Source organism: Rhodococcus sp. ACPA4, assembly GCF_002300185.1.
Classification (GTDB): domain Bacteria; phylum Actinomycetota; class Actinomycetes; order Mycobacteriales; family Mycobacteriaceae; genus Rhodococcus_F; species Rhodococcus_F globerula.
Genome location: NZ_NSDY01000001.1, coordinates 4600444 through 4657327, shown reverse-complemented (window position 1 = coordinate 4657327; position 56884 = coordinate 4600444). Strand labels below are relative to the sequence as shown.

General features: G+C 61.3%; 57 protein-coding genes (2 of these 57 running past the window's edge). 27 read left to right on the top strand and 30 right to left on the bottom strand.

All coding sequences use genetic code 11. The features are described from left to right. Positions 1–105: the final stretch of an SHOCT domain-containing protein gene (locus CJ178_RS21330; RefSeq protein WP_033235393.1), read on the top strand. The gene continues 180 nt to the left of window position 1, outside the view; the window shows 105 of its 285 coding nt (coding positions 181–285); its start codon lies off the left edge, out of view; the stop codon is at positions 103–105. A 74-nt stretch (positions 106–179) separates the two neighbouring features. Here the strand turns inward: CJ178_RS21330 and CJ178_RS21325 are convergent, their stop codons facing one another. From CJ178_RS21325 to CJ178_RS21310, 4 genes are all read right to left on the bottom strand, one after another. Next, the gene (locus CJ178_RS21325) at positions 180–1277 is read right to left on the bottom strand and encodes an NAD(P)-dependent alcohol dehydrogenase (protein WP_095887600.1); all 1098 of its coding nucleotides are present in this window, start codon (positions 1275–1277) and stop codon (positions 180–182) included. Between the two features lie 75 nt (positions 1278–1352). After that, positions 1353–2189 carry an SDR family oxidoreductase gene (locus CJ178_RS21320; protein WP_033235391.1) on the bottom strand — a complete coding sequence of 279 codons (837 nt, stop codon included), beginning with the start codon at positions 2187–2189 and terminating at the stop codon, positions 1353–1355. A 61-nt stretch (positions 2190–2250) separates the two neighbouring features. Further along, the gene (locus CJ178_RS21315; protein WP_095887599.1) at positions 2251–3042 is read right to left on the bottom strand and encodes a maleylpyruvate isomerase N-terminal domain-containing protein; all 792 of its coding nucleotides are present in this window, start codon (positions 3040–3042) and stop codon (positions 2251–2253) included. Between the two features lie 13 nt (positions 3043–3055). Next, positions 3056–4510 carry an aldehyde dehydrogenase gene (locus tag CJ178_RS21310; protein ID WP_095888085.1) on the bottom strand — a complete coding sequence of 485 codons (1455 nt, stop codon included), beginning with the start codon at positions 4508–4510 and terminating at the stop codon, positions 3056–3058. Positions 4511–4625: 115 nt separating this feature from the next. Between CJ178_RS21310 and CJ178_RS21305 the strand changes: the two genes are divergently transcribed. Further along, entirely contained in the window at positions 4626–5630 is a 1005-nt protein-coding gene (locus CJ178_RS21305; RefSeq protein ID WP_033235388.1) for an AraC family transcriptional regulator, read from the top strand. Between the two features lie 43 nt (positions 5631–5673). Here the strand turns inward: CJ178_RS21305 and CJ178_RS21300 are convergent, their stop codons facing one another. Continuing rightward, a complete protein-coding gene (locus CJ178_RS21300; protein WP_257013295.1) occupies positions 5674–6609 on the bottom strand; it encodes a hypothetical protein in 936 nt (311 codons plus the stop codon). A gap of 54 nt (positions 6610–6663) precedes the next feature. On the opposite strand from CJ178_RS21300, the gene CJ178_RS21295 reads away from it, so the two are divergent. Then, the gene (locus tag CJ178_RS21295; RefSeq protein WP_033235382.1) at positions 6664–7302 is read left to right on the top strand and encodes a TetR/AcrR family transcriptional regulator; all 639 of its coding nucleotides are present in this window, start codon (positions 6664–6666) and stop codon (positions 7300–7302) included. On the opposite strand, the gene CJ178_RS21290 is transcribed toward CJ178_RS21295, so the two are convergent. The 3 genes from CJ178_RS21290 to CJ178_RS21280 all read right to left on the bottom strand — a co-directional run bounded on the left by CJ178_RS21290 (position 7303) and on the right by CJ178_RS21280 (position 9636). Further along, positions 7303–7743 (bottom strand): PAS domain S-box protein, encoded by a 441-nt coding sequence (locus tag CJ178_RS21290; protein WP_033235381.1) that lies wholly within the window; start codon positions 7741–7743, stop codon positions 7303–7305. 109 nt (positions 7744–7852) lie between these two features. After that, positions 7853–8593 carry an ABC transporter ATP-binding protein gene (locus CJ178_RS21285; RefSeq protein ID WP_033235380.1) on the bottom strand — a complete coding sequence of 247 codons (741 nt, stop codon included), beginning with the start codon at positions 8591–8593 and terminating at the stop codon, positions 7853–7855. Continuing rightward, the gene (locus CJ178_RS21280; RefSeq protein ID WP_179300795.1) at positions 8590–9636 is read right to left on the bottom strand and encodes an ABC transporter permease; all 1047 of its coding nucleotides are present in this window, start codon (positions 9634–9636) and stop codon (positions 8590–8592) included. The genes CJ178_RS21285 and CJ178_RS21280 overlap by 4 nt, the downstream gene beginning before the upstream one ends. A gap of 114 nt (positions 9637–9750) precedes the next feature. Between CJ178_RS21280 and CJ178_RS21275 the strand changes: the two genes are divergently transcribed. The 3 genes from CJ178_RS21275 (at position 9751) to CJ178_RS21265 (ending at position 12525) form a co-directional block, all read left to right on the top strand. Beyond that, complete coding sequence (locus CJ178_RS21275; RefSeq protein ID WP_095887597.1) at positions 9751–10953, top strand: sensor histidine kinase; 1203 nt, start codon at positions 9751–9753, stop codon at positions 10951–10953. Next, the gene (locus CJ178_RS21270) at positions 10950–11567 is read left to right on the top strand and encodes a LuxR C-terminal-related transcriptional regulator (RefSeq protein WP_033235378.1); all 618 of its coding nucleotides are present in this window, start codon (positions 10950–10952) and stop codon (positions 11565–11567) included. Before CJ178_RS21275 ends, CJ178_RS21270 begins: the two co-directional genes overlap by 4 nt. A gap of 142 nt (positions 11568–11709) precedes the next feature. Then, a complete protein-coding gene (locus CJ178_RS21265; RefSeq protein ID WP_095887596.1) occupies positions 11710–12525 on the top strand; it encodes a siderophore-interacting protein in 816 nt (271 codons plus the stop codon). Positions 12526–12534: 9 nt separating this feature from the next. Here the strand turns inward: CJ178_RS21265 and CJ178_RS32850 are convergent, their stop codons facing one another. Continuing rightward, complete coding sequence (locus tag CJ178_RS32850) at positions 12535–12969, bottom strand: hypothetical protein (RefSeq protein ID WP_095887595.1); 435 nt, start codon at positions 12967–12969, stop codon at positions 12535–12537. A gap of 116 nt (positions 12970–13085) precedes the next feature. Here CJ178_RS32850 and CJ178_RS21255 point away from each other — a divergent pair, with 116 nt between their 5' ends. After that, on the top strand, positions 13086–14027 hold the full coding sequence (locus tag CJ178_RS21255; RefSeq protein WP_095887594.1) for a proline dehydrogenase family protein: 942 nt from the start codon (positions 13086–13088) through the stop codon (positions 14025–14027). 45 nt (positions 14028–14072) lie between these two features. Here CJ178_RS21255 and CJ178_RS21250 read toward each other — a convergent pair whose 3' ends face one another. Genes CJ178_RS21250 through CJ178_RS21240 form a run of 3 tightly spaced genes read right to left on the bottom strand, consistent with a single transcriptional unit; the run spans position 14073 to position 17437 of the window. Beyond that, positions 14073–14516: an SRPBCC family protein gene (locus tag CJ178_RS21250; protein ID WP_045066205.1), complete on the bottom strand. Its 444-nt coding sequence runs from the start codon at positions 14514–14516 to the stop codon at positions 14073–14075. A gap of 8 nt (positions 14517–14524) precedes the next feature. Then, entirely contained in the window at positions 14525–16078 is a 1554-nt protein-coding gene (locus tag CJ178_RS21245; RefSeq protein WP_033235373.1) for a succinic semialdehyde dehydrogenase, read from the bottom strand. Between the two features lie 33 nt (positions 16079–16111). Beyond that, entirely contained in the window at positions 16112–17437 is a 1326-nt protein-coding gene (locus tag CJ178_RS21240; RefSeq protein ID WP_045066202.1) for an MFS transporter, read from the bottom strand. Between the two features lie 70 nt (positions 17438–17507). On the opposite strand from CJ178_RS21240, the gene CJ178_RS21235 reads away from it, so the two are divergent. Together CJ178_RS21235 and CJ178_RS21230 are read left to right on the top strand one after the other, a co-directional pair. Beyond that, the gene (locus CJ178_RS21235) at positions 17508–18479 is read left to right on the top strand and encodes a GlxA family transcriptional regulator (RefSeq protein ID WP_033235371.1); all 972 of its coding nucleotides are present in this window, start codon (positions 17508–17510) and stop codon (positions 18477–18479) included. 31 nt (positions 18480–18510) lie between these two features. Beyond that, on the top strand, positions 18511–18888 hold the full coding sequence (locus tag CJ178_RS21230) for a DUF5313 family protein (protein WP_033235370.1): 378 nt from the start codon (positions 18511–18513) through the stop codon (positions 18886–18888). Between the two features lie 31 nt (positions 18889–18919). On the opposite strand, the gene CJ178_RS21225 is transcribed toward CJ178_RS21230, so the two are convergent. From CJ178_RS21225 to CJ178_RS21205, 5 genes are all read right to left on the bottom strand, one after another. Further along, on the bottom strand, positions 18920–20107 hold the full coding sequence (locus tag CJ178_RS21225; RefSeq protein WP_033235439.1) for a lipase family protein: 1188 nt from the start codon (positions 20105–20107) through the stop codon (positions 18920–18922). Positions 20108–20189: 82 nt separating this feature from the next. Further along, a complete protein-coding gene (locus tag CJ178_RS21220) occupies positions 20190–21014 on the bottom strand; it encodes an ABC transporter ATP-binding protein (RefSeq protein ID WP_033235369.1) in 825 nt (274 codons plus the stop codon). Then, positions 21011–21931, bottom strand: coding sequence for a taurine ABC transporter substrate-binding protein (locus tag CJ178_RS21215; RefSeq protein ID WP_257013293.1), 921 nt, complete (start codon positions 21929–21931; stop codon positions 21011–21013). Before CJ178_RS21215 ends, CJ178_RS21220 begins: the two co-directional genes overlap by 4 nt. A 146-nt stretch (positions 21932–22077) precedes the next feature. Beyond that, on the bottom strand, positions 22078–22998 hold the full coding sequence (locus CJ178_RS21210) for an ABC transporter permease (RefSeq protein WP_095887592.1): 921 nt from the start codon (positions 22996–22998) through the stop codon (positions 22078–22080). After that, the gene (locus CJ178_RS21205) at positions 22995–23741 is read right to left on the bottom strand and encodes an SDR family NAD(P)-dependent oxidoreductase (RefSeq protein ID WP_095887591.1); all 747 of its coding nucleotides are present in this window, start codon (positions 23739–23741) and stop codon (positions 22995–22997) included. Before CJ178_RS21205 ends, CJ178_RS21210 begins: the two co-directional genes overlap by 4 nt. Before the next feature lie 301 nt (positions 23742–24042). Here CJ178_RS21205 and CJ178_RS21200 point away from each other — a divergent pair, with 301 nt between their 5' ends. Together CJ178_RS21200 and CJ178_RS21195 are read left to right on the top strand one after the other, a co-directional pair. Then, on the top strand, positions 24043–25395 hold the full coding sequence (locus CJ178_RS21200) for an aspartate aminotransferase family protein (RefSeq protein ID WP_033235366.1): 1353 nt from the start codon (positions 24043–24045) through the stop codon (positions 25393–25395). Then, a complete protein-coding gene (locus tag CJ178_RS21195; protein WP_095887590.1) occupies positions 25392–26651 on the top strand; it encodes a Glu/Leu/Phe/Val family dehydrogenase in 1260 nt (419 codons plus the stop codon). The genes CJ178_RS21200 and CJ178_RS21195 overlap by 4 nt, the downstream gene beginning before the upstream one ends. Here CJ178_RS21195 and pdxR read toward each other — a convergent pair. Further along, positions 26641–28152, bottom strand: coding sequence for a MocR-like pyridoxine biosynthesis transcription factor PdxR (gene pdxR / locus CJ178_RS21190; protein ID WP_052683446.1), 1512 nt, complete (start codon positions 28150–28152; stop codon positions 26641–26643). The two genes, CJ178_RS21195 and pdxR, sit on opposite strands and share 11 nt — an antisense overlap. Positions 28153–28235: 83 nt before the next feature. Between pdxR and CJ178_RS21185 the strand changes: the two genes are divergently transcribed. Together CJ178_RS21185 and CJ178_RS21180 are read left to right on the top strand one after the other, a co-directional pair. Continuing rightward, positions 28236–28955 carry a TSUP family transporter gene (locus CJ178_RS21185; RefSeq protein ID WP_179300794.1) on the top strand — a complete coding sequence of 240 codons (720 nt, stop codon included), beginning with the start codon at positions 28236–28238 and terminating at the stop codon, positions 28953–28955. Between the two features lie 120 nt (positions 28956–29075). Then, positions 29076–30530: a histidine-type phosphatase gene (locus CJ178_RS21180; RefSeq protein ID WP_095888082.1), complete on the top strand. Its 1455-nt coding sequence runs from the start codon at positions 29076–29078 to the stop codon at positions 30528–30530. Here CJ178_RS21180 and CJ178_RS33730 read toward each other — a convergent pair. Next, positions 30476–30739: a helix-turn-helix domain-containing protein gene (locus CJ178_RS33730; RefSeq protein WP_373557486.1), complete on the bottom strand. Its 264-nt coding sequence runs from the start codon at positions 30737–30739 to the stop codon at positions 30476–30478. The genes CJ178_RS21180 and CJ178_RS33730 overlap by 55 nt on opposite strands. Between CJ178_RS33730 and CJ178_RS33345 the strand changes: the two genes are divergently transcribed. After that, complete coding sequence (locus CJ178_RS33345) at positions 30683–30868, top strand: hypothetical protein (RefSeq protein ID WP_242484744.1); 186 nt, start codon at positions 30683–30685, stop codon at positions 30866–30868. The genes CJ178_RS33730 and CJ178_RS33345 overlap by 57 nt on opposite strands. Before the next feature lie 125 nt (positions 30869–30993). Here the strand turns inward: CJ178_RS33345 and CJ178_RS21170 are convergent, their stop codons facing one another. Next, positions 30994–31452 (bottom strand): hypothetical protein, encoded by a 459-nt coding sequence (locus CJ178_RS21170; RefSeq protein WP_033235361.1) that lies wholly within the window; start codon positions 31450–31452, stop codon positions 30994–30996. A gap of 153 nt (positions 31453–31605) precedes the next feature. Between CJ178_RS21170 and CJ178_RS21165 the strand changes: the two genes are divergently transcribed. Beyond that, the gene (locus CJ178_RS21165) at positions 31606–32502 is read left to right on the top strand and encodes an oxygenase MpaB family protein (RefSeq protein WP_095887587.1); all 897 of its coding nucleotides are present in this window, start codon (positions 31606–31608) and stop codon (positions 32500–32502) included. 68 nt (positions 32503–32570) lie between these two features. Here CJ178_RS21165 and CJ178_RS21160 read toward each other — a convergent pair whose 3' ends face one another. Beyond that, positions 32571–32867, bottom strand: coding sequence for a putative quinol monooxygenase (locus CJ178_RS21160; protein ID WP_033235359.1), 297 nt, complete (start codon positions 32865–32867; stop codon positions 32571–32573). 133 nt (positions 32868–33000) lie between these two features. On the opposite strand from CJ178_RS21160, the gene rraA reads away from it, so the two are divergent. Further along, positions 33001–33477, top strand: a complete 477-nt coding sequence (gene rraA, locus CJ178_RS21155; RefSeq protein WP_095888081.1) for a ribonuclease E activity regulator RraA — start codon at positions 33001–33003, stop codon at positions 33475–33477. 15 nt (positions 33478–33492) lie between these two features. Here the strand turns inward: rraA and CJ178_RS21150 are convergent, their stop codons facing one another. After that, complete coding sequence (locus CJ178_RS21150; protein ID WP_033235435.1) at positions 33493–33720, bottom strand: RNA-binding S4 domain-containing protein; 228 nt, start codon at positions 33718–33720, stop codon at positions 33493–33495. A gap of 87 nt (positions 33721–33807) precedes the next feature. Between CJ178_RS21150 and lysX the strand changes: the two genes are divergently transcribed. Continuing rightward, positions 33808–37164, top strand: coding sequence for a bifunctional lysylphosphatidylglycerol synthetase/lysine--tRNA ligase LysX (gene lysX, locus CJ178_RS21145; protein ID WP_095887586.1), 3357 nt, complete (start codon positions 33808–33810; stop codon positions 37162–37164). Positions 37165–37175: 11 nt separating this feature from the next. Then, positions 37176–38054 carry an alpha/beta fold hydrolase gene (locus tag CJ178_RS21140; RefSeq protein ID WP_095887585.1) on the top strand — a complete coding sequence of 293 codons (879 nt, stop codon included), beginning with the start codon at positions 37176–37178 and terminating at the stop codon, positions 38052–38054. Here the strand turns inward: CJ178_RS21140 and CJ178_RS21135 are convergent. From CJ178_RS21135 to CJ178_RS21105, 7 genes are all read right to left on the bottom strand, one after another. Continuing rightward, complete coding sequence (locus CJ178_RS21135; protein WP_095887584.1) at positions 38041–39195, bottom strand: zinc-binding dehydrogenase; 1155 nt, start codon at positions 39193–39195, stop codon at positions 38041–38043. The genes CJ178_RS21140 and CJ178_RS21135 overlap by 14 nt on opposite strands. Continuing rightward, positions 39192–40022 carry an N-acyl homoserine lactonase family protein gene (locus tag CJ178_RS21130; protein WP_095887583.1) on the bottom strand — a complete coding sequence of 277 codons (831 nt, stop codon included), beginning with the start codon at positions 40020–40022 and terminating at the stop codon, positions 39192–39194. Before CJ178_RS21130 ends, CJ178_RS21135 begins: the two co-directional genes overlap by 4 nt. Continuing rightward, entirely contained in the window at positions 40023–41489 is a 1467-nt protein-coding gene (locus CJ178_RS21125; protein ID WP_179300793.1) for an aldehyde dehydrogenase family protein, read from the bottom strand. A 56-nt stretch (positions 41490–41545) separates the two neighbouring features. Then, positions 41546–42916: an MFS transporter gene (locus CJ178_RS21120; protein WP_095887581.1), complete on the bottom strand. Its 1371-nt coding sequence runs from the start codon at positions 42914–42916 to the stop codon at positions 41546–41548. Between the two features lie 179 nt (positions 42917–43095). Continuing rightward, positions 43096–43899, bottom strand: coding sequence for an N-acyl homoserine lactonase family protein (locus tag CJ178_RS21115; RefSeq protein WP_179300792.1), 804 nt, complete (start codon positions 43897–43899; stop codon positions 43096–43098). Between the two features lie 48 nt (positions 43900–43947). Further along, positions 43948–44139, bottom strand: coding sequence for a DUF5999 family protein (locus CJ178_RS33340; RefSeq protein ID WP_095888080.1), 192 nt, complete (start codon positions 44137–44139; stop codon positions 43948–43950). A gap of 28 nt (positions 44140–44167) precedes the next feature. Further along, positions 44168–45610 (bottom strand): aldehyde dehydrogenase family protein, encoded by a 1443-nt coding sequence (locus CJ178_RS21105; RefSeq protein ID WP_095887579.1) that lies wholly within the window; start codon positions 45608–45610, stop codon positions 44168–44170. A gap of 96 nt (positions 45611–45706) precedes the next feature. On the opposite strand from CJ178_RS21105, the gene CJ178_RS21100 reads away from it, so the two are divergent. The 9 genes from CJ178_RS21100 (at position 45707) to CJ178_RS21060 (ending at position 56262) form a co-directional block, all read left to right on the top strand. After that, positions 45707–46837: a zinc-binding dehydrogenase gene (locus CJ178_RS21100; protein WP_095887578.1), complete on the top strand. Its 1131-nt coding sequence runs from the start codon at positions 45707–45709 to the stop codon at positions 46835–46837. 245 nt (positions 46838–47082) lie between these two features. Then, positions 47083–47697, top strand: a complete 615-nt coding sequence (locus CJ178_RS21095) for a TRAP transporter small permease (RefSeq protein ID WP_095887577.1) — start codon at positions 47083–47085, stop codon at positions 47695–47697. After that, positions 47690–48979, top strand: a complete 1290-nt coding sequence (locus CJ178_RS21090) for a TRAP transporter large permease (protein WP_095887576.1) — start codon at positions 47690–47692, stop codon at positions 48977–48979. Before CJ178_RS21095 ends, CJ178_RS21090 begins: the two co-directional genes overlap by 8 nt. Before the next feature lie 44 nt (positions 48980–49023). After that, a complete protein-coding gene (locus CJ178_RS21085; RefSeq protein WP_179300791.1) occupies positions 49024–50118 on the top strand; it encodes a TRAP transporter substrate-binding protein in 1095 nt (364 codons plus the stop codon). A gap of 93 nt (positions 50119–50211) precedes the next feature. Continuing rightward, complete coding sequence (locus tag CJ178_RS21080) at positions 50212–51309, top strand: AbrB family transcriptional regulator (RefSeq protein ID WP_095887574.1); 1098 nt, start codon at positions 50212–50214, stop codon at positions 51307–51309. Between the two features lie 95 nt (positions 51310–51404). Continuing rightward, positions 51405–52604 (top strand): FAS1-like dehydratase domain-containing protein, encoded by a 1200-nt coding sequence (locus CJ178_RS21075; protein ID WP_095887573.1) that lies wholly within the window; start codon positions 51405–51407, stop codon positions 52602–52604. Between the two features lie 125 nt (positions 52605–52729). Then, positions 52730–53962 carry a CaiB/BaiF CoA transferase family protein gene (locus CJ178_RS21070; protein ID WP_095887572.1) on the top strand — a complete coding sequence of 411 codons (1233 nt, stop codon included), beginning with the start codon at positions 52730–52732 and terminating at the stop codon, positions 53960–53962. Positions 53963–54007: 45 nt separating this feature from the next. Continuing rightward, positions 54008–55195, top strand: a complete 1188-nt coding sequence (locus CJ178_RS21065; RefSeq protein ID WP_095887571.1) for a CaiB/BaiF CoA transferase family protein — start codon at positions 54008–54010, stop codon at positions 55193–55195. Further along, positions 55192–56262 (top strand): MBL fold metallo-hydrolase, encoded by a 1071-nt coding sequence (locus CJ178_RS21060; RefSeq protein WP_095887570.1) that lies wholly within the window; start codon positions 55192–55194, stop codon positions 56260–56262. The genes CJ178_RS21065 and CJ178_RS21060 overlap by 4 nt, the downstream gene beginning before the upstream one ends. Before the next feature lie 56 nt (positions 56263–56318). On the opposite strand, the gene CJ178_RS21055 is transcribed toward CJ178_RS21060, so the two are convergent. Beyond that, a protein-coding gene (locus CJ178_RS21055) for a GntR family transcriptional regulator (RefSeq protein ID WP_095887569.1) crosses the window boundary here: on the bottom strand, positions 56319–56884 show its 3' portion. 142 nt of this gene lie beyond the right edge of the window; only the last 566 of its 708 coding nucleotides appear in the window; the start codon falls outside the window, past its right edge; it ends in the stop codon at positions 56319–56321.

Genomic DNA, 56884 nt, shown 5'->3' with positions numbered 1-56884 from the left:
GACGCGAAGATCGAACAACTCACCAAGCTCGGCGAGCTCAAAGCCGCCGGCATCCTCACCGACGCCGAGTTCGACACCCAGAAGGCCCGGGTTCTCGGGAACTGAGCGTCATCGTGCTCATCCCCGCCGATTGCGGGGATGAGCACAGCCCTTACTTCGAGACCTTATGCGCGAGCGAACTAGATGCCCGGGAGAAGTATCGGTTTGACGATTTCCCCCGCGAGAGCGCGCTTTTCGGCGGCATTGATCTCGGAGAGAGGGAAAGTAGTGACGAGGCGGTCGAAGGGGAATTGTCCGGCCCGCCACAGTGCGATCAGGGTGGGGATGAAGGTGTGCGGGTTGGCGTCACCTTCGAGGATGCCGGTGATGGTGCGACCGGCAGTCAGAGCAAGTGGTGCGATCATCAAATCGCCCTGTTGCACGCCGACCAGTCCCAGAGTGCCGCGCAGAGCAAGGGCATCAAGGGTAGCCGCGATGACGGTGGGTAGCCCGGTGGTGTCGAGGCCGTATCGGACTCCGGCCGGAGCAATCGCCCGGATCTGTTCTGTCAGATCACCTGCACCGGGGACGATCGTGTCCGTGGCACCGAGTTCGCGGGCCAGTTCGAGCCTGTCGCTGTTCAAGTCGACAGCGATGATCGGTCCGGCGCCGGCGACCTTGGCGGCCATGACCGCGGACAGGCCGACTGCACCCGCGCCGACGATGACGATGCCTTCACCGGGACGCACCTGGAGCACTTCGAGAACTGCACCGGCGCCGGTTTGAATTCCGCATCCGAGGGGGCCGAGCAATTCCAGCGGCAGTTCTTTGTCGACGACCACGGCGTTACGCGCGTCGACGACCGCGTGGGTGGCGAAGGACGACTGGCCGAACCATCTTCCGGCGACGGGTTTTCCGGCGGTGTCGGTCAGCGGGGTGGAGCCGTCGAGGGCGTTGCCGACGAGATTGCGGGCCAGGAAGGTGTCGCAGTACGCCGGGTGAGCGTCGAGACAGTTGGCGCAGGTGCCGCAGGAGTCGAAGCTCAGGACAACGTGGTCACCGACTGCGACGGTCTGCACCGCGGATCCGACGGCTTCCACGATTCCGGCGCCTTCGTGTCCGAGAACAATCGGTGGGGTTCCGAACCCTGCTGCGGCCCTGGGTAATACATCGGTGTGGCAGTGGCCGGCACCGACGATCCGGACAAGGACCTCATGCGGGGTCGGGTCGGCCAACTCGAGGTCCTCGATACTGAAGGGGGTTTCTTCGCCACGGAGGACGGCTGCTTCGATTTTCATTGCTTTCCTGCGTCTTTCGAGTCAGTGACAGTGGTGAGACAGATCGATTTGGTCTGTCGGCGTTGTGAGCGCCCGTCAGTACAAGTAGTCCTCGCCGCTGGCGCGGACGGTAATGTCACTGATGCTGATGCCCCACGGTTGATCGATGACGTGAACAACAGCATCGGCTAGATCGTCGGGCTTGATGAGCCAGTATTCGATCGAGTCGACGTCCTTCTGCTCGGGACGCATGGTGCCCTCGGTCAGGTGACCGACGTTCTCCATGTAGATGCCGGCGCGCTGACCGGTGAGCCCGAGGATCGCTTTCTCGTTGACGATCCAGCTCGCCAGGTTGGTGCCTGTCACGCCAGTTGGCTTGACCGTCGTGACCTTGATCTTGCCCTTGGCCTCGATTCGCAGCGAATCCGAGATCGTGGTGACTGCAGCCTTTGTCGCGCTGTAGACGCCGGAACCGTCGATGCCTGCGTTGCCGAAGATCGACGAGATGTTGACGACCTGGCCGCGACCCTGTTCGATCATCTGGTCGTAGACGGCGGAGATTCCGTTGACGACGCCCTTGATGTTGATGTCAATTGCCTTGTGCCACTTCTGCCATGCACGCTCGTGGTCGGCAAAGTAGGCGAGAGGCATAACCCCGGCGTTGTTGACGAGTACGTCGAGCGCTCCGAATTCCGCAATTCCGTGCTGTGCTGCAGCAACGACCTGGTCCATATCGGTGACGTCGGCAACCTTGTAGGTGCCAGTGAACCCCGCTGCCGCGATACCGTCGAACACAGCCTTCAGACCGGCTTCGTTGATGTCGACGCCGACGACTTTGGCACCCTGCGCTGCCACCTTCTCGGCGATGAGCTGACCGAACCCACCGCCCGCGCCGGTGATGAGAATGACCTTGTCCTGCAAGTATTGAGACATTACTTTTCCCATTTCTTCGAAATTGAGTTCTGTGTGGGTCACACGATGTCGCCTGTGTGGATCACACAATGTTGATGGCATCGAGAACCGCCGCGACGGTCTTCCGATCGCCGGAAACCTCGACCGCGGACCGCCATGCAGATCGGGTGGTCCCCCATCGCAGGAAATCGGTGGCCTGGGTCGTCGCGATGTTCTCGGGCACGTCGCCGGTTTCGGTGACGGCGACTCCTTCGCCGCCACGGGCCAGGACGAAAGTGCGCTCGGTGGCACCGGTGAGTCGAAGTGCCACAGGCGATGTCAATGCGGCGGCGACGGCTTCGCCGCACATCTGTGGCAGTCCTGAGACCATCCAGTCGATCGCCGGGTCGATAGCAGCCGCCACGTCGACATCCCCGTGAGAGATCGGTCCGAACGGTGCCAGAAGATCCGACGTCAGATGAACGAGATGGTCGAACGACACCGCGTCGCTGAGCTGATGCAGACGATAGGTCCCGAGGTCGAGCATCTCGAGTGTGTTGTCGCGAAGCTCTTCGCCCTGCAGCGCGGTTAGCGTCGCGAGACCTGCTGCGGACTGTTCCCGGTAGTAGTCCAGAATCTGCTCGTGCGGTAGATCTGCGCGCTCGCGAACAGCAGCGTCGTTGAGCCGCTCGGACATTCCACTGGGGTTCGGCGGGAACACGAGGTCCGGATCGGCGATGAAGTTGAAGAAGAACGCCATGTGGCCAACGAGGTCGTGAACGCGCCAGCCGTGGCACGCACTGTCGGCTTCCCATTCGGCGGTCCCGAACTGCTCGGCGATTTTGACTGTGTTTTCTGCCAGCGCGCGGGCGCCGGCGAGTCCTGCCTCGGACATGGTGACTCGATTCTCAAGAGGATGCGAGGAAGATGGATTTGAGCTGCTGGTACGACGCGAGTCCTTCTGGACCGAGTTCGCGGCCCACACCGCTGGCTTTGACTCCACCGAACGGTGAACCCCAGTCGAGGTTGAAGGTGTTGACGCCGAACGAGCCTGTCTCGACGCGCCGGGCAATTTCGATTCCGCGTTCCTCGTCGGAGGTCCACACCGTCCCACCGAGTCCGTACTCGGAGTCGTTGGCAAGTGCGAGCGCATCATCGACGTCGTCATAGGAAATGACGGACAGCACCGGCCCGAATACCTCCTGCCGGGCGATTGTGCTGGCGTTGTTCACGTCGGCGAACACGGTGGGCTCCACAAAGAATCCCGTGTCGAGGTCGGTAGGACGTCCACCACCGGTTGTGATGGTTCCGCCCTCGGAACGACCCTGCTCGATCAAGGACAGCACGCGATCGCGTTGCCTAGCGCTCACCATGGGGCCGACAAAGGTCGACGGGTCCATCGGATCGCCGACCTGCAGACCCGCCGCCATGGCAGTGATGGCATCGATGTAGGTCCGACTGTGGCTGCGCGGGACCAAGATTCGAGTCGACATGTAGCAGGTCTGCCCGCTGTTGAGCAAAGATGCCGTCGCGAGACCGGTTACCGTCTGCTCGACATCCGCGTCGTCCAGAACCAGGGCTGCCGACTTACCGCCCAACTCCAGGGTGACGGGGCGAAGCATTCCGCCACACACCTCGCCGATGTGTCGACCGGCTGCGGTGGATCCGGTGAACGCGACCTTGTCGATCCCAGGATGCGCCACGAGATACCGGCCGATCTCCGGTCCACCCGTCACGACGTTGATGACGCCCGCAGGAAGGTCGGCCGCAATGGCGGCTTCAGCCAATACGTAAGAGTCCAAAGTGGTTTCGGGCGACGGTTTCAATACGACGGTGCAACCCGCCGCTAGAGCCGGAGCGATCTTGAACATCGACAGCACCGCAGGGAAGTTCCAGGGCGCGATGGCAGCGACGACGCCGATGGGCTCGCGTCGCACGATCGTCGTGCCCGGCATCGGTTGGCTGACGCGTCGTTCCTCGGGGGGCGTCGACTCGGCGAGGTTTGCGTAATAGCGCAAGAGTTGGACGGGTGCGGCGCCCTCGGCGAATCGGGCGAGTTCGATGGGCATGCCGTTCTGGTGAGTGACCGTCGTCGCGCGGTCCTCGGCTCGTTTCTCGAGTTCGTCGGCGAATCTGCGAATGGCGTCTGCACGTTCGGTGGGGGAAAGTTCCGCCCAGTCGCTCCGCCGCAACGCGTTTCGAGCCGATGTCACCGCCGCGTCGACGTCCGTCGTCGTGGATGCGGGGAACGAACCTATCTCCTGCTCGGTGAGAGGTGAGACAACCGGGATGGTTTCCGAACTGTCCGGTGTCCTCCACACTCCGTCGATGAACAGAGCGGTGTGGTCGGTGCGCGATGTCATTTTCTGGCTCCTCCGAGGATGGCGTTCGACGTTGAACAAGTCATCTGTGTCGATCATCACTGCCCACGCGAGGATTAAATTGACTTCACGCGCCAATTTATTTACATTTCGACACATGGCGGATCTCATCAGTGCTTCGTCGTTGACGCGATTGCCCGAGTTGATCTCCGAACTCGGGGGTGATCCCCACGAGTTCTGTGACCGTGTGGGCATCGATCCGGCCATGATCGGCACCTACGACAGCTTCGTTCCGTTCAGTGCGTTGTCCACCTTGCTCGGACAATGCGCACAGGAGCTTGGGGTTCCGGATTTCGCCCTCAGGCTTGCGAGCAGACAAGACCCGGACATCCTCGGTCCGGTCGCCATCGCGGCCCGCAGTGCCGAGACGATCGGCGACGCGTTGCACGACGTCGCCCGCTATGCCCACGTGTACAGCCCAGCGTTGGCCGTCGATCTGACGATCGGCGACACCGACGTGTCCTATGGGCTCGACACCGTGCTGCATCGACTGCCGTACCGTTCGCACGTCGTGGAACTGGCGATGGGAGTGACGCTCCAGACGTTCAGGATGATGGCGGGCCCGGATTTTCATCCGACGCACATCTCATTCCAGCATCCGCGCATCTCCGAACTGCACAGGTACATCGAATATTTCGGGTGCTCGGTCGAGTTCGGCTCAGACCGGAATCTGTTGACCTTTCCGCGCGGAGTCATGCATCGTCAGCTGCCCCGGGTGGATCCGTTGGCGTACGGCGTTGCTGTGCGTTTCATGGCGGGTCGAGATCCGAATGTGGCGTTTTACGACGCGGTGTCGGCGTTGATCGTGCGGTCCCTGCCCGCAGGCGTGGCTACACTGAAGCAAGTCGCGACATTGATGATGCTGCACCCGCGAACACTGCAGAGACGGCTGGCCTCTGAAGGCAGAACTTTCGAATCACTCGTCGATGATTCGCGGCGCGAACTCGCTCTCAGCCTGCTCGCCAACCCGAACGTCCCGGTCTCCGCAGTGTCACGGCAACTTGGCTATTCCGAACCGAGCACCTTGACCCGGAGCTGTAAGCGGTGGTTCTCCACAACGCCACTCGCGAAGCGGAGGGAATTGACCGGGCGCAGCAGTTGATTGCGTAGTTTGCACAGCGACATCGTAATGGAAATCATTTCCATTACGATTCCTGCCTGACCACCAATGCTGGAATACCCGCCTGTAGCGACTCAGTCGACTCCACCGAATGAAGCCACGTCGGTCGCGCAATCGGAGACTGACGAATGACGTCCACGGCGCGCGCAGCGATCATGGCTGTCGCAGCCGATTGACTCCGGCCGAACGCCCACAGCGTCGGGCCGGTTTCGGTGCGGGCCATGACAATCCAGCGATCCGAACCCCACATCTTCTTGGGAACGACTTTCTGCAAGGGCGGTGCCCACGTCATCGCGGCCAAACCGAGCGTCGCCACCGAGGTATCCAGACGCAAGTAGGTTCTCACCGGCACGCCGAGATCACGCGTCAAAGCATGTTGATCGGAGAAGTCCGCGCGCACTGCTGGACCCTTGCGGTAGCCAGGCGCCTCGGCCGGGACGTCGAATACCTTCATTCCCGTGTAGTTGCGGACGAGTTCACCGCTCGGATCACGAAACCTGGCGCCCAACATTCCGTACGTCCACGCCGTGGCCGCGGGGCCGTGAAGTTCGCCGCCACCAAGACCTACCATGATGTCCACCGGGCCGCTGCCGAGTCGATGTGCCTCCGCCGCAAGAACACTGGTCAATCCCGGCGCTAATCCGACACCCAGCAGCACGGGACCGTCGACGTTTTCCAATGCATCGCAGTACGCCGACGTCGCGGTGATGTCCACAAACGTAGCTCCACCGCGAACTGCTTGCTGCGCCAACCGGACGTCTTCGAATCCCGACGCGTTGACCACCACGTCGTAGCCCGATACGGCCCGAAAGTAGGCGTCCTGATCGGTCAGATCGACAGCCACGTCGGCGCGAGCGGCGTTGCGCCCGGCAGAAAACGCTGACACGGCGGGGTCCGTACGGAACTCCTCCATCAGCGGGACACCCACTGCGCCATAGCCGCCCAGAACCAGGACCTTCATTTTCTTGTTCCCTCCGAGTAGCTGGAGCTTCACTCTAGAGCTAAACTCCAGCGCATGGTGGGGGTAGAAACAGTGGCACAGGCGACCGCACGATCGAAGATCATCGCGGCGGCGCGGCATGTCTTCGTCAATCCGGGATACGCGGCAGCGACTATCAAACAACTGGCCGACGCGGCCGACGTTTCGGTCCAAAGCGTCTACTTCGTGTTCGGCAACAAGCCGAGCGTATTGTCGGCGCTGCTGGAAGTCGAGGTCGCCGGCGACGAGGCTCGGATAAGCACTCTGGATCGGCCGTGGGTGGCGGCAGCACTCGGTGCGCCACATCCCCTCGGACAACTACGCATTCAGGTTCATCACGGGCGACTCATCCTCGAACGAACCGCAGACATCCTGCTGGCCTTGCGCGCCGCCGCATCGGCTGACGAGGACGCGGCACTGCTGTGGCAAACCAATCTCGCTCAGCGGAGAACCGTACAACAGCACCTCATGATCGGGCTCGTGGAGAAAGACCCGTCCGTCGATCTCGAGACCGCGATCAACGTCGCCCTCACTTTGACGAGTGCCGAAACCTATACCGATCTCGTGGTCGAGTCGGGGTGGACCGGAGAGCAATACGAAGAATGGGTGGTCGGCACACTTGCCTCCACCCTCGGCCTGGACCAAGCGAAGAAGTCCAGGCCGCGCCGCGTGTGATCAGGCGTTTGGTTTGTCCAAGGTATGACGCGGGTTGTTCCACAATCGCTCTGTCAGGTCGTGGAAAACTGCCAGAGTGATTGTGTCGTCGTCACGCCGAAGCAACGATTGACTGACCGTCGCGCGAACCAAAGTGCTGTCGGCGTGGACAAACTCCTTGATCGAACCCGGCTCGGAACTCAACTCGCGGTGAGCCTGCTCCGCACTGACGTCGTCGGCATCCTTGTCGTACATGATGTCCTGCAGACGCAAGGCGGCGACGGCTTTCTTCGGGTAGCCGAGCATGTCGGCAAAGGACGGATTAGCAAAAACAATGCTGCCGTCGCGGTGGACAGCCACCACCGGGACCGGCAATCTGTCCAGCAGGATCAACGGCGGCATCTGCTCGAGATCTGCGATCGGTGATTGCGTCGGCGGCGCAACATTGCGGCGGCGTTCCATAACACGTCCTCTCATGTTGCCCAGTCGCAACAGTCTAGCGTCCCAGCTATCTGTCGGTTGACTTCCGGTTGGGGAATTTCGACGGTCACTGGAGACCACGCCCCCGCAGTCAGGCCGCGAATACCTCCCGATCGACTGTCAGGGATCCATCAACCACACGATAAACATTATCCATCCGATGCAGGTGTCCGCGGTCGTGTGTCACGAGAAGAGTTGCAGCATTGTGTTCTCGCACGACTCCGATGATCAAATCCATGACCGCCGCGCCACGTTCCTGATCGAGCGCGCTCGTGGGCTCATCCACCACCAACAGTTGCGGATCGTTCATCAAGGCGCGCGCGAGATTCACACGCTGACGCTGACCACCGGACAGTTGCCCTGGACGCTTCCCGCTGTGATCTGCCAATCCAACCGCATCGAGCAAATCCATCGCTTTCGCTTTCGCAGCTTTGCGACGCGCCCGCGACGTGAACACGGACTGCCCCAGATGCGCCATCACCTCGAGCTGTTCGAGCGCCGTCAACGACGACACCAGATTGGATTGCTGGAACACGATGCCGATGGACGTGCGTCGTAGTTCGGACGCGTCGCGGCGGCCGAGTGTCGCAAGATCCGTGGCTTCGCCGCCGGTGCGCAGGTAGACGTGGCCTGAGTCCGGGCGAATAAGCGTCGACGCCACCGCGAGCAGGCTGGATTTTCCCGAACCCGACGGGCCGGTGATCGCGGCAATCTCCCCGCGATCGAGCCGCAGGGACACGTCGTCGAGAGCGGTGACGCGGGATTGTCCGTCGGGAAATGTCAGGTTGACGTTTTGGATGTCGAGAACGGTGCTTCCGGCTGCAGAGGTCATCGCGAACTCCCTAGTGCTGTGAGCGGATCAGTGGTGAAGAGGAATCGAAGAGCAAACGCGGCGCCGAGCAGGCCGAGCCCGATGAGTGCCACTGCGGGCACCAGAGTTGTGGACGCGTCCAATACGAAAGGCATCGAATCGCCGATCACCGAACCGGCGATCGCAGTCAAGCCGATTCCGAGCGAAACGCCGACAACAAGCACGATGAACGCCTGGCCGAGCGCGTCGCGGACCAAGGAACCCGACGTCGCGCCGAGCGCTTTCAACGTTGCGATATCCGGCATGCGCTGGATCGTCCACACCGTGAAGAATGCGCCGATCACGAGAGCCGAGATCGCGAGCAACATCACCGTCATCAAGGTCAACGACCCGTTCTCGGACTTGTACGACCCGATGGCATCGAGCGAGCCGGTCACCGTCGTCGACGTTGTTGATGCCGCATCGTCGATTGCCGAAGTATCCGACGCGCCGGATACAGCCAGAATTGTTGCTACCCCGCCGCGCGGATTCAGGTCCTGCCAATCCGCGAGTGTCGTCCAGACGACGGGAGTGTGGCTGTACCAGTCATCGCCGCGAACTGCCGTGACGGTGAACTCCTCGGAGCCGATGCTGACTCGGTCACCGGCGGCTGCGTCCAAGTCCCGGGCGGCGCCCTCGCTGAGGACCACCGTTCCCGGAGCGTCGGGCGTCCGGTTGCCGAAACCGCCGTCAGCGCCGAACAGCGCCACCGACTTCTGGTTCGAGCCCACCACACCGGCCTTACCGCGGCCGATGCCGACGGGATCCACAGTCTGCGCGCCTGCCCTCCAGGCTGCGAGTTGATCAGCGGTGAGTGCCGATTCGTCGAACGACGCACCCGCCCCCGTATCGGCGAACACGACGGTATCCGCCGTCATCGACTCGATGGCAGAAACATTCTGATGGCGTAGCCCGGCGGTCAAACCGCTGAGAAAGCTGACCAGCAGTGCAACCAACAGAACCACCGCCGAGATCAGCGCGAAACGACCTCGCGCTGCCCGTAAGTCCTTCATTGCGACAAACACTGTGAATTCCTTTCCTGTGCTTGCCTCTACACTCCCGCTGATCCACACTCTTTCCATCGCACCTCGGACGGACATCGCGGCCAACCGAAGTAGGACCCGCGATTACAACTTTTGATGGATGGCGCGGCGCCGAACCTGGTTAAGCTGGGCGAGATGCACCGATCACCGCTCACACCTGTCTTTGCCGGCCTCCAACTCGGCCTGCACATACTGGTTGTTGCGCTGGCCGGCGTTGTTTTCCTGAGGGCGATCGTCGACGAAACCGCACTGATGCCGTACATCATCGCCTTGACGGTGATCTTCACCGCGGTCTATCTGTTCGGGGTGGTCAAGCGCCTGCGCGGGAATGCCGCGCGCTGGTGGCTGGCCATGCTGACCCTCGTGTGGATAGTTCTGATGGGGTTGTCCGCCGAGGCGGCCTACCTCGTTTTCGGTCTGTTCTTCCTCTACGTTCACCTGCTACGACGCCCGTGGAGCCTGGTAGCGGTAGTGACCGCGACGTCGGTCGCGGTGATCGGAACAGGTCTGCACCGGGGATGGTCCATCGCGGGGGCAATCGGTCCGATGATCGGCGCCGCTGTCGCGGTTGCCATCGGACTCGGCTATCAAGCGCTGTACCGGGAGGCCGCCGAGCGCGGTCGCCTGATCGACGAGTTGATGAACACGCGTGAGGAATTGGCGTCGACGTCACGAGATGCCGGCAAACTTGCAGAACGCGAGCGACTGGCCGCCGAAATTCACGACACTGTTGCACAAGGTCTTTCGAGCATCCAGATGCTGCTGCATGCCGCAGAACGCGCCGATCCGAACAGTCCTGCCGTGCGTCAGATCAGCCTCGCCCGCGAAGCTGCAGCAGACAGCCTTGCCGAAACCCGGCAACTGATAGCGGAATTGACACCCGCAGCGCTGGATGGTCAGTCGCTGTCCGACGCCCTTGGCCGAATCTGCGAGCGCGCGTCCAGCGCTCACATCGAGGCCCGTGCCGTAGTCGAAGGCGAGCCGATCGCGCTACCGATGCCGCTCGAGGCAACCCTCGTCCGGATCGCTCAGGGCGCGGTGGCGAACGTTCTTCGCCACGCCCACGCCACTCGAATGGCCGTGACACTCACGTATTCCACGGACACCGTCAGCCTCGACATCGTCGACAACGGTGTCGGTTTCGACATCTCGGTCCTGGATCGCGGGCCCGCCGAATCTTTTGGACTCAACGCAATTCGGCGACGCGTCCAACTCCAGGGCGGCACCTTCGACATCGAGTCGGAGCCAGGGCACACTGCAGTCACCGTGACCTTCCCCCTCGAGATCGGCGACGAATGATCCGTTTACTGCTGGCCGACGATCACGCCATCGTGCGAGCGGGTTTGCGCGCTCTCCTCGAGAGTGAACCCGACATCGAAGTAATCGGCGAAGCGGGAACAGCCGAAGAAGCCATCGCATTCTGCGCCACCACACCAGTCGACTTGGTACTCATGGATTTACGGTTCGGCCCTGGAAAATCAGGCGTCGACGCCACCCGAAGCGTCTGCGCACTGCCTGACCCGCCACACGTACTCGTGGTGACGAATTACGACACCGATGCAGATATCCTCAGCGCCGTCGAAGCCGGAGCCAGCGGATACCTACTCAAGGACACTCCGCCGCCAGAACTCCTCGCGGCGGTCCGCTCTGCCGCTGCGGGCGACAGCGTTCTTTCTCCCGCAATCGCATCCAAGTTGATGACCCGGGTCAGAAAACCCGAAACCAGCCTCAGCCCACGAGAAATCGAGGTTCTGAAGCTGGTAGCGGCCGGAAAGTCGAATCGCGAAATCGGCAAGGAACTGTTCCTCAGCGAGACTACGGTCAAATCTCACCTGGTCCACATTTTTGGCAAGCTGGGCGTGAAGTCACGAACCTCCGCGGTCGCCCGGGCTCGGGAGTTGGGCTCGATCTAACCTGTCCGAAATGCCTCTTGATTCGAATATATGCCCGCCAGGGCCCAGTCCACCGAGACTGAACCCTATAGCCGCGGGACTATGTCCTCCTTGCGACAGCATCTGTCCCCACATCGACAGGCCGAAACCCTATGGTCGAAGCATGTCTTTCTGCGAGCCCGCCCGCGTCGTATCCGTCGTGTCCCTGACACCGCACATGCGGCGGATCAGCATCGAGGCCGAAGGCGACTGGCATTGGCCGACCGGCGGGCAGGGTGACGAGCGGATCGACCTCGCCTTCCCGAAACCCGGTGAAACAGAGGCGAATTACGAGTTCTTCAACAATCCCGACTACGGCAAAGCCGAACTGGGGACCGAGCCGCCGTGGCGGCACTACACAGTGCGCAAGGTTCACGACGGTGGGCGACGTCTCGACATCGACTTCGTCGTGCACCCTGGCGGTATTGCTGCGGATTGGGCCTTGCGGGCCGAACCCGGACACCTACTCGGCGTTTTCTGGTCCGATAGTTCGCGCTCTCATTACCAAGCCCCGGCCGGCCCACGCTGGCAACTGCTTGTCGCAGACGCAACGGGACTCCCGGGTTTGGGCAGGATTGTCGAAGAACTCCGCGAAGGCGATGTCGCACACGCGATCATCGAGGTGGAAACGGAAGACGATCGACAGGAATTAGTCACTCGCGGCGAAGTCACGTACACGTGGCTTACGGGGAGTGGTCTCGGAAAGGCGCCGAGCGCACTTTTCGATGCTGTCGAGAAGGTGGAGTTCCCTGACTCCGCTTCTGAGAATACCTACGCATGGGTGGCGTGCGAAAGCGCAACAAGCCGACGAATTCGTAAGCATCTGAGGGAAGTTCGTGGAATCGCCCGCGACAAGCACAATGTTGTCGGTTATTGGCGAGAGGGCGCCGACGGTCATGTCTCCGGCATGAACAGCGAGGACGTTACCGTCGGCGCCTGAGCGAGGTGATCACTCTGCCGAAGTCTCGGCAGATTCTTCAGCGGGCGCTTCAGCCGGCTTCTGGGCCAGCAGTTCGAACAGCGCGCGCCGCGCTTCGGCAAGAATCGCCTGCGCCTGAGCTACCTGCTCGGGTGTTCCGCCAGTGGCTACCGCAACTACGGCGCCTCGGAGAAGACCCGTCTCAGTGCGAAGTGCGGCACTTGCCTCGGTGAACTCCGGGCGTCCGCCACGGCCGCGTCGGCCTTCAGGATTTCGGCCGCGTCGGCCTTCAGGATTTCCGCCGCGTCGGCCTTCGGGACGACCTTCAGGCCAGCCTTCGGGGCGACCGCCGAATCCGCGACCTTCACCGAATCCGCGGCGTTGACCGCGATCCCGGCGCTGGTGTCCACGTCCGCAGTCTTCGCGGCGTTCTTGCATTTCTGGGTTGTTGTGTGGGGCGTACATGTTGTCCTCCTGGACTGTTTGTGTTTGTTTGACGTATCGACGATATATCGACAATAGATCGAACGCAAGGGTTTGAAGAAAAATTCCTGCGACGTCCGGGAACGTAGGCTGACATCGTGAATCCCGACCCCGCAGCCCAGGCCGCCGACGTACTCCGACGGATGGCCCTCGACGAAACACTCAAAGAGCGCACGATGGCCGATCCGGCATCCGCAGCAATTGCGCGCAGAGTCGCCGATCGCTACATCGGTGGCGAAACGATGGACGAAGCCTTCGATCGCCTGCCGGCGATCTTTGCCCGTGGGCATAAGGGCAGCATCGAATACACCGGGGAGAGTGTTCGTGACGCTGATGTCGCGAACGCCGAAACCGACGTGTTCGTCGAACTGGCGGAGCGCATCGGCAAGACGGGCGTCGACAGCACGGTGTCATTCGACCTATCGCACATCGGTCTCGTCGTCGATCCGGAGTTGTGTTACCGCAACGTCGTTCGGCTCGCCGAAGCAACCGAGCGTGCCGGAGCCGAACTGATGATCTCGGCCGAAGGCTCCGACCGTACCGATCTTGTACTCGACATTCACGGCCGACTAGCGGAACGGTTCACTCACGTCGGTGTCACCGTTCAGGCGAGACTGCACCGGACGGCGCAGGACATCGCAACACTCCTCGATCGGCCCGGGCGCATCAGACTGGTGAAAGGCACGTTCCTGGAACCGGATTCAATTGCATACCCACGCGGAAGTGCCGAGTTGCAGGACGCATACCTGACGTACGCGTCGAAGATCGTCAAGGCCGGACATCTCGTAGCGATCGCAACACACGACCGCGACATCCTCGAAACACTTCGAGCAGAACATGGTTCGGCATTGGCTGCGGAACACGTCGAGTTCGAGATGCTGCTCGGCTTGGGAACCGAGCAACTGGACGCTTTGCATGCCGACGGTTTCACCACTCGCGAATACGTGATCTTCGGGACCGAGTGGTGGCTCTACGTCCTCAATCGCATTGCCGAGGAACCAGCGCGCGTCTACACAGCAATTGCCGACGCCGCAGTCTGATCAGAACATGCAGTGGGGCCGCACTGGCCCCACTGCATGTTCTCCCTACTGCTCGAGATGCATCTTGATACGCGCGAGGGTGGTGTCGATCCCGGCCGCGATGATCTGATCTCGGCCGCGGCCGAGAACTCCACTGCCGGACAGAATCCGCACATATCGGGGCGCAGCCGCAAAGATTTCACGAGTCTCGGTGAGCAGAGTCCCCGTTCCCGACGGCTCGACCAGAAAGCTCCATCGCGCCTTCGACTCAGCTACTTCGAAGGCGAACTTCTGCCCACCAACAACTTCGGTAATGGTGCAGCGGGTACTCCACCGCACCAGACCATGCTTGTTGGTGCCCTTGAATGTTGCGCCCACCGTACCCGGCTTTCCGGAAGTCCAGGCACCACCGGTATTTTCGGGACTGAAACGACCCATCCCTTCGAGGTCGCTGACCAAGGTCCAGACGGAGTCGGGCGTGGCTTCGATGTACGCGCTCGAGCGATCCACCTGGACGCCTACCGACCCGGAACCCAGGACATGATCTTGATGGCATGGGGCATGATCTTGGCCCACAGCTTGGCCGGAACTCCGCGTGGCCCACCAAGATTCATGACCCGAGTGGTCGCAACCGTCTGCGGCTCGGTGTACTTGATCAGACCTTCGGCACCGTGACGGCGTCCGACGCCCGAAACTCCCATGCCGCCCATCGGCGCAGCGGTGCTGCCCCAGGTAGGTGCGTAGCCCTCGTCGACGTTGACGGTTCCGGCGCGGACTCGTGCGGCAATCGCTTCACCGACGGCCTTGCTTCCCGCCCACACACTGGCATTGAGACCGTACTCGGTGTCGTTTGCAGCGGCGATTGCCTCTTCGGCGTCCTTGACGGGGTAGATCGAAACGAGGGGACCGAAAGTCTCGTCGCGGTAGCACTCCGCATCCTCGGGCACACCGGTGAGGAGTGTGGGCTCGTAGAACAGCGGTCCGATATCCGGGCGCGCCTTTCCACCGGCAATGACGGTGGCGCCCTTCACCACAGCGTCGTCGACATGCGAGGAAATAGCCTTGACCTGGGCTTCGGAGACGAGGCTGCCCATCTCGATTCCGAATTCGTACCCGGCGCCGATGTTCATCTTCTTGACGCGGTCACCGAACATCCGGATGAACTCGGGTGCGATGGACTCTTCGACGTAAATGCGCTCGATGGAAATACACAACTGGCCGGAGTTGGAGAAACACGCGCGCACCGCTGCGTCGGTGACCTCACGCAGATCTGCGCCGGCCAGAACGATCATCGGGTTCTTGCCACCGAGTTCTGCGGAGAATCCGATGAGACGGCGGCCGGCCTGCTCGCCGAGTAACTGTCCGGTGGCAGTGGAACCAGTGAACATGAGGTAGTCGGTGTTCTCGACCAGCGTTGTTCCGACAACGCCGCCCGGCCCGGGAACAACGGCGAAGAGATCGCGGGGAAGCCCTGCCTTGTAGAGCAATTCGACGCAGGCAAGAGCGCAGTACGGAGTCTGGCTGTCGGGCTTGAGAACAACACCGTTACCGGCGAGAAGCGCGGCAATGGCGTCGGACACCGCCAGCGTCATCGGGTAGTTCCACGGCGAGATGACGCCGACAACACCCTTGGGCTGGTAACGCACAACCGTCTTGGTCAAGCCGGGCAGCATTCCGGATACTCGGCGCGGACGCAGCAGCTTCGGGGCGACGCGCGCGTAGTGCCGCGCCGTCATCGAAATGTCGAGAACTTCTTCTTGCGCAGCCGCGCGGGACTTGCCGGTCTCCGCCTGTGCCATGTCCATGAGTGCGTCGCGGTTCTCGAGGATGAGGTCGCGGTAGCGATGGAAAATCGCGGCACGCTCGAGGACGGGGCGCTTTGCCCACTCCTTCTGCGCGACGCGGGCGCGAGCGATAGCGGCAAGTGCGTCGTCGGCGGTGCCCACGGGGATGGTCGCCAGCTCCTTGCCGGTGAACACCTCGGTGATGGACTTCGTCGGGCGATCGGCAGCATTGTCGATGGCGATCAGTTCGGCGAGCCGCGAGAAGGTCGCAGCGGACGGAGCTGGCATTTCGGTACCCCTACTGGTGAGTAGTTCTTGGAGTTACGTATAACTTACCCCGTCGGTGGTGCCGATCACAGTACGGCGTTTTGCAATCGTCAGCGACATCACAGCGGCGATCGCGCACAGAGCGCCTGCCACGTAGAAGGCCGCGTCGTACGAGCCGATCTGATCACGGACCAGGCCCGCCAGGAACGCCACCAGGCCGGCACCGATCTGGTGCGACGCCAGCACCCAACCGAACACGATGGGAGCGTCGGCGCCGAAGTGCTGACGACACAGCGCGACGGTCGGCGGAACCGTCGCCACCCAGTCGAGTCCGTAGAAGATGACGAAGGCGATCATCGGCGGGTTCACCGTGTTCGCGAGGAGCAGCGGCAGGAAGAGCAGCGAGATTCCGCGAAACAGGTAGTAGATGCCGAGCAGTTTCCGCGAGTCCACCCGGTCGGTGAACCACCCCGACGCGATGGTTCCGACCATGTCGAGGATTCCGATCAACGCCAGCAGAGACGCGGCCGTGGTGATCGGCATGCCGTGATCGTGCGACGCCGGGACGAAGTGCGTGCCGATCAGGCCGTTGGTGCTCGCGCCGCAGATCGCGAAAGTGCCCGCAAGAAGCCAGAACACCTTGGTCTTCGAGGCCATGATCAGCACGGAGATTGCACGACCCCCGGCGCCGCCACGCTGATGAACCGGCGCAGCGGGCGCGACGTAATCGGCGGGTGCACCGTACGGCGTCGTCCCGACGTCCGACGGGTAGTTGCGCAGGAACAACAGCACAAACGGCACGACGGCCAACGCGGCGAACGAGACCGTGAAGGCGACGCTCTTCCAGTCGTAAGTTTCGGCGATCTTTGCCAGGACGGGCAGGAACACCAATTGGCCGGCCGCACCACCGGCTGTCAGGATGCCGGTGACGAGCCCACGCTTCTCGACAAACCAGCGGTCGACGACGGTGGCGACAAAGGCCAGTGCCATCGATCCGGTCCCCAAGCCGACAAAGACGCCCCACAGCAGGATCAACTGCCAACTCGACGTCATGAAGATCGTCAAACCACTGCCGAGCGAGATCAACGCCAGCGCGGAGGTGACAACAGCGCGGATACCGAAGCGCTCCATCAGGGCCGCCGCGAACGGCGAGGTGAGTCCGTACAGGACCAGGTTCACCGATACGGCAGCCGAGATACTGGCGCGTGACCAGCCGAAATCCTCATGTAGGGGGTCGATCAGAATGGACGGTGCCGCTCGGAAACTGGCAGCACCGACCAGCGCCAGGAAGGCCACGATCGCCACCGACCAGGCACGGTGAAAGCGCGGCGGGCGCACCCGCTGTCGGCCCGATTCAGGGAGAGCGATCTCAGAAGTCACAAGAGGATTCTGCTGTACCGCGCCCAACCGCGACAGTGGCCAGATTGCCAATATATGAAAGAATCAGGCCATGAGCGGACCGCATCGCGTTGTTGTCCTTGCCCTCGACGGTGTCATTCCCTTCGAGCTCGGCATCCCGGCGCGTATCTTCGGACGCGCGGTCGACGCCGAGGACAAGCCTCTGTACGAGATCCTCACCTGCACTGTCGATGGCCGGCCCGTGCGAACGGATGCCGATTTCAGCATTACAGTCGACCACGGCAGTGAACTACTCGCCACAGCGGACACCGTCGTCATTCCGGCGTCGTACGAACTTGGTCCCGCCTACGAGGACGGTTACCTCTCCCCCGAGTTGGCGGCGGCATTCGAACACATCCGCCCCGGGACACGGCTCGTGTCGATCTGCACCGGCTCGTACGTTCTGGCTGCGGCCGGCCTGCTCGACGGCTTGAGGGCCACTACTCACTGGCGCAACACGGATCACTTCCAGCGCATCTACCCCAAGGTGAAGGTGGACCCCGACGTCCTGTTCGTCGACGAGGGCCACATTCTGACCTCCGCCGGAGTGGCCTCAGGAGTGGACCTGTGCCTACACATCGTGCGGCGCGATCACGGCATGGAAGTGGCGAACACCGTCGCCCGGCGATGCGTCGTACCGCCGTGGCGCGACGGTGGGCAAGCCCAGTACATTCGACGCCCGCTGGCCGACAAACCTTCCGAATCGACTGCCGCCGCTCGGCATTGGGCTCTCGAGCATCTCCGGGAACCGATCACTCTGACGGACCTGGCGAATCGCGCCAACATGAGCGTCCGCACCTTCAGTCGCAGATTCCGCGACGAGGTCGGGACAACGCCGAACCGCTGGCTCACCGCTCGGCGTATCGATCACGCCCGCGAACTACTCGAAGAAACCGATCTCTCGATCGACACGATTGCGGCCCGCACCGGATTCGGGACCGCCACATCGATGCGTCAGCACCTCAGTGACACGCTCGGCGTCTCGCCGAGCGCCTATCGCCGCACTTTCCAGGCACCGGGGTAAATCTGCCATTCCCGGCAACTACCCTGGAGGTATGGCTGAATCGACCCGCCCGAATTTCCTCCAGTACTGCGGATACCTTCTGGGCAAGACCCTCCCTGACAAGTACCAGGATTGGGTTCGGAACGATCTGGTCGGACCGGGCGCCCAGGTTCGCTACATCGTTCGTTTCACGGTGCCGGCGACGCTCATCCTCCTGCTGTTTCTCCTGATTCCGGGACCCATTTGGATCCCTCTCGCCATGATGGCGCTACTGCTCATCCCGCTGGCCTATTTTGTCGTGGCGCTTGGCAACATCTACCGCCGTCACCGCCTTCAGAGTCACGGCCTCGATCCCGAACTCATGAACGAGAAAGCCCAGCGCCGCGCCGATCGCACTCGTGAGGACTACGAAAAGCGGCACGGCCGCTGACAGCCTCACGAGTGCGATCGGCCTAGCGAGGTCAACAAGCCCCGGGGTTCACCTCTCCGCCCGCGAGCATTCTTGTCGTGAAGTCCATCGCGTCGTTGTAGGACGCCGCGATTGCTCCGCGGTGATCGGCACCCTCGTAGGTCTTGAACTCGATGTCCGAGCCCTTGGCGCAGTAATCCTTGACTGCGCCGGACGTACTTGCCACCGAGACAAGAACATCCGTGGTTCCCTGCGCGAACAAGGTGGGCACCTTCGGGGTTACGGTCGACAGTTCCTGCTCGTTCAGGTTTGCTGTCAACGCCGTCAGATCTGCACCCTCACGGAAGATCTGATCAACGGGGACAGTCGGTACCGCACGCACTGCCGCCAGGCACCCCGTCCGGGCAGCCTCGAGGAGCGGCTGGGCCTGATCCGACAGCAAGTCTTCAGGAACTACAGACGGATCAACTGCCTGTACGCCCAGCAGGATGACCGGAACAAACGGCACTCCCCCTGCCATAGCCTGATTTCCCGTAGCAACCATTGCGGGAATCTGGGCCGTGCCGTTTCCGGGAGCTATCGATACCGCACCCTTCAGATTCAGTTCCGGTGCGCGGTCCTTGCCGATCTGCGACGTGAAAGCGGCTGCCTGCCCACCTTGGCTGTGGCCCATCGCAAACCAGTCCTTGCCAACCTGATCGTCCACCTGCCGAGCGGCTCGAACGATATCGGTCACGGTATTGGCAGCGCTGGTCCCGTTCATGTACGAGTGACCGCCGGGGGTACCGAGACCCTCGTAGTCGGTTTGGACCACAACGTACCCACTGCTGACCCACTGGTCGAGAGTTTGATCGACCACCGACAGGTAGTCGTGAACCGGACCGGCGGGAGTATCCGCCGACGGCGCACAGGCGTCGGCAACTCCGGTTGTGCCGTGTGCCCAACTGATCACCGGCCAACCACCTGCCGGGGCAGGCGTCTTGGGGATAGCAACAACTCCAGAGACGAGAATCGGTTCACCTGAGGCACTTTGGGACATGTAGGTGATGCGTTCGTTCTTCGCCGCGCTGGGCAGCGCGGCAGATTCGGTGAGATTGTGCGCGGTGATCAGAGTTCCCGGCGACAGTTGTGGTGCCTGCGGATCTCCGAAGGACAATGACCCTTCGGCCGACGCCGGGGCAGCAAAAGCTGCTACTGATGCAGCCGCACACAGTGCCAGAGCTCCACTGGACACTCGGATCAGACGCTTCTTGCGGTCGATCTTCACGAAAACTCCTCCAGATGAGTGAAAGTCAGTGCAGTGAAAGTCAGTGCAGTGAAAGTCAGTGCAACGCAACCGTTGCGCCGATCAAACCTTGTGCCTCGTAGATCTTGGCTGCGACTTCGTCTCGCATAGCCACGAACTCGGGGGTCGAACGGACAGCGGTGTCGACGGGTTCGCGATTGTCACCCTTGAACCACACCTTGCGGTCGTAGATGACGCGACCCGGCCTGGCGCCCATCACAATCACTCGGGTTCCGAGGAAGATCGCCTCTTCCACACTGTGAGTGACGAAGAAGACCGTCTTACGACGCTCGCGCCACAAGTCGAGCAGTTCGAGCTGCAACTTCTCGCGGGTCATGGCATCGAGTGCACCAAAAGGCTCGTCCATCAGGATAATTCGCGGGTCTGTGATAAGTACACGCGCAATCTGGCAGCGTTGCTGCTGGCCACCGGACAGCTCGTAGGGCTTACGGTCACCATACAACTCCAAGCCGACCATTTCCAGCATCCGATCGGCCTCGGCGGCACGCTCGGCGCGAGGAACTCCCCGCATCTTCAGCCCGAACTCGACGTTCTTCCGCACCGACAACCACGGGTACAGATTTGCTTGCTGGAACACCACACCACGATCCGGGTCCGGCCCCTTGATGTGAGTGTTCCCGACCATGATGGTTCCCTCGGTCGGCGCTTGGAAACCGGCAAGCATTTGGAGGAGCGTCGTCTTGCCACAACCGGACGGTCCGACTACGCAGACAAATTCTTCCGGTTCGAAAGTCAAGCTGGTGGGGGCCAGCGCGAGTACCGATTCACCTGCGGTGACGTACTCCTTCCGCACTTCGGTGAGTACGACGCGAGTGCTGAGGTCTGTAGCCGTGCTTGTCATGACTGGCCCACTTTCGTCACTGCGTCCGTGTAGATTCCCTCGGCGTAGGTGCTGCTGGGGCTTACTGCGTCGATGTTTCCCTGCTGCAGCAGGAATTCCGCAGTGCCGAAAAGACTTTGAGTGAATTCGCCGCCGAGGAAGGCGGGGCCGGCTTGCTCCGCCGCCGAGAGGTACGTGTAGCCCGCCAACTGCGGCTTGACGACGTCGGGGGCAATACCGAGTTGAGCAGACATCGATACTGAGGCACCAGTGGGATCGGCGTTGATCCGGCCGGCTGCGTAGTCCTGCAGCTTGGTCCACATGAGCATGAATTCCGGATTGGCGGAGACGAATTCAGTGGTAGCACCCGAGAGATCGAACGTGGGCGCGCCCTGTGCCGCAACATCAGCGCTACTCATGACGATGTGACCGTCGGCCGTCAGCTTCGACAGCGTCGGATCCCACACCCAGGCCGCGTCGATCTGTCCACCCTGCCACGCTCCGAGCATTGCGTCCGGTTTCAGACTCATGAGGGTGACATCGGCAGTCATGTTTGCCGCTCCGAGGGCTGCAAGCAGACTGTAGTGCGACGTACTGCCGAACGGTGTCGCGATTTTCTTGCCCTTCAACCCTTCCAATGTGGTTATCGATGGGTCTTTGACAACGAGCGACTCGGCTTCGCCGATCACGTCCTGGATCCAGACGACCTGCATGGGGATATTCAGCGGTGCCGACAACGCCATTGTTGCCGGACTCGACCCCAAGGTTCCCAGATCCAGGCTTCCGGAACCGAAGGCCTGCACTACATCCTGCCCCGAACTGAACTTGCTCCACGTGATATCCGCATTGGCCATGCACGCCTCGAGCAGCCCCTGATCCTTGACGATCAGATCACCGTTCGGAATGTCCTGATACCCGATCCGTGCCGACGTAGTCACCGATTCATCCACTGTGACAGGACAACTCACTGAGCTGTCCATCGAGCGGCTCATCTCACCTCGACCCGTTTCCACACACGCGGTCAAAGTTGTGCCCAGAGTTGCAGCGGAAACCACCGCGATTGCAATTCGCCTCGACTGACCGGTCATGCCTTACCCTTCCATGGTGCTACGAGTGTTCCGATTGCCTTGATCGCGGAGTCGAGAACAAGTGCGGCGCAACCTATGACGATGATGCATGCGATTGTGAGTGGTGTATTGAGCTGCGTGCCGGCAAGATAGGCCAACCCGCCGATACCGGGTATGCCGTTGTTGAGTTCCGCGGCCACCACGGTGGTCCACGCAAAGCCGACTGCGATTCGAATACCGTTGATCACTTCCGGCAGCGTCGACGGAAAGACCACATTCGTCAGTACCTGAGTTCGGCTCGCACCCAGAGCTCGAGCGGCGTTGATCTGATCGACCTTCACCGAGGTGACGCCGTTGAGTGTGGCTATCGCGATCGGTGGGAAGGCAGCGAGGAACAGCAGCCAGATCTTGGAGGTGTCACCGATACCGAACCAGACGATCAGCAGGCCGATATAGCCGAGTGGCGGCAACGCACGCAGAAAGTTCAGGTACGGCTCCACGAAGGTTCTGATCGGGACGGACATTCCCATCGCAAAACCGATCAGCGGACCCACGATCACGGCCGCGCCGACGCCTGCCGCTATGCGCTGACCGCTGGCGATCAAGTGTTCCCAGAGAAAGTAGTTCTGTTCGCCGAGCACTTCGCGGTCGACACCGGGCGCCACCTGATGCCAGGTGTTGGCCCGAATGAACGCATCCCACACCGAACCTGGTGAAGGAAGGAATAGTTCGTCGATAACACCGGCCGCGGTAATACCCCACCACACCACGAGGAACGCAACCAAAGCCGCAATCCGGACTCCGATGGAGCGCACCCGTTCCGGTGTGAAAATCGGTGTGCGCTTCTTCGCGGACACTGCGGGCGGAGGAGTAGGTACACGCGTAGCTTCTGTTGAACTCGGTGAAGCAGTTGAACTCGGTGAAGCAGTGGTGGTCATGCCGTCCTCCTGTGCACTCGCTGAGCTGAGGTCTGGTCGCGAGCCAGTACAAGCATCGAGTCGACGTTGACTCGGCTCGGGCGGGTCACAACCCAGGCAACGCATTCCGCGATGTCGTCCGCGGTCAACGGATCGGCGCCGGCGTACACCGCATCGGCACGCTCCTTGTCGCCACCGAAGCGCACAATGCTGAACTCCGTCTCCACCATGCCTGGATCGATCTGGCAGACACGGATGGGTTCGCCGAGCAGTTCGAGGCGAAGAACCCGAGTGAGTGCTGTCACAGCATGTTTCGCGGCGTTGTACCCAGCGCCGCCGAGGTAGGGCTCGCGTCCGGCAATCGACCCGATGGTGACGACAGTAGCGTTTCCGCTCTCACGAAGGCGCGGGAGAAGCCGCTGTGTGACGCGCAGTACACCGAGTACGTTGACGTCGAACATCGCGGTCCAGTCGGCTTCGTCGGTGTCGGCGATACTGTCGGCTCCCAATGCGCCGCCGGCATTGTTGACCAGCACGTCACACCGCTCGATCGACGCGCAGAAGGCGTCGACCGATTCGACGTCCGTCACATCGAGAGACAGAGCGCGAGCACCTGTTTCACGTGCCAACTCCTCGAGTCGATCCATTCTGCGTGCACCCATCACCACGTCGAAACCCTCTTTGACGAGGTGGCGCACCGTAGCGGCACCGATGCCGCTGCTGGCCCCGGTGACCACGGCAACTGGAGCTTTCATGACGGACATAGTTGTGAACTCCTCGATGAATGATGTTTCGGCCCTGAGAGATCCGCAGACACGAGATCCCGACGGCGGTGAATGAACTGCTCACCAGTGTGCTCGTGATCTGGCCCCCACTCCAGTGCCACCTGCGTGGTGAATTTCTCGGGCCAGTCGTAACGTAGCCGTCTCGTGTTAACGCGAAGGTTCCATCGTGTAACTGGCCCCAGGAGATGCCCTCGAATCTGGATCTGGCGCAGGACCACAACCATTCCCCATCCTTGAGTGGACTGAAGAAGTTCCAACCCTCGATCAGGAGGTTTCTGCCATGGCAGCTCCCGCAATCAGCACCTCACAACGTACGTACGAGTTGGATCGCGCACACGTCTTTCACTCATGGTCGGCACAGAAATCCTTGCAGCCCATGGTGGTCGAGCGCACAGACGGCTGCTACCTGTGGGACGGCGACGGCAAGGAATACCTCGATTTCTCGTCGCAACTCGTGTACACGAACGTCGGTCACCAGCATCCCAAGGTTGTCGCGGCGGTACAGGAGCAGGCTGCGAAGCTCTGCACCATCGCGCCGGCACACGCAAACGAGGCTCGGTCCGAGGCAGCGCGTCTGATCGCCGAGATTTCACCCGAGGGAATGGACCGGGTGTTCTTCACCAGCGGCGGCGCAGACTCCAACGAGCACGCAATTCGCATGGCGCGCTTGCATACCGGTCGCTACAAGATCCTTTCGGCGTACCGCTCGTACCACGGCGCTACTGCCGAGACGATCAACCTGTCGGGCGATCACCGCCGGTGGCCGAACGATTACGGAAACTCGGGCGCCGTTCATTTCCACGGACCTTTCCTGTACCGATCCGAATTCCGTTCCGAGACAGAGGAACAGGAATGTGAGCGAGCTCTCGAACATCTCGAAACTCTGATCCGCTTCGAAGGTCCGGCCGCGTTTGCCGCGATCATCGTCGAATCCGTTCCCGGCACCTCCGGCATCATGCCGCCGCCGCCCGGATATCTGAAGGGTGTTCGTGACATCTGCGACCGATACGGCATCGTCATGATCTGCGACGAGGTCATGTCCGGCTTCGGCCGCACGGGCGCCTGGCTGGCAATCGACCATTACGACGTTGTCCCCGATCTCATCACGTTTGCCAAGGGTGTGAACTCCGGTTACGTGCCCCTGGGCGGAGTCATCGTCGGCGAGAAGATCTACAACTCGTTTGCCGAGCGTCCGTACCCCGGCGGCATGACGTACTCCGGCCACCCGCTCGCCTGCGCCGCAGCGGTGGCCACCATCACCACGATGCACGAGGAGCGCATAGTCGAGAACGCAGAGTTCATCGGTCGCACGTCACTCGGACCGGGCCTACGCGCTCTCGCGGACAAGCACCCGAGCATCGGGGACGTCCGCGGTCTCGGAGTCTTCTGGGCACTCGATCTCGTGACGAACCGCGAGACGCGCGAGCCCCTGTCACCGTATGGCGGCACCAACGCCGCGATCGGCCAGACGATGGCCGCCGCCCGCGACGCCGGACTGCTCGTCTTCAACAACTACCACCGCATCCACGTCGTCCCGCCGTGCACCGTGACGCCGACGCAGGTCGACGCCGCACTCGCCATGCTCGACACTGCCCTCGACGTGGCCGATTCCTATTACGACGGTCCCCGGTGACAGCCTCGGCCGTCCACGCCAGTGCGCTCGACGACGCGCGCACGCAACTCGCGGAGGCAGTGGCGGCCCTGGGCTACCCGGACGGCCTGCACCGCATCCTCGGGTCCGCCAGACGTGAGACGACGGTCAGCGTTCCGCTGGTCCGCGACAACGGCGACGTTGAAGTGTTCACCGGATACCGCGTGCAGCACAGCATCGCGCGCGGACCGGCGAAGGGCGGGATCCGGTACAGCGCCGGAGTGAATCTTGACGAAGTGCGGGCTCTCGCAATGTGGATGACGTGGAAATGCGCGCTCCTCGATATTCCGTACGGCGGGGCAAAAGGTGGGGTGGACGTCGATCCCCTGACTCTCTCCCCGGCCGAACTCGAACGACTGACCCGGACGTACACCCAGGGAATCTCACCCGTCATCGGGCCGGACAACGATATTCCCGCTCCGGACGTCGGCACCGACGAGCAGACGATGGCCTGGATGATGGACGCCTACTCCGCAACTCGGGGCCGTGGTGTCCCGGGCGTGGTGACGGGCAAGCCGCTTGATCTCGGCGGTTCGCTCGGCCGCCGGACGTCAACCTCACGCGGTGTTGCGCACATCGCGTTGTTGGCTCTGAAAAAGGCAGGCATAGAACCGAACTCGGCCACCACCGTTGTCCAGGGATACGGCAAGGTCGGAGCCGACGCTGCCGACTACCTCGCCGACGCGGGAGTCCGGATCATCTCTGTCAGCGACAGATTCGGCGCGGTGCACAACGCCGACGGATTGAACCTGCCCCTTCTGCGAGCCCACGTCACCGAGCACGGTTCCGTCGCAGGCTTCCCCGGAGGTGAGCAGATCGACCCCGCTGCCGTTCTCGAACTGGATGTCGACCTCCTGGTTCCCGCTGCGGTTGAAGGAGTTATCCACGGCGGCAACGCACATCGCATCCAGGCACGTATTGTCGTGGAGGGTGCAAACGGGCCAACCACCGCCGAGGCCGACGCCGTACTCGAGCGGGCGGGAGTGTTGGTGGTCCCGGACATCCTGGCCAACGCCGGCGGAGTCGTCGTGTCCTACTTCGAATGGGTTCAGGCACAACAGGGTTACTGGTGGACTCTCCCCGAAGTAGAACGGGGACTCGATGATCGGATGACTGCAGCCTGGGCTGCGGTACTGGATCAGGCTGGTGCTACCGGCACCACGCTCCGACGCGCCGCGATGACCCTGGCGGTCGGTCGCGTCGCCCGGGCCCACCGAGCGCGGGGCCTCACTCACTGATTCGGCGAGATTCATCCAGTAGTCGGTGAGCAATTCCGCCGAGCAGTGCGATACCCGGTTCGATCGAATTCTGGTCTATCGAACCGAAACCCAGCCGCAGGCAGTTTCGGGAGCCTGTCCCTGGAAAGAAGTAGCGGGAGCCGTCGGCCACCAGGATCCCCTGCAGGGCTGCACGTTCCGTGAGTTCGGCAGCGTCAAGATCCTCCGGGCCGGTGTACCAGACACTGACACCGCCCGGAGGAAACGACGGCGTCTCAACTCGAGGCATGTACTTGTTGATCGACTCGGTAATGATTTCCCAGTTCTGCTTGAGTCGGCGACGATGCGAGCGCAGCACCTTGTGGTAATCCCCGGACATGACGAACAACGCCAGCGACCGCTGAATATGTCCCGGGAGATGTTTGGTTCGATGGTGCCGTTCTGCTCGAAGTGCCGCAATGACAGGCGGATCCGCCACGATGTACCCGATGCGCAGGCCGGCCGAGAGAAACTTCGAGAAGGAACCGAGGTAGATCACCCGGCGGTTGTCCCCCAAGGATTTGAGGGACGGAGTCGGCCTCCCACGAAAGCGGAATTCGCTGTCATAGTCGTCTTCGATCACAAAACCGTTTCTCTCCTCCAACAATTCCAGGAGCAGCTTGCGGCGAGGCAGGCTCAATGTGACGTTGGTGGGGTGGTGATGACTCGGCGTGAGATACATGGCGTCGAAGACAGTCGATCTGTCGAACACCGCCCCGCGCCCGTCAACGGGAATGGGAGACAGTTCCACACCGGAGCGCTTGAAAATGTGCATCGCGTCGAGGTATCCGGGGTTCTCGAAGCCCATGATCTTGTCGGGTCGCAACAGGACGTCGGCAATCAGCGACAGCCCCTGCTGAGTTCCACTGGTCACCAATATCTCGTCAGCCGCTGCTTCGATGCCTCGCGACGGGAGAATTTCCTTGCGCAGCGCCTCCACCAGCAGCGGATCGTCCTGATCGACGGCGTCACGCACGCTGTACCGCAGATGCGGGCCCGTCATCGCCTCACTCGCCGCGCGCAACCAACCGCGGACCGGGAAGGAGCGCAGTTCGGGCTGAGAACTGATGAACGGGTACGGATAGTCGAAGGCGTCGGGATGGCCCAGAGTTCGGGTGAACTCGACGCTCTCGCGGGGCTGGAGCAATGTCGACCAGTCAACTGGCGGAGCGGGCGGCGACGACTCTGCAGAAGGTGTTCGAGTGAGCGGGGCTGCCGCGTAAAGACCACTGCGAGGACGACTCTCGATTACTCCGAGCGCGATCAGCTCGTCATAGGCCGCTGCCACCGTATTTCGGGAAACGCCAAGTTCCTGCGCCAGGTAGCGCGTCGACGGCATGGGTCGACCACCGTCGAACACTCCACGTGCAAGCAGGTCTTCGAGCATGGCCCGCACGCGCCGGTACATCGGCGTGTTGGTGGCCGAGTCGAGATACGCCGACCTGCCCTCGAGGAACTCTCCGAGATTTTCGTGTGATCGCAACCTGCTCCTCCTGATTCTGGCCCCATTAATGCTCCCACGATCTGGATCTTCCGTCAGTGCCAGATCGCCCAGAGAATGGGATTGTGATTCTTCTCCTGGTTGCCTGCGTACTTGTTGCCTCCTCGGCGATTCAATCGGCAACCGGCTCGGGTTTCGGCTTGATCGCCGGACCCGCCCTTATTCTGATTGCCCCGTGGCTTGTTCCAGCCCCGCTACTGATTCTCACCATTCCGATGATGCTGATGGTGGCGGCGCGAGAACGCGGGCATTGCGACACACGCACGGTCGGAATCGCGACCGCCACAATGATTCCCGGTATCGCCGCAGGCCTGTGGGTCATACAGCGCGTTGAAACGGCGTCCGTTCAACTCCTGGTGGCCGTTCTCGCGCTGGCAGCAGGGGCGGCGATGCTCGCAGGTAAGTCCGTGACCGGATCGCGGCGAACCCTGGCAGGCGCCGGGGCCGCGGCCGGGTTCATGGGCGCATTGGCCGCGATGCCCGGGCCACCGCTGTCGCTGACCTATCGGCCGGACGATGCTGCCACCCTGCGCTCTACGTTGTCGACGATCTTTCTTGTCATGGCTGCGGCGACGCTTATGGCACTCCATCTCCAGATCGGTGTTACCGGAAGCGAATTGCTTGCCGCACTCGCATTGTCTCCACTGCTGGTGTGTGGACACCTGCTCGGCTCGTATCTGGCGCGGCGGATCTCCCTGGCGGTCTTGAGTCGCACAACCACCTACATCATCCTCGCCGCGGCAACCGTGCTGTTAGCCAAAAGCGTAGCCGGACTGGCCATGTGAATCCGAGTTTTAACCCTGCGGCCACCTGGACGTCTGTCCTATGGCCACCTACGGACGCTTAGCCGATCTAACTTCCTGTTCGTCGTGCCATTTCGGCGCGAGCAGAAAGGACTCATCACCATGCGAAGCCCCCGCTTCGGATTGCTGGCGGCCGCAGGCGCTGTCGGACTCATGCTTGTCACGACCGGCACCTCTGCCATTGCCGACGCGTCACCATTCAGTTCATTCGACACCGGTTCTCTCGACACCGGTTCTCTCGGGGCCCCGGGCACACCTGCCGTCGGGGGCTTCACGTCCAAGACTCCGTATTCACCCGGCCAGGCCATTGGCGGACTCCAGGCCGTGCCCGCCGGTTTCACGCCCGTGTACACGGAAAACGTTGCACGTCATGGTTCCCGCGCGCTCTCGAGCCTGAAGTACGACGACCTGAGCCTGCAACTCTGGGAGATCGCCGAAGCCGAGAACGCTCTGACTCCCGTCGGCAAGGAGTTCGGCCCCGTACTTCGTGAACTCATGGCGGCCAACCAGACGTTGGGCTACGGCAATCTGAGCGGCCTCGGCATTACCGAGCATCGCGAGATGGGTGCCCGTGTGACGGAACGCCTTCCGCAGCTGTTCGACGCAATTGCCAAGCAGGACGGCTCGATCACCCTGACGTCCTCGGGTGTGGACCGCGCAGTGGACAGTGCCGCCAACTTCGCCCAGGGCGTGAGCACCGCATTTCCGGCGATCGCCGGAAATATCGGAGCTGTCACGTCTGATCCTGACGTCCTTTACTTCCACGATTCCGATCTGAACGCGGACTACAAGGAATACGAGGATTCCGATCCTCGCCTCGAAGCCGTGGACGAGCAGATCGAGAACCTGCCTCGCACTCGCGACGTGTCACGTCACATGATGGAGAAGCTGTACTCGAAGAGCTTTGTGGATCGTCTTGTCGCCGGCGAGTTCTCACTCGTCGACCGGGGCAAGGGCTCGGAAGAGATCAACAACGAGGTCGACGCCGCGTACATGCTTTACAACACGTACATCATCACCCCGGGTATGTCGGAGGAAGGTGACTGGAATTTCGGTCGCTTCATCGACCAGGACGACGCTCAGTGGCTGGCGTACACCAACGACGCAGAGGATTTCTACGCCAAGGGACCGGGATTTGCCGGTGAGGACGTTACCTACCGGATGGCGACGGTGCTCCGCGACGAATTCCTGGCTGGGCTGAAAGAACATTCAGGTGCAGATTCTTTGCCCGGGGCCGACTTTCGATTTGCGCACGCCGAGACGATCATCCCCTTTGCTGCACTGCTGAAGCTGCCCGGCAGCACGGTCGCACAGCCTGAGGGCACCTTGTACACGTACGACAACAACCCGTGGCGGGGCGAGCAGGTCAGCCCGATGGGCGCCAACATCCAGTGGGACGTCTTTGCCGGACCGGACAACGCACAGCTGGTTCGCATGCTCTACAACGAGCGTGAAACCGCGTTTGCAGCGCCCTGCACGCCGGTTGCAAGCGGAAGCTTCTTCTACACGCCGGCGGAACTCGAGCGCTGCCTGCCGGAAATCTCCCCCGTAGCTTGAGGCCGGGCCCCCGGACGACGCGGACGCGCCCATGCTTGGTGCAACGCCAGCATGCGCGCTTTCTCGTCGTCTTCCATCAACAATGCATCGCAGATACGAACCATGACCCGAGACGAAACACCCACGGACGTACCCTGTTCCAGCCTTTGATAGTGATTGAAACTGATGTCGGCGATCTGCGCGACCTCACGTCTACTGAGGCCGTGCATGCGACGAGCACCCTCGCATCGAATACCGACCTTCTCGGGCGCAAGGCTATTACGCTTCTCGACGAGCAGCCGGCTCATCAACTGACGTGCACTCGACCCGTTCACGCCGCAGCCTTCTCCCTCACCTGAAATATACTTTTACCGAACATGTTTCAGAATATGGGACAGCAAGGTCGTGGCGGTATCTCCGAGATGACAGATAATCACGCGATACCGCCACTGCTGCGGCGTCAGGACACAGAGTCAGGCACAAGTCAGGCTATGAACCGTCCAATTGTCGGATTGCTTTGGCAGATAGGGCTACTGCCCCAGTTGATGGAACCGAAAGCGGTCGCAACAACGTTGCCGACACCGGTATTCACAGTCGCCGACAGATAGGGGTACGTCCCCATCAGATCGACGATTCCGGCCTTACCGGTGTCGGTGTTGACCCACGCGACCGTGACCTGCCCGGCGGCCGGTATCGGTGCTGCTGCCGGGAAGGACTCGAAGCGTATGTCGCCCTTGGCGATCGGCGGATTGGCTTCAGGCCCGGACTGCCCGGTGAGACCGGTCATCGACGCCAGTGACCCCTGGTTGGGACAACCGATGGTCACTGCAGCACCACCGAACGGATGGGGTGGATCCGCCGAAGCGGTGCCCACGTATGCGAGTGACGCAACGATCGGCAAACCTACGGCTGCCAGGATTCGGGCAGTACGGGAGATACTCATTGAAACTCCTCGGGTCGACAACTCCCTGATCGGATACCCCTGGTACAACACCCGAAACGACCGAACAGTGGCAATTCGACACCTCTAGACAACATGCGTTGTCAGAACTACTCTCGGTGGCACAGCTCACACCGAAGCCATGGGAGTGTTCACATGAAGCGCTACGACCTTCGCGCGCGCACAAATCAGCTCGATCCCGAGACCGACTACGAAGAGATGTCTCGCATTCTTGCTGCTCAAGAGTTTCCCTGGGACATCAACCAGGCCCTCAGTTTTGCGCTGTTCCGCACCTACGCGGTGCCGTCGATCGGCAAACTGCTCTTCTCCACGGGTGAATTCACCGACCGGGTCCAGAAACGGTACGACGACACCAGCCTCATTCTCGACGCCGTCCTCGAACACGGCCTGGGCAGCGACCAAGGTCGATCGAGTGTTCGCCGGATGAACCAGATGCACGGCTCGTACGACATCTCCAACGACGACATGCGATACGTGTTGGCTACTTTTGTCGTCACTCCGGTGCGCTGGCTCGAATCGTACGGTTGGCGCCCGTTGACGCCCAACGAAATAGCCGGATCCACCTTCTATTACCGCGAACTCGGCCGTCACATGAACATCAAGGACATGCCGACGACCTACGACGGATTCGCGAAGCTCTTGGACGAGTATGAGCGCGAACACTTTTCGTTCGATCCGGGTGCCAGGGCGGTTGCCGACTCCACACTGGAACTCATGTGCACGTTCCCGCCCAACAACCTAGCGCCGAAGCCCCTGATCAAGGCATTCGCCTACTCACTCATGGACGATCACCTTCTCGAGGCGTTCGGGTACAAGCGCCCACCTGCGGTGGTTCGTGCGCTCTCCAGGGGCGCACTCAAAGCACGCGGCCGCCTGCTGCGATTCTTCCCACCGCGCACCGCCCGGAAATTCGCCCGCGATCTTCCGAATATCCGCAGCTACCGAGCCGGCTACAAGGTCGACCAACTGGGAACCTTTCCCACGGGGTGTCCCGTCAAGCACGTGAAGCCGAGTGAACAAGCCCAAGCGTGACGTGGCGGTAAGACAAGAATGGGGCGCTTCCTTCGGCACAGTTCGCGAAGGAAACGCCCCCGAAAAAATCAGATCGCGGATTCCAGTTCGTACTTACCCAGACCGGGCGCACCGGCAAGAAGTGGTCCCAAATCCTTGATAGCTCCCGGACCCGCGCGCCATTCGCGGTAAGCGGCATCAGCCTCGGCCGACGCCCACTTCTCGACGCACAACCAGTGCGTTTCGTCCTCGGCATCGATCACCACGTCGACGCCTTCGCAACCCTCGAAAGCACGGGTTTCAGCCAAAACTCGCCCGAACACCTCGCGCGCGGTATCAAGGCTCTCCTTCTTCAACCGCACATCCAAAATCGCGAAAATCGTCACAGAACACTCCTAGTCGTCAACTGCAGTGAATCGAATAATTCAAGGCCACGTTATCGGAAGCACATTCCGCTGACGGTGTGATCGCGTGAAGTTGAAGGAAGCTTTTGTCGCTCTGCCGACTATTCTGTCGTGCATGACCGAGCCTGTAGCCACTGCTGACCTTGCCGACGAAATTGGACCAGACATCCGTAGCTGCGACACGCAGTTCACTCAGTTCGGTGGCCGTGAGGTTTTTGCCGGCCCCATCACCACCATCAAGTGCTTCCAGGACAACCTGCTGGTGAAGCAGACCCTCAGCGAACCGGGCAACGGCGGTGTCCTCGTCGTCGACGGTGATGCGAGCATCCACACCGCACTGGTCGGCGACATCATCGCCGGACGCGGAGTCGACAACGGCTGGGCCGGAGTGATCGTCAACGGCGCCGTCCGTGACTCCGCCATCCTGCGAACCCTCGACATCGGCGTCAAAGCGCTCGGCACCAACCCGCGCAAGAGCACACAGACCGGTTCCGGCGAGAAAAACGTGCCCGTCGAAATCGGCGGCGTCACCTTCAATCCCGGTGAGATCGTCTACAGCGACCAGGACGGGGTAGTCGTCCGCGAAAGCTAGAAGTAGAGCTCGAGATCAGGCGGGAGCTTCCACCTTGGCGGCCATCCCGCCGATCTCGACTACATCACCGTCGCGCAGCTGACGACCACGACGGTCCTCCACCTCACCGTTGACCGACACCATGCCGTCGGCGATGACTTCCTTGGCTTCTGCGCCGGATTCGATGAGGTTGGCGAGCTTGAGGAACTGGCCGAGACGGATCATTTCGTCGCGGATCGGTACTGCGGGGATGTTGGCGCTCATGGCAATCATTCTGCTCCTCGCACAAAACCGGACACGAACGGCCACACTGAACAGTGAGACTGATCGACCGGTATGGGAGGACGCTCGATGGCACCTATCAGCGAGATAACGGATACAACCGCGGAGTTGGTTGAAACTCCGCCGGAGAATCCGCGAAAGGCACGCCGCTTCCAGTCGGGGCGGCTGAGCCAGGTCCCGCATATCTCGGGCTTGATCCTCGGAGTCTTCTCCGTCCTCGTCTTCTTGTGGAGCCTGTCGCCGACGCTGCGTCATATCGTCCGGGTCCCACGCGAGTACATCGACAACTACTACTTCGACGCACCGGATACGAGCTTGTCGTGGGCGCTCGTCGTCGGTCTTCTTGCTGCCGCACTAGCCAGCCGCAAGCGCATCGCGTGGTGGCTGTTGACGGTCTATCTCTCCGTGATCGCCCTGAGCAACATCTTGTTCACGTTCACCGACAAAAATCCGAATAATGCCGTAGCTGCTGTCGTACTGCTGGTCGTCATCGGAATTCTGATCGCGGCCCGTCCCGAGTTCTACACCCGCGTACGACGCGGAGCCGGCTGGAAAGCTCTCGGCGTACTGATCGGCGGTTTGGCGATCGCCACCCTGTTGGGCTGGGGACTGGTCGAACTCTTCCCAGGCACACTTCCGGAAGATCAGCGTTTTGCGTGGGCGCTCAACCGTGTCACCGCTGCAGCGGCGGTCGACAACGAAGTCTTCGACGGTCATCCGCATGCCTTCGTGAACACGATCCTCGGTCTCCTCGGTGCTATCGCACTCCTCGCTGCCGTCATCACGCTCTTCCGCGCCCAACGTTCCAACAACGCACTCACCGGCAACGACGAGTCGGCGATCCGCGGGCTCATCCAAGGTTTTGGCGCCGACGATTCCCTCGCCTACTTCGCCACCCGACGCGACAAAGCCGCGATCTTCGCTCCGAGCGGCAAAGCCGCGGTCACCTATCGCGTCGAGATCGGCGTCTGCCTGGCCAGCGGCGATCCGATCGGCGACCCCGAAGCCTGGCCGCACGCCATCGAAGCGTGGCAGGACCTGGCCTCGAAGTACGGCTGGGCAACAGCCGTCATGGGTGCCAGCGAAACCGGTGCAACCGCCTACAAGCGGGCCGGACTCAACGTCCTGCAGCTCGGCGACGAGGCCATCCTGCGTACCCGCGAATTCAATCTCAACGGACGCGACATGCGCCCCGTTCGACAGGCAGTCACTCGCGTACGACGCGGCGGCGTGACCGTCCGGATGCGACGCCACCGCGACGTGCCCCAGGTCGACATGTCCGCCGCCATCGTTCGCGCCGACGACTGGCGCGACACCGAAACCGAACGCGGCTTCTCCATGGCACTCGGCCGACTGGGCGATCCACTCGACGGCGACTGCCTCCTCGTCGAAGCCGTGATGGACGAAGGTACCGACGACGAGTCCGTCGTCGGCATGCTGTCGCTCGTCCCGTGGGGGGCAAACGGAGTCTCCCTCGACCTGATGCGTCGTAAGCCGACGGCACCCAACGGTGTTGTCGAGTTGATGGTCTCCGAGCTTGCCACGCGCTCCGACGAATTCGGCATCGTTCGGGTCTCACTCAATTTTGCAGTGTTCCGCTCCGTGTTCGAGGAGGGCTCGCGTATCGGCGCCGGACCGATCCTGCGTATCTGGCGATCGGTGTTGGTCTTCTTCTCCCGTTGGTGGCAACTCGAGGCTCTGTACCGCTCCAACGTGAAGTATCAGCCGGACTGGGAACCACGCTTTTTGTGCTTCGAGGACAATCGCGAACTCCCACGCGTCGGATTCGCGTCGGCGATCGCCGAGGGTTTTGTTGTTCTCCCCACCTTCAGTCGCAGATCGAGCAAGGCCACCAAGCACACCGGAATTCACGAAACGCTGCCTGCTGCACTGGTCACCGCCGAAGGCATTCACGCCGACGGCAGCCTGCCGGACTCCGCACCGGCGATGGCAGCACCGGGACCGCGGCGACCCGAGCAGGTTCGCGTGCGAATGAACAAACTGGCGACGCTCGAGGGCGAAGGCATCAGCGCATATCCCGTCGCCTACCCTCCGACTCACACGATCGCCGCGGCAGCACAGTCACCGGAAGGCACCCGCGTACGCATTGCCGGACGAATCCTGCGGGTCCGCGACTACGGCGGTGTTGCATTCGCCGACGTGCGCGACTGGTCCGGCGACATTCAGGTATTGGTGGACCAGGATCACGTCGGGCGCGAGAAGTTGACGGAGTTCGCTGCCGAATTCGATCTCGGCGACCTGATCGAGGTCAGTGGAACCATTGGTCGCAGCCGTAAGGGTGAACTGTCGCTGATCGCGCTCGAATGGCGCATGAACGGCAAGTGCCTGCATCCGTTGCCGGACAAGTGGAAGGGCCTGTCGGATCCCGAAACTCGCGTTCGTCAGCGGTACCTCGACATCGCCCTCAACCCGAAGGCCCGCGACCTACTCGAAGCCAGAAGTGCCGTCGTCAAGTCGCTGCGTGATTCACTCGGCAACCGTGGTTTCCTCGAAGTGGAGACGCCGATCCTGCAGCAGGTTCACGGCGGCGCCAACGCCGCACCGTTCCTGACGCACATCAACGCGTACAACCTCGATCTGTACCTGCGCATCGCGCCCGAGCTGTACCTGAAGCGGTTGTGCGTCGCCGGCATGGAAAAGGTGTTCGAGATCGGTCGCGTGTTCCGCAACGAAGGTGTCGACTTCAAACACAACCCCGAATTCACGATCCTCGAGGCGTACGAGGCGCACAGCGACTACGAGGGCATGATGCGGATGTGCCGCGAGCTCATTCAAGCTGCGGCTGTGGCGGCTTTCGGGCGCGAGATCATCATGCGGCCAGGAGCCGACGGCGAACTGGTCGAGGTCGACATCTCCGGCGAGTGGCCCGTCAAGACGATGCACGGGGCAGTTGCCGAAAAACTCGGCGTCGATGTCTCTCCCGAGACAAGCCTCGAAAAGCTGCAAAAACTGTGCGACGACAACGAAATCCCGTATCAGTCCAACTGGGACGCGGGCGCCGTGGCACAGGAAATGTACGAGCACCTGGTCGAGGACTTCACCGAGTTCCCGACGTTCTACACCAATTTCCCCACCTCGATGTCGCCACTCACCCGTCCGCACCGCAGCATTCCCGGTGTCGCCGAGAAGTGGGACCTGGTGGCGTGGGGAGTGGAACTCGGCACGGCATACAGCGAGCTGACGGACCCGGTTGATCAGCGCAATCGCCTCACCGAGCAGTCGATGCTCGCGGCCGGCGGCGACCCGGAGGCCATGGAGTTGGATGAGGAATTCCTCCAAGCGCTCGAGCACGCAATGCCGCCGACGGGTGGACTCGGAATGGGCGTCGACCGTGTTGTCATGCTGATCACCGGCGGCAGCATCCGCGAAACCTTGGCGTTCCCCCTCGCGAAACCACGCCAGTAATCGAGGCACTGATGCCGGGACTGTTCCACGTGAAACCACCGGGCGAGTTGATGACGGTCGGCGGGGACAGCCTGCATGTGCTCGTAGAGGGCGACGGACCTGCCGTCGTCCTCTGCGGCGGACTGGCCGGCAACTGGTTCGACTGGGACGACTGCGCGCGCAACCTCAGTCTCGACCGCACCGTAGTCCGGTTCGATCGGCCCGGCTTCGGACTCAGCGAGCCTTCGGCCCAAATCCCAAGCGTTCGCGGCGAAGCGCAGCGTATCGCCGACGTTCTCGATGCCGTGGGAATCACTGAACCAGCTGTGGCAGTGGGTCATTCGATAGCCGGTTTCTATGCCGAGGGTTTTGCGAGGCTGTTTCCCGAGCGAGCAGCGGGCATCCTGCTCCTCGATTCGAGCGCCGAGAAAAATCCGAAGCGGCTCGTCCCGCGCAACCTCCTGCTCACGGCCTCACACCTGGCCGCTGCAACCGCCAGTACCGCTGGGCTGCAACGACTTCTAGGCACCACCACCCGAAAGATTCTCAACCAATCCGTGCCCCCGACAGGCCCCTCCCACACAATGGCCGAATGGGTTGAGCACATCTACCGCGAACCGCACTACCTCGAAGCCGCCATGATCGAATACGTCGCCTACACCGATATGGCGATGGAGCTCAACAAGTTACGCGAGTCCGAGGACCACCGACTGCCGGACATCGGCATCAGCGTCGTAGCCGCCCACACCGGCCACTCGACCCCGTGGTCGGTGTCCTGGATGGCCAAACAACAGCGGCTCGCAACATACCTGGGCGGGCGCTTCCACGTCCTGCGTCCCGCCCACCATCACGCGATGATCGATCAGCCCGAAAAACTGGCGGAGCTGATCCGATCCGTCACACGTCGGTAAATTCGGCTCCGTTAGGCAAGATCACCGGCTTGATCTCGCGCAAACCTTGCATTCCAGCCAGTGCATCCGTCACTTGATCGAGGCTGTACCGAGTCGACAGCATTCGATCGAAATCAAAGCGATCGCGGGTGTCGTTCATGAATTGCAGTGCCCGCCAGTACTCCGCCTCCGAAGCTGAGAACGAGCCGATCACCTTGATGTGTCCGCGGGTGATGGCTGTTGGTTCGAATTCGACGGTGTGCGGACCGACTTGACCACCAACCAGGAACCGGCCACCACGACGCACCATCGCCAGGCCCTCACCGAACGCGGTACGCGCACCGGAGAACTCCATGACAACCTCGGCACCGACACCGCCGGTCAGATCCTTGACCGCCTGCACCCGAGCCTCTGCAGTGGGGTTCTCTGCCACCGAAACGGTATCCGTTGCGCCCCACTCACGTGCCAATTCGAGACGATCGGCTGGATCGCCGACAACGATGCAGCGAGTTGCGCCGAGGTGCGACGCCACGGCAGTGGCAAACAGCCCAAGTGGACCAGCGCCCTGAATGACTACCGTTTGCCACGATTGCAGTGGACCGAGTTCGTCGAAGGCTTTGATCACCGTACGCAGCGCGCAACTGGCAGCGGACGCCCATTCCGATTTCACCGCGTCGGGAATCTTGATCTTGCGCGACGTCGGGTAGACGTAGCAGTACTCCGCGAATCCGCCGACGAGGTACGGAAACGTCTCGCAGTTCACGCCGTAGTTCTGGCGATTGGCGCAGAGATTGGGCTGGCCGGCGACCGTGCAGTGATAGCAAGTGCCGCAGCGTCCTTGAGTGAACAGAATCCGTTCGCCCAGCTCGATCGGCGCACCGAGGATGTCGGTGATTCCGTCAGACCCCAGTGCGACAACTCGGCCCGCCATCTCGTGTCCGGGAATGATGGGCAGCTCGAGTGGCCGAATGGCCGCCAGGGATCCGTCCCACAGGTGGACGTCGCTGCCGCATACCGTTGCCGCATCGATCTTGACCAGGACGGCGCCTGGTTCGAGTTCGGGAATCGGAATCTCGCGTATTTCCAGCGGCTTCTCGAAGGCCGTGACCACCGCGGCGCGGCTGGTCTTCGGAATATCGAATGATGTTGGCGAGCTGGTCATTTCTGGCGTCTCCCGGTAATCGGATCTCGGTGCCGACCGAGCAGGTTGAGGTCGAAGCAGTCTTTCTCGACCTCAGCGAAGGCCGCACTGACTCGCGGGTCGTGCCCTGGCACCACAATCGTGTCCGGGCGCCGACTCAGTGTGCGCAATTGCTCGTAACTCGAGAACATGTCGTCGAAATTGTGAAACATGTTGAAAGCACGGTCTGTTTCGTATTCCTCGGCGAAGTGCGCCGCATCCGAAGCCAAAACGACCTGACCCGCAGTGCCGGCAATCTCTACGAGCATCTGACCTGGTGTGTGACCACCGACCGGCCAGACTTCGATTCCAGGCAGCACTTCCGTGCGAGTATCGACGAACGTGAAACGATCGTCCTTGGCGAAGTTCTGGATCATCTCCCGCTCTTCGTCCTCCACAACCCAGCAGGTGGGGAACCGCTGGGCAGTCGGGCCGGTGATCCAGTCGTACTCCGACCGCGCGATGGTGAATGTCGCATTGGGGAACAGGCCGATATTTCCCACATGATCGTAGTGCGCGTGGGATACCACGACATGATCGATCGAGGCGGGACTGACACCCATTCGAGAAAGCAACGCAAGCGGGTTGGTTCCCTGAATGCGACCCTTTCGCGCGGCGCGATCGTTGTCGTAGCCGCAGTCCACCAGTACCGTTTTGTCACCGCTGCGAAGCAGCCAGAAGAACCAGTCGACCGACTGCTCGGCATCCGGCTGGCCCGACAGATCGTAACGATAGAAAAACGACGATCGCTCACCCACGCTCTGCGAATACCGCAGGGCATGAACGGAATACGGCATCGAATCAGTCATCTACTTCACCGGCCACTGAATGTGAACCGGCTCCAGGAACTCTCGAATGCCGGCTTCACCGAACTCACGGCCGATACCGCTGTCCTTCCAACCGCCGTTCGGTGCGTCCGGGCGCTTAGCGCCGCCGCCGTTGATGGAAATCTGGCCGACGTCCAACCGTGGAGTGAGTGCCATTGCTTCTTCGAACGGGCCCCACACCGTGGCGTGCAGTCCGAAGTTCGAGTCGTTGGCAATGGCAACGGCCTCGTCGACGGTGTCATAGATTTGAACGCTTGCGACGGGACCGAAGACTTCCTCCTGGTTGATCCTCGCCGAATTATCCAATCCACCAATCAATGTCGGCGCTACCCACCAGCCTTTACCTTGCGGCTCGAGGCCGCGAGCCAGCACCGTACCGCCGTCACGCACCGCAGAATCGATGTACCCGGTAACAGTGCGCCGGTGGCGTTCACTGATGACCGGGCCGACCAGAGTTTCGGGGTCCCACGGGTCACCGACTACAACCGATTCGAAGTACCGGCTACTCGCCTCCAGGAATGCATCGAGTTGTGGCCGATGCAGAAGGATTCGAGTCGGCGACGCACAACCCTGTCCCGCATTGCGCAGATAGCGCGAATGAATAGGAGCGACAACGGATTCGACGTCTGCACTGGGCAGCACGATCGCGGCCGACTTCCCACCGAGTTCGAGCACCACATCTCGCAGCCCCTGCGCAGCAGTCGCCATAACCGCTTTTCCGGCCGGAACAGATCCGGTGAAGCTCACCTTCGCCACCTTCGGGCAGGCGATCAGATGCTGCGCGACATCGACGCCACCGGCCAGCACGCTCACTGCCGAAGCGGGGATACCCGCCTCCTGTGCGTAGCGCCCGAAGTTCAGAATTCCCAGTGGCGCATTGGGAGACGACAGCAGCACGGTCGGGCAGCCGGCAGCGTAGGCCGCGCCCATTTTGATCGCAGCGAACAGCAACGGATAGTTGTACGCCGCAATGCCTGCTACAACGCCGACCGGTCGGTAAATCACGCTGGACTCGCTTGCCGGCGGACCCTCGTCCCGGCCCAGATGCTCGGTCCGATCGGTGAGCGCCCCCTTGGCCAACCACCGCAGCGCCCGCACCGGAGTATCCACGTGGAGACCTTTGGCAGTAGATACCGGAGTTCCGACTTCGTTGACCGACACCGCAAGAATTTCTTCCGCATGGGCTTCGAAGACATCAGCCAAACGGTCGAGCGCTGCCGAACGCTCTGCAGCGTCGCCCATCTCGCCTCGTTCCAGGCCTGCCTGGGCGATGGCTACAGCCCGCTCGACCTGTTCCAAGCTCGCTTCGGCCACCTCGGCGAGAACTTCTTCGGTCGCCGGGTTGTACACCGGGAAAACTGTCCCGGCACCGCGCTCGCGACTCCCCCCAATCCACAGGTCGAGCTCTTGCTGCGCCGGCATCGACCTTGGATATACGGACGTTGTCATGTGCGTTACTCCTTCTGTCCGAAAATACATCTGTTACCGAATATTTGTCGCCACGGTCAGGCGGAGGTACTTGCAGTGTGTTCGACGCCGGTAGTTTGTGCAATGACCGCACGTTCGGCCATGAGGTACGGACGCGTCACTCGCCACAGAATGTAGGTGAGCACACCCGAGACCAAGAACAGCAGCGAAGCTCCGACGTACATAGCCTCCGCACTGACCTGCGTGATCACATAACCCGCAATGAGCGGTGCCGCAATCGAACCGATCCGACTGAAACCGTACATGTATCCAAGACCCTTGCCTCGCAACAGGACTGGATACAGCTGAGGTGCAGCGGATACATACGACGTCATCGCCGCAAAGGCTGCGAAACCGAGCACCGCAGCGGCGATCATCGCCACCGTACCCTGCATCGTCATCGCGAAGACAAACTGAGCAGCGATCGCGATCGCCAGAAAGATCCATCCGAGATGTGTGGCAAGCAGGCGAATTCCGATGATACCAAACGTAATTGCGCCGATCATGGCACCGAAGCTGATGATCGTACCGACGGTGGTACCGACGTCCGCGTCACCACTCTTGTTGGTGACAAGCTGCGGAGTCCAGGTTGCAACGAAGTAATACCCGGCCGTCAAGATCGCGTAGCCGAACCAGAGCAACAACGAACGCGTCCGGTATTCCTTCGACAACAACGTCAATTTCTCGTCGCTGACCGGCTTTTCCGGATCGAGGGGAGGAAGCGCGTTCACGTCAACTCCGGTCAGCCGGATCGACGTAGCGATCCTGGCGATCTTGGCGCGTGCTTCCGGCGTTCCCTGAGCAACGAGGAAGGACAACGACTCCGGCATCAGGCAGACGATGAACAGCAAGATCGCTGCAGTCAGTGCGGCACCCATCCAGAAGAAGACCTGCCACGCTCCGTCGAAGGCCTTCACCATCGACAGGCCGATGATGCCACCGAAAATCGTGCCGATCGAGAAGCCGATGGTCACCAGACCCGCGGCAAGATTGCGCTTGGCAAGTGGGACATACTCCTGGGCCACCACAATGCTCAACGAAGCCAGGACACCCACCGCTACTCCGGTGAAGAATCGCGTCGCGAACATCACCTCGGCGTTGGGTGCAAGGGCCGTCGCAACCATAGCCAGCAAGTTGAGCGCCACTCCTCCGATCAAGAGCTTGCGACGCCCCAGCCGGTCGGCAAGAGGTGCGACCACAATGGCACCTACCGCCATACCGACCAGCCCGATGCTGATCAGCCAGCCTTTCACTGCCGTCGACGCAAAATCCGATGGGAGGTGCGGGAGAGCAAACCCGATGACAGACAGGTCGTAACCGTCGGCCATATTGCAGAGCAGTGCCCCGAAAACCACGAGATATTGACGCGGACTCATTCGAGACTGAGCAACCGCTGAGGTGACGTCCATTCTCAACCCTTCTGGCGGGCCAGATCACCGAATTTGTCCGGTCTGTATCTGGACACTGGAATTCCGAGTGGAATGAATATATTCTCTATTGGAACTTAGGCTGTGTCAAGGGTCACCGAGCGGCCAGTTTCATTTCAAGCGCATTCCACCCAATTTGTAAGTGTCACAACAAAATCGATTCACCCTTGGGAATATGTCGGCTGCGCGAGGTCGACACAATCGTCGTCGACAACTGTAAACCTTCGCATCACAGCGGGGTCGTGACCGGGAACGACCACGGTGTGGGGGCGCGCAGCCATCTCGCGAAGGATGTCATAAGACCGATACACGTCGACCAGATCGTGACAAGTACCGAAGGGACGGTCCAGATCAGCTTCCTCGTAATAATGCAGTGCGTCCGATGCCAACACGATCTGCCCTGCACGTGTCGTCACTTCCGTGATCAACTGGCCGGGTGTGTGGCCGGGTAGACGAGTAAGACGGAGGCCCGGAAAGAGCTCGTGCGAGTCTTCGACCAGGTGCAGCCGTCCTTCGGTGGCGAGTTGCTGGACGAGGCGAATCTCCTCGCTCTCCACTGGCCACGATATTGTCGGTCGATCCGCATAAGGCCCGGTCCAGTACTCGAGTTCGGCTCGAGCAATGCTGAAAGTTGCATTCGGGAAGAGCGCGATGTTGCCGATGTGGTCGTAATGCATATGCGTAAGGACTACGTGGTCGACGTCCTCCGGCTTCACACCCATGCGAGCCAGGAGTTCGATTGGACTGGTCTCCTGGTGCCGGCTGCGAGCGCGACCACGTTCTTTGTCGTAGCCACAATCAACCAGAACGGTGTGTTCGTCGTTGCGAACCAACCAGAAGTAGTAGTCGAGATCGATCAGAGTGTCCGGATCGCCATACACCTCGAAGCAATGGAAGGCCTTGCTCCTCGGCCACGAGGACAGCGTGGCGTACCGGAGGGCAAAGGTTTCGTACGTCGCATTCACTGTATTCGTCCTCGTTCCGTGAAAGATTTTCAATAACTTACGGTTTCGCTACCTCGTCAGGCTTCCGCGCTGGGGTATCGCGCCAACCCGTCCGTCAGGTGCGAGAAAGTAGCCGTCGTCGAACAGAGCAATTCCGTTGCACAGCAATGACCAACCCTGCTCAGCATGATGCGACACGAACTGGGCACTACAGGAACGGTAGGAGTTGACTCCGGGACACGTGGGGGTGTGGGTACACATCATGAGCCTCCGCTCTAGTTGAATCGCTTCAGCCGTTAAGGACGAAGAGACGCTCTTCCGTCATTTCACGAATGGCGAATTTCGGCCCTTCCCTGCCGATTCCGCTGTCTTTCACTCCGCCGTACGGCATCTGGTCGGCGCGCCAGCGAGAGGTCCCGTTCACGATTACTCCGCCGGTCCGTATGTTTCGAAAAGCCGAGAGGGCAAGGTCCAGGGAGTTGGTGAATATGCCGGCCTGCAGTCCATACGGGCTGTTGCTGATCGCCTCGAAGATGGGTTCGATGTCGTCGAACATGTGTATCGACATTGCCGGTCCGAAGATCTCGTCCGTGACGATATCCATCGATGCGTCGACGCCGGTCAAGACTGTCGCTTCCATCTGAGCTCCGTTTCGGCTTCCACCACAAAGTAACTCGGCTCCGCGATCTACCGCACGCTCGACCATTCCCATGACGCGGATCGCCGCATCCGAGTCGATGAGCGTGCCGACCTCGGTACTGCCTGACTGCGGATCCCCGAAGCGGATGGTTTTCACCTCGTTCACAAGCGCGTCGAGGAACTCGTCGTAGATTCGCCGGTGCACGTACACGTTCTGGACCGAGACGCAGCTCTGCCCGGCCAGCAGTAATCCGTTCCGCGCGCACGCAATCGCCGCAGCTGAGACGTCGGCGTCATGATTGACGAAAGTGGCTCCCACGCCGCCTAATTCGAGTGCAACGCGCTTCATACCCACATTGTCTCGGATGATCTTGCCCACCGGAATGGACCCGGTGAAGCTCACAAAATCTACGCGCGGGTCGGAAACCAGTCCGGGAGCAACAGCGTCGCCGTAAAGAACACCCACAGCCCCTTCGGGCACTCCGGCGTCGATTATCGCTTCGACGAACTTATGCGCGGAGAGTGGAGCTTTCGGCGACGGTTTCACGATGACGCTGTTGCCGGCGGCCAGAGCCGGCCCAACCTTGTGCGCAGCCAGATTCACCGGTGCATTGAACGGAGTGATGGCGGCAACGACTCCCACCGGAAACCGCATGACCATCGCGATCTTCCCGGCCCCGACGGCGGAGGAATCCATCGGCACATGTTCACCTTCGATGCGCACCGCTTCCTCAGCGCACAGGCGAATTGTGTCTGCCGACCGTTTCACTTCCGTCACAGCATCATTGATCGCCTTCCCGGTCTCGAGGGACATGATTGCCCCGATCTCACCGGCTCGCTGAGTGACATTGTCGGCGATCCGACGCAGCATGGAGGCGCGCTCGAATCCCGGCATGTTCGCCATGACCTTGCTCGCCTTGCGTGCGGCAGCCAGCGCATCGTGCAGGTCGCGATCGGTCGAGACATGCATGTGGCCCACCAGATTGCCGCGATAGGGGTCGAGGACTTCCTGCGTGCTCGCGCCGTCCCGCCACGAGCCTCCCACCAGGGTCTTGGCGTTGACCGCTTCCATGTAGACAACTCGACTTTCCATCAGTTGACATCTCCGTTCGCACTTTAACTATATATTATAGAAAGTATCAGTGCGACGTCGATCACTTTGCAACGCCAGTTAGAGGAGTATCTCAGAATGCGGATGACAGCAGCGGTCTTGCATGAGCATGGCCTATCTATGCCCTACGCCGAAAGTAAGCCCTTCAGTATCGAGGAGGTCGACCTGGAAGGCCCCGGCGACGGAGAAGTACTGGTCGAGGTTCACTCGGCCGGACTGTGCCACTCGGACTTGTCTGTCGTGGGCGGCCTGCGCAAACGCGCTTTGCCGGTCGTCGGCGGCCATGAGGGTGCAGGTATCGTCCGCGAGATCGGCGCGGGCGTAACGCACCTGCAACCAGGCGACCACGTGGTCATGACCGTCGCGGGAGGATGCGGGCGATGCGGATACTGCATCAACGGACGTCCTGCCCTGTGCGACAACGTCGGAGCAAGTCGCGCACAGGGATTTCTACCGAACGGCGCCCGGCGGCTCAGCCTGCGCGGAAAGCCGGTTTTCCACTACAGCGGAGTCTCGTGTTACGCCCAGTACTCCGTGACAGTCCAGAACTCTCTGGTCAAGATCGACCCCACGATCCCGCTGAGTGTGGCTGCCGTCTTCGGGTGCGCAGTAGTCACCGGCGCGGGTGCCGTATTCAATGCCGCTGCAGTGCGTCCTGGCGACACTGTCGCCGTCGTCGGCCTCGGCGGAGTCGGACTGGTCGCTGTAATGGCCGCCCGTATCGCCGGAGCCTCGCGCATTATCGGAATCGATTTGATGGACAGCAAATTTCAGCTCGCGCGCGAGGTCGGATGCACACACACGCTGTCCGCATCAGATCCCGACCTGGTGGCGAAGATTCGCGAAATTTCAGGTGGTGGAGTCGATTACGCCTTTGAGATCTCAGGAAGCAAAGCTGCGGTCGAACCGGCCATAGCAATCACCCGCAAGGGCGGGGAAATCATTTGTGTCGGCGCCGGAAGAACCGGTGAGCTGTATCAATTCCCGCACCTGCAACTCGTTTCCGAAGAGAAGGTGCTCCGCGGCTCCCTCCTGGGTAGTGGAATCGGCGAGCGCGACATACCCCGCTACCTCGGCCTCTACCAGGACGGACAGTTGCCGGTGGAAAAACTTCAATCCGGCACAGTCACTTTCGCCGAACTCAACGGTGCCTTCGACCAGTTGCACGACGGTGGCGCCATTCGCCAGATGCTCTCACCGCACGCGTAGATTCGAAATATGTTGTGAGCCTTGAACGATTCCATCGCAGACTTGCTCGACTACCCTTGCCAGCATGTGATCTACAGTATATTCTTTATCGCGCGTGAGGGACCTCACAGCACCGGACGCCGTTCAGAGTGCATCTGCCCTGAAAATTCATCTACGGCATCCCGATCCTCAGTCGAGAAGGGAACGACTATGTTCCAATTCCACGGTTTTACGACAACACCTCGGTGTATTTCGCGAGGTGTTGAATGAGCAGCGTCGCGGAGGACGTCACGCCCGGATCATCCACCGACGCCCTTACCGCCGAGCAGAATGCTTCCGCCCCCAACCTGGTGCTGCGCGGTGACACGGTATTGAAGGTGATCGACTGGGTGCTCGAAACGCTGGCAATCACCGCCCTCATCGCGCTCATGTTGCTGACCTGCGCGAACGCGATGATGCGGTATGTATTCAGTAGCCCGATCCCCGGCAGCATGAACATCACACTGCTGTACATCATGCCGGCACTGGTCTTTCTCGCGTTGCCGAGAGTTCAGGCGGTAAACGCTCACATTGCAGCAACTCTGGTTGTGGATCGTCTCGGCGAGCGCAGCCAGCGCATCTGCAGGGTGGCAGTCACCGTCATCATGGTGCTGATCATGGGTGTCATGCTCCAAGGAGCTCTCCATGAGCTCGCCGGAGCCTGGGGCACAACTTTGGGTGGGTATCCTGCACTGCCACTTGGACCTTCGTGGTTGTTCGTCCCTATCGGACTTGCCGGAGCCATCGTGCGCGGCATCTGGCAGATCGCCACAGTTTCATTTCAGCGCCAACAGGAAGGATCGATGATCCTGGGCGAACAGAGGAGCGTCAACGATGTTTGAGCTACTGATCCCTATCGCCCTCCTCATAGCCTTACTGGCCATCGGCACGCCGGTCGGCTTTGCCATGGCCGGCGCGGGGATTGTGGGAATCTGGGCAATCGACGGATTTGCCACCCCTGCAGCCCTTCTCGCCACCGGACCACACGGCGCAACGCAGGGGTTCAGCCTCACAGCACTGCCCATGTTCATCCTGATGGCGGAGTTCTTGGGCGCCAGTACCATCGTCGGCCGGATGTTCGAGGCCGCGCGAGCGTGGGTCGGCCGTCTGCCGGGCGGTCTCGCGATCGCCACTGTTGGAGCAGGCGCTGGATTGGGAACCATCTCCGGTTCCAGTGTTGCCTCCACAGCGAGCCTTTCGCGAATCTGCATTCCCGAAATGCGCAAGAGCGGCTACGACGACCGACTCTCGATGTCATCCGTTGCGTCAGCAGGAACGCTGGCTGTGATGATCCCCCCGAGTGTTCCACTGCTCATGTACGGCATCACCACCGAAACGTCTATCGTCGATCTCTTCACCGCCGGAATCCTCCCCGGAATTATCCTGGCAGTCCTGTTTGCACTCACCATCGTGGTGTGGCAGAAGATGCGTCCCGGAATCGCTCCTCTCGCAAGCCCTTCCAGTTGGCGCGAGCGTTTTGCAACGCTCCAGCACACTGGCCCGGCACTACTGCTGGTACTGATCGTCCTCGGCGGAATGTATTCCGGAATCGTCACCGCAACGGAAGCCGGGGCGGTCGGCGCACTGGGTGCCCTGATCGTGGCCTACATCTTCGGAAACCTGCGGTGGAGCGGAATGCTCATGGCAATGCGACGCACGGTGGAAGTCACCGCGGCCGTCTTCATCATCGTCATCGGTGCAAAACTGTTCACGCAGTTCCTGACACTGACCGGAATCACCCAGGACCTGACCCGTGCAATCGGAGAATCCGCCATCCCGTCGTTGCTGGTCATCGTGTTGATCTTTGCAATCTACGCGGTGCTCGGTTGCTTCATGGACGGCATCGGAATGATGCTGCTGACTCTGCCGGTCTTCTTCCCACTGGTGGTCGGGCTCGGTTACGACCCCATCTGGTTCGGCATCATGGTTGCCCTCGTTATCGAACTCGGCCTGATCACACCGCCCATCGGATTGAACGTCTACATCGCGTCCGGAACATCCGGCGGCAACCTCGGTCTCGCGTTCAAGGGCGTAACCAGGTTCTACGTCGCGGCCGTTATCACAGCAGCCCTGATGGTCGCATTCCCCGAAATCGTCACCTATCTTCCGTCGTTGCGCGGATGAAACCCGGGCTGACTCCGTCACCCATACGAGAGGAATCACATTCCGTGAACTCCCTGAGGTCCAGATCCCGCACACATCGGCGCGGTGTCGGTGCACTCGCCGTCCTTCTGACGTCGCTGCTTCTGCTGACCGGTTGCAGCTTCCAATCGAGGCAAGTGGCCAACGACGCCGACGGAACCATCACCATCCGATTCGCGCACCAGTTCTCCTCTCGCCACGTCATCACCAAGAACGCGCTGGAGGTGTGGATGACGGAGGTCGAGAAGCGGACAAACGGCAAAGTGAAGTTCGAGTACTTCCCCGCCGGACAGTTCATCGAAGCCAACGATATTTTTCCCGCAATCCGCTCAGGCGTCATCGACGTCGGCTACTTCGTCCCGGCCAACGCAGCGGGTGCCGAACTCCCCTTGAGCGATGTGGCAGCCGTGCCAGGCTTCGGGGCCGACGACACCCTCGAAGCGATGGAGGACGCCTACTGGGAACTCCTGTCCGGGATTCTCGGCGAAAAGGATTACTTACCGAAGGACGTGCGTCCGGTCATGGGGATCCTGGCCGGAAAGTACCAAGTACTCTCCGCGGGTGAACCGTTGCGCAATCCCGAAGACTGGAAGGGACTCTCGGTGCGCAGTGCCGGCGGTGTCTCGGACTTCGCGATCACGAACATGGGAGCATCGTCGGTCCACATGAATTCCGGCGAGGTGTACGAGGCCCTCCAACGTGGGACGATCGACGCCGGCATCAACACCTTGGAGGCTATGCCGTCCTACGCCCTCAACGAAGTTGCCCGATCAGCATCGACCAACGCCCCTTTCGGAGCCGGCCCGACTGTTCTGGTTATTCGTGAAGAGCTGTGGAAGGAGTTGCCGGCAGACGTTCAACAGGCCATGAACGAAGCCAGGGATGTCGCCACAGCGAACCTCACAGCGGTATACGCAAAGGAGAACGCCGCAGCACTGGAGAAGCTCTCCTCGGAAGTCGACTTCTACGAGCTGACGCCCGAGGAACTCGCCCAGATGGAGCCGAGAATGCTCGAAGCTCAGCGACAATGGGTCGCTCAGCGGGAAAGACCCGGAAAGCCGGCACAAGAGGTGCTGGACGCGTGGCAGCAGGCTCTCGAGCGGAGTCGAGTCTCCGACTGACACACGAAAGTCGGTTCCTGTCCCTATCGGGCAGGAACCGACTTTTTGCGTTGTGAGCCGGATTCCAAACGCTATCTATTGTATATTTTAGTGATGAATCAAGGTCCTCGAGCTTCCCGTCCCAGCACTGGAGCCGCCAGGTTCTGGTTCACGCTCGCGGGCGTGTTCGCTCTGATCACACTGCTGCTCGTCGCGATTGGGGCACCGTCTCCCTACTTGTTTGCGGGAGTCGTCGCCGGTGCGATCTGCACCCTGAGCCTGTCGTCGCCGCAGAAGATGCCGAGTCAGGGCAGAGGACTTGCGCTGGGTGTCATCGGAGTGCAGGCCGGATCCATGATCGATTCCTCGGTAGTCGACGGCGTTCTGAAATACCCGGCGATCACGATGGGCGGCGCCGTTGCAACGCTGGCAATCACGATGGGTTGTGGTCAGCTACTTCGACTTTCACCCCATATCAACGGTTCGACTGCCACCTTTGCGTCCATCGCCGGAGGTGCATCCGGTCTGACCGCAATGGCGCGGGAGATGAAGGCCGACGAGGCGCTTGTCGTTTCCGTTCAATACCTTCGTGTTCTTGTCGTCGTTCTGTCGATACCACTGATCGCCCCCTTCATGGGCGGCGCGAGCGACGGAACAAACGAGGCGGCACACGACATCGGCTGGTCAGGTGTGTGGTTCACTCTCGCCGCCTTAGCCCTGGGGTTAGCCGCCGCACGCGTATTGACCTTCACAGCGTCGAAACTGCTTCTACCGATGTTGGCGGCCGCCGCATTTGCCGTGACAGATCTGTTCCCGTCACATGAGGTGCCAGTTCCGATCACCGCTCTCGGTTTTGCTGCCATCGGCCTGATGGTCGGACTGGATCTCACCCGGACAGTGCTACGCAGGATCACGAAGGTCTTACCTCTCGCGCTGATTTCCTTGGCGTTGAGCATCATTGGCTGCGCGCTGGTCGGAGTTCTATTGGCGCGTACGACTGGCCTCAGCGCATTCAGCGGTTATCTGGCAACAACGCCCGGAGGGCTTCCGGCAGTTGCAGCCTTTGCATCGGAGTCCGGAACCGACATCGGCGTGATCATGACAGCTCAGGTTCTGCGACTGTTCATGGCGCTGGGCATCGGAGCCGTCATGGCCGTTTTCATCAAACGTCAAGGTGACGAAAGCCAGGATGCGGTCGTAAAACCGCAGTAGCGCAGCCGAATTCGAGAATGTTTCAGAACGACGCTTGACTTCACTTCGATATAATATATTGTAGATCACGTAAACACTCAGTGAGGAGCGGATCAATGACTGAAACCATCACCGCAGACGTCAGCTCGGAATACGGGACGATGTCTGAAGAAGCGGTTGCACGCCTGCGCAGCCGAATGGGCAAGGTCATGCCCATCGAGAAGCCGTACATCCGGTACATCAACGAGGACAGCATCACGCACTTCGCGCGGGCCGTCGGCGACCAGAACCCCCTCTACGTGGACTCCGAGTACGCGAAGGAAGGCCCGCACGGCGAGCTCATCGCTCCTCCCGGAATCTTCTACGGTGTCGCTTGGGGCAGTTGGGATTTGCGCCGCGGACAGGGCCTGCCCGGTGTTCACGGCCTGCACTCCGGAGACCACTGGCAGTTCTTCCAGCCGGTCCGCGAAGGCGACGTTCTTCACGCCACCAAGGAACTGGTCAAGTGCGATTTCAAGGAAGGCCGCATGGCCAGCCGCATGCTGGTTCAGGCCGATGAGATCCGCTTCTACAACCAGCGTGACGAGCTCGTAGCCATCCAGCTCATGCCCATCTTCCGCATGGAACGCGGCGAGTCCAAGAGCACAGGCAAGAACGCCGAACTCGAGATCGCCAAGTACACACCTGAGCAGATCGCCGAGCTCGACTGGGCACTCGACAACGAGAAGCCCCGCGGCGGCGAGAGCCGCTTCTGGGAAGACGTCAACATCGGCGACGCCATCGATCCTGTCGTCAAGGGACCGCTGACGGTTCCGGACATGGTTGCGTGGCTGCAGGGCATCGGCTCGCCGCACGTCCGCGCCGGCAAGTACTGGCTCGACTACCGTCGCCAGTCTCCGAAGGTTGCGGTCACGGACCCCAAGAGCGGCATCCCGCAGGCGATCGAGCGCGTTCACTGGGACGACTTCATGGCTGCCGAGATCGGTATGCCGGCGCCGTACGACTACGGTTCGCAGCGCGGTGGCTACGCAACGTACTGGGCAAGCCTCTACCCCGGTGACGACGGATGGGTTGCAGACCTCGACTTCCAGTACCGCGGCATGGTCTTCCTCGGCGACGTCTACCACATCAAGGGCGAGATCGTCGACAAGTGGCGCGGCGCCAAGACCGGAACCGGTTACGTCAAGGGCAAGTTCACGTCCGTGAACCAGCGCGGCCTCGACGTCATGCCCGGCACCGTGATCTTCGCACTGCCCAGCAAGGAAACGGGAGCACTCTCCTTCCCGATCAACGTCGAAGAAGACGGCCGGGCCTGATCCCAGCCGGCGGTGCCCGTCACGCTCTCGAGATGTGATGGGCGCCGCCCGAGCTTTTCGTAGTTCCGGACTTTCGACAGTCGCATTCCCACAACAACTTTCGTACGGAATCGAGGACAATCACCATGACAACCGCTTCGCGGCCTTTGGCCGGCATCCGAGTCTTGGACTTCACCCACGCTGCCGCAGGCCCTTTCGCTACCGTCATGCTGGCCGACCTCGGCGCCGACGTCATCAAGGTGGAAAAGCCTGGGCGCGGCGATGGTTCACGCCACATGGGTAAGCCGATGCTCGGCCCGCTCGAGAGCGACTACTACGTTGCCCTCAATCGCAACAAACGCGGCATCGCTCTCGACCTCGGCACCGCCGAGGGCCGCGACGTCGCACTCCAGCTGGCCGAAAAATCCGATATCGTCGTACAAAATTTCCGCCCGGGTGTGATGGATCGGCTCGGACTCGGATTCGAGGCAATCAGCAAGCACCGCCCCGGAATTGTGTACTGCTCCCTGTCCGCATTCGGCTCCGAAGGACCGCTGAGCGACCGCCCTGCCAATGACATCATCATGCAGGCCGTGTCCGGGCTCATGGGAATCACCGGCGAGGTCGGCGGCGGCCCGGTCCGCGTCGGCGCACCCATCAGCGACTTCAGCACAGGACTCTTCGGGACAGTAGGCATCTTGAGTGCACTCCACGTTCGCGAGCAGCATCCCGAAGGCCAGCACATCGAAGTAGCGATGCTCGACGCCAGTATCGCGCTGATGTCCAACTACATTCCGGGCATTGTGGCACTCGGTGAAACCGTGCCGCGTTGTGGCCGCACCCACGCACAAATTGTGCCCTACCAGGCCTTCGAATGCTCCGACGGCGCGTACGTCATGGTGGGCGCGTTCACCCAAGGCTTCTGGCGACGCCTGTGCGACGCCATCGGCCACTCCGAATGGCCGGACGACGAGCGTTTCGTCACGAATGCCGACCGACTCCGCAACCGCGCCGTCATCGTGCCGATGCTGGAAGAGATCTTCCGCGGGCACACCCGCGAAGAGTGGTTGAACATCTTGAACAAGGCCGACGTTCCGGCCAGCCCGGTGCTCGATCTGCACGAAGCCGTGGTGAGCGAGCAAGCTCAGTTCAACCAGGTTATCCAAGATGTGGGAACCGAAGAAAACCCTTGCCCCACAGTGCGGTTCCCAGTTCGATCCTCGTCATGGCCACTGGCGGAGTCCGAAACTCCCCCGCGCATCGGAGAACACTCGGCTGACATCCTGGCGGAAATTCTCGGCAAGGACAGCCAGGAGATCGAACGGCTCTTGGAGGTCGGCGCCGTCGGCGTCGCGGACCCGGCACCCGCCACTGTGTGAATCAAGCACTGCGTAAATCATGATCGAACAACTGAGGAGTATGTCGTGACAGCTCTCGAAGGTGTCAAGGTGATCTGTCTGGGCCAGTTCTACATGGCTCCGTACGCCACCATGCTGATGGCTCGTTTCGGCGCCGACGTCATCAAGATCGAATCCCCCGACGGCGACCCGTACCGGCGACTGCCGACGGTCGACGCGGAGGGCATGTCGGTCCAGTTCCAGTTCATGAACGCGGGCAAGCGGACCATCAGTATCGACCTGAAAGATCCTCAGGGACAAGAAGTTTTCCGCGAACTTGTTCGGAACGCCGACGTCCTCGTGCAGAATCTCTCACCGGGCGCCATGGATCGCTTCGGTTTGGGTTACGACGAACTGAGCGCGGTGAACCCGCGCTTGATCATGGCGTCGGGAACCGGCTTCGGCTCATTCGGTCCGTACGCAGGAGAACCGGCGATGGACCTGACTATCCAAGCTCGCAGCGCTGTCATGAGCACGACCGGCGTGGAAGATGGTCCACCCACACGCACGGGTCCGTCGGTAGTCGACCTGATGGCTGGTACCCATCTCGTGGCTGGTGTCATGACCGCCCTCTACCAGCGCACCAACACCGGCCGTGGCCAACATGTCGAAGTCTCGCTCCAAGACGCGATTATCCCGTCACTCACCTCGAACATCGCCGGCATGCTCAACAGCGGGGGCAGCATCCCCGAACGGACCGGCAACCGCCACGGTGGGATGGCAGTCGCCCCGTACAACGCCTTCAAAACGAAGGACGGGTGGATAACCCTGCTCTGTCCCACACAAGCGCATTGGCAACGTCTGTGCGAACTCATGGAAGATCCGGAGACGGACGATCCGCGCTTTGCCGATATGGGTGGCCGCTGCACGAACATGGACGCGGTCGATGCAATCGTGGAACGCTGGACACAGGACAAACTGAAAGCGGATCTTGCGGAACTGTTGAAAACAAGGAAGATTCCGTGCGCACCGGTAATTTCGCTGCCAGAACTTATGGAGGATCCTCACATTCGTGAGAGGGGAATCCTGCGCGAGATCACCGACGACGCCGGCACCTGGATGACCCTGGGAAGCCCGATTCTTCTCTCCGATTCTCCGATGGTTGTGCCTGCTCGTGCCGGCGGGCTGGGCGAGCACACAATGTCGATTCTGGTCGACGAAATCGGCATGACCACCGAAGAGGTTGCCAAACTCCAAGATTCGGGTGTCCTGTGACATCGACCCAGCCAGCACGGGCGCAGAAGGTAGGCGTCAATGCCACAGCCTTCACCTCGGGGATCTGGGGCACTGCACTCCCCTTCCCAAGTCCGTTGGCCTACTCGTTCGGATATCTCGTAGCAGTCGACCGCGGTGTAATCGCCGTTGATCTGGGATGGAACTCGGACGAGTCCTGGGATGCCTTCCAGTTCGGGCTCACGCGTTCCGGATCGAGCCTCGACAACCTGGTCGGTGTTGTTGTCTCCCACGTACATCCGGATCACTACGGGCTTGCCGCCCGAGTTCGCGAGAACACCGGAGCCTGGATCGCCATGCATCCGGCCGAGATCCCCCACATCGTCACGGACGCACAGCAGAGCCGACAACGCGTCGACGACATGTCCGCATGGCTCGTCGAATGTGGTGTGCCAGCAGAAGTTCTCGAGGAAATCAACGCGGAAGAGGCACTACTGCAATCGAGTTTTGCGACCGTGATGCCTGATGTACTCCTCGACGACGGTGACACGGTTCCCGATTCCGGCGGGTCGCTGGTCGCCTGGCACACACCCGGCCATACGCCCGGACACCTCTGCTTCCGGGACGAACAGCGCAATGTCGTCTTCACCGGTGACCACGTCCTGCCCCGAGTGACGCCGAACGTCTCACGTCGACCCGGGTACGGCGACGACCCGCTGACCAACTACGCGGCTTCTCTCGAGAAAATGGGCATGGCCGGCAAGGACGCGCTTGTCCTGCCCGGACACGAGTGGGCCTTCGATTCTCTGCATACTCGGCTCGAATTCCTGAAGGAACATCAGGACGACCGCTCACGAGAGGTCGAGTCCGTTGTTGCAACCGGCGGCGAGCAGACCGTATGGGAAGTGACAAAATCGCTGAGATGGTCACGCCCCTTCGAGAATCTCGCATCGCGGGGCCGACGCCAAGCTATCGGGGAGACGCACGCACATCTCCACCTGCTCCGAAATCAGGGCAAGCTCACCGCCTCGGACGGCACCCCCGAGCGTTGGTCGACGGGGGGAATTGAAAAAGTCAGGTCTGGATCGACCAAGGGCCGGACGGCGTGACGCCGTCCGGCCCTATACGTTGATGCGAACCCGACGTTGTCCTGAGTTCGAAATATCTACCGTACTACCGATTTTCGCGCTCGCTTGGCCGGCGCCTTCTTCTCGGGTGCTCCAGCCTGGCGCGCTTCCCAATCCCGGATGACGTCGACTCGGAATTTGCGATGATCCTCCATCGCGGCCAGCATCGCGTCCACGTCCCCGGTCTCGAAGATCTCCACTTGGCGAACGTGGTCCTTGTGACTTTGAGTGCTTGCGATCAAGTCCGAGGCAACGTAGGGCCGCGATATATCCCACAAGTTGTTGAGCAGATTCAGCAGGATCGGCGACTCGGCTCGCTTGAACGCGACAAAGTGAAATTTCCGGTTGAGTTCCAGGTAATCGAGGCGGTCAGCAGCATCGGTCTTGGTGCTCTCATCCGCAAGAATCTCGCGCATTTCCGCAAGATCACCATCGGTGATCTTGGGCATCGCAAGACGTAGCGCTTCAGTCTCGAGCACAGTCCGCCAATGATAGATATCGGCTAGTTCCTCAGAAGTCAGGTTGCGTGTGAAGAAGCCCTTGGCCTGCCGGTGTTCGATGTACCCCTTCGCAGCGAGCGAACTGAGTGCCTCACGCACCGGGA

Bases quoted from the DNA above. Each gene is read 5' to 3' on its own strand.
- CJ178_RS21325 (WP_095887600.1), bottom strand. From the start codon at position 1,277: ATGAAAATCGAAGCAGCCGTCCTCCGTGGCGAAGAAACCCCCTTCAGT.
- CJ178_RS21320 (WP_033235391.1), bottom strand. From the start codon at position 2,189: ATGTCTCAATACTTGCAGGACAAGGTCATTCTCATCACCGGCGCGGGC.
- CJ178_RS21315 (WP_095887599.1), bottom strand. From the start codon at position 3,042: ATGTCCGAGGCAGGACTCGCCGGCGCCCGCGCGCTGGCAGAAAACACA.
- CJ178_RS21310 (WP_095888085.1), bottom strand. From the start codon at position 4,510: ATGACATCGCGCACCGACCACACCGCTCTGTTCATCGACGGAGTGTGG.
- CJ178_RS21305 (WP_033235388.1), top strand. From the start codon at position 4,626: ATGGCGGATCTCATCAGTGCTTCGTCGTTGACGCGATTGCCCGAGTTG.
- CJ178_RS21300 (WP_257013295.1), bottom strand. From the start codon at position 6,609: ATGAAGGTCCTGGTTCTGGGCGGCTATGGCGCAGTGGGTGTCCCGCTG.
- CJ178_RS21295 (WP_033235382.1), top strand. From the start codon at position 6,664: ATGGTGGGGGTAGAAACAGTGGCACAGGCGACCGCACGATCGAAGATC.
- CJ178_RS21290 (WP_033235381.1), bottom strand. From the start codon at position 7,743: ATGGAACGCCGCCGCAATGTTGCGCCGCCGACGCAATCACCGATCGCA.
- CJ178_RS21285 (WP_033235380.1), bottom strand. From the start codon at position 8,593: ATGACCTCTGCAGCCGGAAGCACCGTTCTCGACATCCAAAACGTCAAC.
- CJ178_RS21275 (WP_095887597.1), top strand. From the start codon at position 9,751: ATGGATGGCGCGGCGCCGAACCTGGTTAAGCTGGGCGAGATGCACCGA.
- CJ178_RS21270 (WP_033235378.1), top strand. From the start codon at position 10,950: ATGATCCGTTTACTGCTGGCCGACGATCACGCCATCGTGCGAGCGGGT.
- CJ178_RS21265 (WP_095887596.1), top strand. From the start codon at position 11,710: ATGTCTTTCTGCGAGCCCGCCCGCGTCGTATCCGTCGTGTCCCTGACA.
- CJ178_RS32850 (WP_095887595.1), bottom strand. From the start codon at position 12,969: ATGTACGCCCCACACAACAACCCAGAAATGCAAGAACGCCGCGAAGAC.
- CJ178_RS21245 (WP_033235373.1), bottom strand. From the start codon at position 16,078: ATGCCAGCTCCGTCCGCTGCGACCTTCTCGCGGCTCGCCGAACTGATC.
- CJ178_RS21235 (WP_033235371.1), top strand. From the start codon at position 17,508: ATGAGCGGACCGCATCGCGTTGTTGTCCTTGCCCTCGACGGTGTCATT.
- CJ178_RS21230 (WP_033235370.1), top strand. From the start codon at position 18,511: ATGGCTGAATCGACCCGCCCGAATTTCCTCCAGTACTGCGGATACCTT.
- CJ178_RS21220 (WP_033235369.1), bottom strand. From the start codon at position 21,014: ATGACAAGCACGGCTACAGACCTCAGCACTCGCGTCGTACTCACCGAA.
- CJ178_RS21210 (WP_095887592.1), bottom strand. From the start codon at position 22,998: ATGACCACCACTGCTTCACCGAGTTCAACTGCTTCACCGAGTTCAACA.
- CJ178_RS21205 (WP_095887591.1), bottom strand. From the start codon at position 23,741: ATGTCCGTCATGAAAGCTCCAGTTGCCGTGGTCACCGGGGCCAGCAGC.
- CJ178_RS21200 (WP_033235366.1), top strand. From the start codon at position 24,043: ATGGCAGCTCCCGCAATCAGCACCTCACAACGTACGTACGAGTTGGAT.
- CJ178_RS21180 (WP_095888082.1), top strand. From the start codon at position 29,076: ATGCGAAGCCCCCGCTTCGGATTGCTGGCGGCCGCAGGCGCTGTCGGA.
- CJ178_RS33730 (WP_373557486.1), bottom strand. From the start codon at position 30,739: ATGCACGGCCTCAGTAGACGTGAGGTCGCGCAGATCGCCGACATCAGT.
- CJ178_RS21170 (WP_033235361.1), bottom strand. From the start codon at position 31,452: ATGAGTATCTCCCGTACTGCCCGAATCCTGGCAGCCGTAGGTTTGCCG.
- CJ178_RS21165 (WP_095887587.1), top strand. From the start codon at position 31,606: ATGAAGCGCTACGACCTTCGCGCGCGCACAAATCAGCTCGATCCCGAG.
- rraA (WP_095888081.1), top strand. From the start codon at position 33,001: ATGACCGAGCCTGTAGCCACTGCTGACCTTGCCGACGAAATTGGACCA.
- CJ178_RS21150 (WP_033235435.1), bottom strand. From the start codon at position 33,720: ATGAGCGCCAACATCCCCGCAGTACCGATCCGCGACGAAATGATCCGT.
- lysX (WP_095887586.1), top strand. From the start codon at position 33,808: ATGGCACCTATCAGCGAGATAACGGATACAACCGCGGAGTTGGTTGAA.
- CJ178_RS21140 (WP_095887585.1), top strand. From the start codon at position 37,176: ATGCCGGGACTGTTCCACGTGAAACCACCGGGCGAGTTGATGACGGTC.
- CJ178_RS21135 (WP_095887584.1), bottom strand. From the start codon at position 39,195: ATGACCAGCTCGCCAACATCATTCGATATTCCGAAGACCAGCCGCGCC.
- CJ178_RS21130 (WP_095887583.1), bottom strand. From the start codon at position 40,022: ATGACTGATTCGATGCCGTATTCCGTTCATGCCCTGCGGTATTCGCAG.
- CJ178_RS21125 (WP_179300793.1), bottom strand. From the start codon at position 41,489: ATGACAACGTCCGTATATCCAAGGTCGATGCCGGCGCAGCAAGAGCTC.
- CJ178_RS21120 (WP_095887581.1), bottom strand. From the start codon at position 42,916: ATGGACGTCACCTCAGCGGTTGCTCAGTCTCGAATGAGTCCGCGTCAA.
- CJ178_RS33340 (WP_095888080.1), bottom strand. From the start codon at position 44,139: ATGTGTACCCACACCCCCACGTGTCCCGGAGTCAACTCCTACCGTTCC.
- CJ178_RS21105 (WP_095887579.1), bottom strand. From the start codon at position 45,610: ATGGAAAGTCGAGTTGTCTACATGGAAGCGGTCAACGCCAAGACCCTG.
- CJ178_RS21100 (WP_095887578.1), top strand. From the start codon at position 45,707: ATGCGGATGACAGCAGCGGTCTTGCATGAGCATGGCCTATCTATGCCC.
- CJ178_RS21095 (WP_095887577.1), top strand. From the start codon at position 47,083: ATGAGCAGCGTCGCGGAGGACGTCACGCCCGGATCATCCACCGACGCC.
- CJ178_RS21090 (WP_095887576.1), top strand. From the start codon at position 47,690: ATGTTTGAGCTACTGATCCCTATCGCCCTCCTCATAGCCTTACTGGCC.
- CJ178_RS21080 (WP_095887574.1), top strand. From the start codon at position 50,212: ATGAATCAAGGTCCTCGAGCTTCCCGTCCCAGCACTGGAGCCGCCAGG.
- CJ178_RS21075 (WP_095887573.1), top strand. From the start codon at position 51,405: ATGACTGAAACCATCACCGCAGACGTCAGCTCGGAATACGGGACGATG.
- CJ178_RS21070 (WP_095887572.1), top strand. From the start codon at position 52,730: ATGACAACCGCTTCGCGGCCTTTGGCCGGCATCCGAGTCTTGGACTTC.